The 57,671-nt window shown below is 43.4% G+C and carries 56 protein-coding genes, 1 tRNA gene and 1 pseudogene (2 of these 58 only partly in view); 38 read left to right on the forward strand and 20 right to left on the reverse strand.

Translation table 11 applies throughout. From position 1 onward, the window contains the following. From KN811_RS01210 to KN811_RS01220, 3 genes are all read left to right on the forward strand, one after another. A protein-coding gene (locus tag KN811_RS01210) for a hypothetical protein (protein ID WP_187964383.1) crosses the window boundary here: on the forward strand, positions 1–174 show its end. It extends 522 nt beyond the left edge of the window; 174 of the gene's 696 nt are visible here — the last part of the coding sequence; its start codon lies off the left edge, out of view; it ends in the stop codon at positions 172–174. A 6-nt stretch (positions 175–180) separates the two neighbouring features. Then, positions 181–1,143, forward strand: coding sequence for a DUF3829 domain-containing protein (locus KN811_RS01215; protein ID WP_223129349.1), 963 nt, complete (start codon positions 181–183; stop codon positions 1,141–1,143). 146 nt (positions 1,144–1,289) lie between these two features. Beyond that, on the forward strand, positions 1,290–2,342 hold the full coding sequence (locus KN811_RS01220) for a WD40 repeat domain-containing protein (RefSeq protein ID WP_187964385.1): 1,053 nt from the start codon (positions 1,290–1,292) through the stop codon (positions 2,340–2,342). Positions 2,343–2,523: 181 nt separating this feature from the next. Here the strand turns inward: KN811_RS01220 and KN811_RS22075 are convergent, their stop codons facing one another. Continuing rightward, a complete protein-coding gene (locus tag KN811_RS22075) occupies positions 2,524–2,682 on the reverse strand; it encodes a phosphate ABC transporter permease family protein (protein ID WP_187964386.1) in 159 nt (52 codons plus the stop codon). A gap of 20 nt (positions 2,683–2,702) precedes the next feature. Between KN811_RS22075 and KN811_RS01230 the strand changes: the two genes are divergently transcribed. The 13 genes from KN811_RS01230 to KN811_RS01290 all read left to right on the forward strand — a co-directional run bounded on the left by KN811_RS01230 (position 2,703) and on the right by KN811_RS01290 (position 16,095). After that, positions 2,703–3,305, forward strand: coding sequence for a hypothetical protein (locus tag KN811_RS01230; protein ID WP_187964387.1), 603 nt, complete (start codon positions 2,703–2,705; stop codon positions 3,303–3,305). 30 nt (positions 3,306–3,335) lie between these two features. After that, the gene (locus KN811_RS01235) at positions 3,336–3,935 is read left to right on the forward strand and encodes a DUF7691 family protein (RefSeq protein WP_187964388.1); all 600 of its coding nucleotides are present in this window, start codon (positions 3,336–3,338) and stop codon (positions 3,933–3,935) included. Positions 3,936–4,016: 81 nt separating this feature from the next. After that, positions 4,017–5,723, forward strand: a complete 1,707-nt coding sequence (locus tag KN811_RS01240) for a WG repeat-containing protein (RefSeq protein ID WP_187964389.1) — start codon at positions 4,017–4,019, stop codon at positions 5,721–5,723. Between the two features lie 524 nt (positions 5,724–6,247). Next, positions 6,248–6,553, forward strand: a complete 306-nt coding sequence (locus KN811_RS01245) for a hypothetical protein (RefSeq protein WP_187964390.1) — start codon at positions 6,248–6,250, stop codon at positions 6,551–6,553. Between the two features lie 165 nt (positions 6,554–6,718). Continuing rightward, complete coding sequence (gene tssD / locus KN811_RS01250; RefSeq protein ID WP_187964373.1) at positions 6,719–7,105, forward strand: type VI secretion system tube protein TssD; 387 nt, start codon at positions 6,719–6,721, stop codon at positions 7,103–7,105. A 225-nt stretch (positions 7,106–7,330) separates the two neighbouring features. Further along, positions 7,331–7,726, forward strand: coding sequence for a type VI secretion system tube protein TssD (tssD, locus tag KN811_RS01255; protein WP_187964391.1), 396 nt, complete (start codon positions 7,331–7,333; stop codon positions 7,724–7,726). Between the two features lie 10 nt (positions 7,727–7,736). After that, entirely contained in the window at positions 7,737–8,519 is a 783-nt protein-coding gene (locus KN811_RS01260; protein WP_187964392.1) for a hypothetical protein, read from the forward strand. A gap of 4 nt (positions 8,520–8,523) precedes the next feature. Then, positions 8,524–9,090 (forward strand): hypothetical protein, encoded by a 567-nt coding sequence (locus KN811_RS01265; RefSeq protein WP_187964393.1) that lies wholly within the window; start codon positions 8,524–8,526, stop codon positions 9,088–9,090. A gap of 60 nt (positions 9,091–9,150) precedes the next feature. Beyond that, on the forward strand, positions 9,151–10,959 hold the full coding sequence (locus KN811_RS01270) for a type VI secretion system Vgr family protein (protein WP_187964394.1): 1,809 nt from the start codon (positions 9,151–9,153) through the stop codon (positions 10,957–10,959). A 15-nt stretch (positions 10,960–10,974) separates the two neighbouring features. Next, positions 10,975–11,763: a hypothetical protein gene (locus tag KN811_RS01275; protein ID WP_187964395.1), complete on the forward strand. Its 789-nt coding sequence runs from the start codon at positions 10,975–10,977 to the stop codon at positions 11,761–11,763. An 11-nt stretch (positions 11,764–11,774) separates the two neighbouring features. Further along, positions 11,775–12,257 carry a DUF4280 domain-containing protein gene (locus KN811_RS01280; protein ID WP_187967769.1) on the forward strand — a complete coding sequence of 161 codons (483 nt, stop codon included), beginning with the start codon at positions 11,775–11,777 and terminating at the stop codon, positions 12,255–12,257. A gap of 359 nt (positions 12,258–12,616) precedes the next feature. Beyond that, a complete protein-coding gene (locus KN811_RS01285; RefSeq protein ID WP_216334639.1) occupies positions 12,617–15,169 on the forward strand; it encodes a hypothetical protein in 2,553 nt (850 codons plus the stop codon). A 98-nt stretch (positions 15,170–15,267) separates the two neighbouring features. After that, positions 15,268–16,095, forward strand: a complete 828-nt coding sequence (locus KN811_RS01290; protein ID WP_187966169.1) for a hypothetical protein — start codon at positions 15,268–15,270, stop codon at positions 16,093–16,095. Positions 16,096–16,117: 22 nt separating this feature from the next. On the opposite strand, the gene KN811_RS01295 is transcribed toward KN811_RS01290, so the two are convergent. Together KN811_RS01295 and KN811_RS01300 are read right to left on the reverse strand one after the other, a co-directional pair. Then, positions 16,118–16,552 (reverse strand): DUF3592 domain-containing protein, encoded by a 435-nt coding sequence (locus tag KN811_RS01295; RefSeq protein WP_187966170.1) that lies wholly within the window; start codon positions 16,550–16,552, stop codon positions 16,118–16,120. A gap of 269 nt (positions 16,553–16,821) precedes the next feature. Further along, positions 16,822–17,193 (reverse strand): helix-turn-helix domain-containing protein, encoded by a 372-nt coding sequence (locus KN811_RS01300; RefSeq protein ID WP_187966171.1) that lies wholly within the window; start codon positions 17,191–17,193, stop codon positions 16,822–16,824. 819 nt (positions 17,194–18,012) lie between these two features. On the opposite strand from KN811_RS01300, the gene KN811_RS01305 reads away from it, so the two are divergent. Genes KN811_RS01305 through KN811_RS01315 form a run of 3 tightly spaced genes read left to right on the forward strand, consistent with a single transcriptional unit; the run spans position 18,013 to position 23,840 of the window. After that, positions 18,013–21,024, forward strand: coding sequence for a SusC/RagA family TonB-linked outer membrane protein (locus KN811_RS01305; RefSeq protein ID WP_187966172.1), 3,012 nt, complete (start codon positions 18,013–18,015; stop codon positions 21,022–21,024). Between the two features lie 10 nt (positions 21,025–21,034). Continuing rightward, positions 21,035–22,423: a RagB/SusD family nutrient uptake outer membrane protein gene (locus KN811_RS01310; RefSeq protein WP_187966173.1), complete on the forward strand. Its 1,389-nt coding sequence runs from the start codon at positions 21,035–21,037 to the stop codon at positions 22,421–22,423. Between the two features lie 19 nt (positions 22,424–22,442). After that, positions 22,443–23,840, forward strand: a complete 1,398-nt coding sequence (locus KN811_RS01315; RefSeq protein WP_187966174.1) for a TlpA family protein disulfide reductase — start codon at positions 22,443–22,445, stop codon at positions 23,838–23,840. A gap of 116 nt (positions 23,841–23,956) precedes the next feature. Here KN811_RS01315 and KN811_RS22080 read toward each other — a convergent pair whose 3' ends face one another. The 4 genes from KN811_RS22080 to KN811_RS01330 all read right to left on the reverse strand — a co-directional run bounded on the left by KN811_RS22080 (position 23,957) and on the right by KN811_RS01330 (position 26,707). Then, the gene (locus KN811_RS22080; RefSeq protein ID WP_425596674.1) at positions 23,957–24,220 is read right to left on the reverse strand and encodes a DUF6520 family protein; all 264 of its coding nucleotides are present in this window, start codon (positions 24,218–24,220) and stop codon (positions 23,957–23,959) included. A 56-nt stretch (positions 24,221–24,276) separates the two neighbouring features. Then, the gene (locus KN811_RS01320; protein WP_187966175.1) at positions 24,277–25,410 is read right to left on the reverse strand and encodes a hypothetical protein; all 1,134 of its coding nucleotides are present in this window, start codon (positions 25,408–25,410) and stop codon (positions 24,277–24,279) included. Beyond that, positions 25,407–25,856: a MauE/DoxX family redox-associated membrane protein gene (locus tag KN811_RS21985; protein ID WP_345725291.1), complete on the reverse strand. Its 450-nt coding sequence runs from the start codon at positions 25,854–25,856 to the stop codon at positions 25,407–25,409. The genes KN811_RS01320 and KN811_RS21985 overlap by 4 nt, the downstream gene beginning before the upstream one ends. A gap of 170 nt (positions 25,857–26,026) precedes the next feature. Beyond that, entirely contained in the window at positions 26,027–26,707 is a 681-nt protein-coding gene (locus KN811_RS01330) for a response regulator (protein ID WP_187966177.1), read from the reverse strand. A 1,015-nt stretch (positions 26,708–27,722) separates the two neighbouring features. Here KN811_RS01330 and KN811_RS01335 point away from each other — a divergent pair. The 5 genes and pseudogenes from KN811_RS01335 to KN811_RS21770 all read left to right on the forward strand — a co-directional run. Beyond that, positions 27,723–28,112, forward strand: coding sequence for a plasmid mobilization protein (locus KN811_RS01335; RefSeq protein ID WP_187966178.1), 390 nt, complete (start codon positions 27,723–27,725; stop codon positions 28,110–28,112). After that, complete coding sequence (locus tag KN811_RS01340) at positions 28,097–29,386, forward strand: relaxase/mobilization nuclease domain-containing protein (protein WP_187966179.1); 1,290 nt, start codon at positions 28,097–28,099, stop codon at positions 29,384–29,386. The genes KN811_RS01335 and KN811_RS01340 overlap by 16 nt, the downstream gene beginning before the upstream one ends. Before the next feature lie 176 nt (positions 29,387–29,562). Next, complete coding sequence (locus tag KN811_RS21910) at positions 29,563–29,697, forward strand: hypothetical protein (RefSeq protein WP_282097928.1); 135 nt, start codon at positions 29,563–29,565, stop codon at positions 29,695–29,697. A gap of 51 nt (positions 29,698–29,748) precedes the next feature. Continuing rightward, entirely contained in the window at positions 29,749–29,925 is a 177-nt protein-coding gene (locus KN811_RS01345) for a hypothetical protein (RefSeq protein WP_187966180.1), read from the forward strand. After that, a pseudogene (locus KN811_RS21770) lies at positions 29,909–30,892 on the forward strand (recombinase family protein); the annotation flags it as partial. The gene KN811_RS01345 and the pseudogene KN811_RS21770, both read left to right, overlap by 17 nt. Before the next feature lie 532 nt (positions 30,893–31,424). Here the strand turns inward: KN811_RS21770 and KN811_RS01355 are convergent. After that, positions 31,425–31,506 (reverse strand) — tRNA-Leu (locus tag KN811_RS01355). Between the two features lie 334 nt (positions 31,507–31,840). On the opposite strand from KN811_RS01355, the gene KN811_RS01360 reads away from it, so the two are divergent. From KN811_RS01360 to KN811_RS01370, 3 genes are all read left to right on the forward strand, one after another. After that, positions 31,841–32,311, forward strand: a complete 471-nt coding sequence (locus KN811_RS01360) for a carboxymuconolactone decarboxylase family protein (RefSeq protein ID WP_187966181.1) — start codon at positions 31,841–31,843, stop codon at positions 32,309–32,311. A gap of 170 nt (positions 32,312–32,481) precedes the next feature. Then, positions 32,482–32,820, forward strand: coding sequence for a YciI family protein (locus KN811_RS01365; protein WP_187966182.1), 339 nt, complete (start codon positions 32,482–32,484; stop codon positions 32,818–32,820). Positions 32,821–33,030: 210 nt separating this feature from the next. Further along, the gene (locus KN811_RS01370) at positions 33,031–34,266 is read left to right on the forward strand and encodes an RNA polymerase sigma factor (protein WP_216334641.1); all 1,236 of its coding nucleotides are present in this window, start codon (positions 33,031–33,033) and stop codon (positions 34,264–34,266) included. A 55-nt stretch (positions 34,267–34,321) separates the two neighbouring features. Here KN811_RS01370 and KN811_RS01375 read toward each other — a convergent pair whose 3' ends face one another. Further along, the gene (locus tag KN811_RS01375) at positions 34,322–34,819 is read right to left on the reverse strand and encodes a DinB family protein (RefSeq protein WP_187966183.1); all 498 of its coding nucleotides are present in this window, start codon (positions 34,817–34,819) and stop codon (positions 34,322–34,324) included. Between the two features lie 263 nt (positions 34,820–35,082). Here KN811_RS01375 and KN811_RS01380 point away from each other — a divergent pair, with 263 nt between their 5' ends. Together KN811_RS01380 and KN811_RS01385 are read left to right on the forward strand one after the other, a co-directional pair. Next, positions 35,083–36,606: an ATP-binding cassette domain-containing protein gene (locus KN811_RS01380; protein WP_187966184.1), complete on the forward strand. Its 1,524-nt coding sequence runs from the start codon at positions 35,083–35,085 to the stop codon at positions 36,604–36,606. A 77-nt stretch (positions 36,607–36,683) separates the two neighbouring features. After that, a complete protein-coding gene (locus tag KN811_RS01385) occupies positions 36,684–37,316 on the forward strand; it encodes a hypothetical protein (protein WP_187966185.1) in 633 nt (210 codons plus the stop codon). Between the two features lie 196 nt (positions 37,317–37,512). Here KN811_RS01385 and KN811_RS01390 read toward each other — a convergent pair whose 3' ends face one another. From KN811_RS01390 to KN811_RS01405, 4 genes are all read right to left on the reverse strand, one after another. Further along, positions 37,513–38,040 (reverse strand): DinB family protein, encoded by a 528-nt coding sequence (locus KN811_RS01390; protein ID WP_187966186.1) that lies wholly within the window; start codon positions 38,038–38,040, stop codon positions 37,513–37,515. Positions 38,041–38,180: 140 nt separating this feature from the next. Beyond that, a complete protein-coding gene (locus KN811_RS01395) occupies positions 38,181–39,296 on the reverse strand; it encodes a peptidylprolyl isomerase (protein WP_187966187.1) in 1,116 nt (371 codons plus the stop codon). 42 nt (positions 39,297–39,338) lie between these two features. Continuing rightward, positions 39,339–40,013 carry a gliding motility-associated peptidyl-prolyl isomerase GldI gene (gene gldI, locus KN811_RS01400; protein WP_247716382.1) on the reverse strand — a complete coding sequence of 225 codons (675 nt, stop codon included), beginning with the start codon at positions 40,011–40,013 and terminating at the stop codon, positions 39,339–39,341. Beyond that, positions 40,010–41,023 carry a DHH family phosphoesterase gene (locus tag KN811_RS01405; protein WP_187966188.1) on the reverse strand — a complete coding sequence of 338 codons (1,014 nt, stop codon included), beginning with the start codon at positions 41,021–41,023 and terminating at the stop codon, positions 40,010–40,012. Before KN811_RS01405 ends, gldI begins: the two co-directional genes overlap by 4 nt. Before the next feature lie 165 nt (positions 41,024–41,188). Here KN811_RS01405 and KN811_RS01410 point away from each other — a divergent pair, with 165 nt between their 5' ends. Beyond that, a complete protein-coding gene (locus tag KN811_RS01410) occupies positions 41,189–42,208 on the forward strand; it encodes an alkaline phosphatase D family protein (protein WP_187966189.1) in 1,020 nt (339 codons plus the stop codon). Between the two features lie 216 nt (positions 42,209–42,424). Here KN811_RS01410 and KN811_RS01415 read toward each other — a convergent pair whose 3' ends face one another. Together KN811_RS01415 and folP are read right to left on the reverse strand one after the other, a co-directional pair. Further along, complete coding sequence (locus tag KN811_RS01415; RefSeq protein ID WP_187966190.1) at positions 42,425–44,776, reverse strand: TonB-dependent receptor; 2,352 nt, start codon at positions 44,774–44,776, stop codon at positions 42,425–42,427. 95 nt (positions 44,777–44,871) lie between these two features. Continuing rightward, positions 44,872–45,699, reverse strand: coding sequence for a dihydropteroate synthase (gene folP / locus KN811_RS01420; RefSeq protein WP_187966191.1), 828 nt, complete (start codon positions 45,697–45,699; stop codon positions 44,872–44,874). Positions 45,700–45,839: 140 nt separating this feature from the next. Here folP and KN811_RS01425 point away from each other — a divergent pair, with 140 nt between their 5' ends. From KN811_RS01425 to tpiA, 4 genes are all read left to right on the forward strand, one after another. Then, a complete protein-coding gene (locus tag KN811_RS01425) occupies positions 45,840–46,376 on the forward strand; it encodes a DUF1599 domain-containing protein (protein ID WP_187966192.1) in 537 nt (178 codons plus the stop codon). Between the two features lie 79 nt (positions 46,377–46,455). Then, positions 46,456–47,553, forward strand: coding sequence for a BT_3928 family protein (locus KN811_RS01430; RefSeq protein WP_187966193.1), 1,098 nt, complete (start codon positions 46,456–46,458; stop codon positions 47,551–47,553). A 76-nt stretch (positions 47,554–47,629) separates the two neighbouring features. Beyond that, positions 47,630–48,133 (forward strand): TlpA family protein disulfide reductase, encoded by a 504-nt coding sequence (locus KN811_RS01435; RefSeq protein WP_187966194.1) that lies wholly within the window; start codon positions 47,630–47,632, stop codon positions 48,131–48,133. Continuing rightward, entirely contained in the window at positions 48,130–48,879 is a 750-nt protein-coding gene (gene tpiA / locus KN811_RS01440) for a triose-phosphate isomerase (protein WP_187966195.1), read from the forward strand. Before KN811_RS01435 ends, tpiA begins: the two co-directional genes overlap by 4 nt. Positions 48,880–48,998: 119 nt before the next feature. On the opposite strand, the gene KN811_RS01445 is transcribed toward tpiA, so the two are convergent. Then, positions 48,999–49,736 (reverse strand): slipin family protein, encoded by a 738-nt coding sequence (locus tag KN811_RS01445; RefSeq protein ID WP_247716383.1) that lies wholly within the window; start codon positions 49,734–49,736, stop codon positions 48,999–49,001. Positions 49,737–50,101: 365 nt separating this feature from the next. On the opposite strand from KN811_RS01445, the gene prmA reads away from it, so the two are divergent. Together prmA and KN811_RS01455 are read left to right on the forward strand one after the other, a co-directional pair. After that, positions 50,102–50,968 carry a 50S ribosomal protein L11 methyltransferase gene (prmA, locus tag KN811_RS01450; protein WP_187966197.1) on the forward strand — a complete coding sequence of 289 codons (867 nt, stop codon included), beginning with the start codon at positions 50,102–50,104 and terminating at the stop codon, positions 50,966–50,968. A 238-nt stretch (positions 50,969–51,206) separates the two neighbouring features. Next, the gene (locus KN811_RS01455; protein ID WP_425596675.1) at positions 51,207–51,461 is read left to right on the forward strand and encodes an ATP-dependent Clp protease adaptor ClpS; all 255 of its coding nucleotides are present in this window, start codon (positions 51,207–51,209) and stop codon (positions 51,459–51,461) included. 41 nt (positions 51,462–51,502) lie between these two features. Here KN811_RS01455 and KN811_RS01460 read toward each other — a convergent pair whose 3' ends face one another. The 3 genes from KN811_RS01460 to KN811_RS01470 all read right to left on the reverse strand — a co-directional run bounded on the left by KN811_RS01460 (position 51,503) and on the right by KN811_RS01470 (position 54,940). Beyond that, entirely contained in the window at positions 51,503–52,537 is a 1,035-nt protein-coding gene (locus KN811_RS01460) for a cytochrome d ubiquinol oxidase subunit II (RefSeq protein ID WP_187966198.1), read from the reverse strand. Positions 52,538–52,680: 143 nt separating this feature from the next. After that, a complete protein-coding gene (locus tag KN811_RS01465) occupies positions 52,681–53,997 on the reverse strand; it encodes a cytochrome ubiquinol oxidase subunit I (RefSeq protein ID WP_187966199.1) in 1,317 nt (438 codons plus the stop codon). Positions 53,998–54,313: 316 nt separating this feature from the next. Continuing rightward, a complete protein-coding gene (locus KN811_RS01470) occupies positions 54,314–54,940 on the reverse strand; it encodes an NAD(P)-dependent oxidoreductase (protein ID WP_187966200.1) in 627 nt (208 codons plus the stop codon). 221 nt (positions 54,941–55,161) lie between these two features. Here KN811_RS01470 and KN811_RS01475 point away from each other — a divergent pair, with 221 nt between their 5' ends. Further along, a complete protein-coding gene (locus KN811_RS01475; protein WP_187965092.1) occupies positions 55,162–55,959 on the forward strand; it encodes a helix-turn-helix transcriptional regulator in 798 nt (265 codons plus the stop codon). A gap of 56 nt (positions 55,960–56,015) precedes the next feature. After that, positions 56,016–57,590, forward strand: a complete 1,575-nt coding sequence (locus tag KN811_RS01480; protein WP_187965093.1) for a M61 family metallopeptidase — start codon at positions 56,016–56,018, stop codon at positions 57,588–57,590. 16 nt (positions 57,591–57,606) lie between these two features. Here KN811_RS01480 and KN811_RS01485 read toward each other — a convergent pair whose 3' ends face one another. Continuing rightward, on the reverse strand, positions 57,607–57,671 hold the end of the coding sequence (locus KN811_RS01485) for a helix-turn-helix domain-containing protein (protein ID WP_187965094.1). It continues 769 nt past the right edge of the window; the window shows 65 of its 834 coding nt (coding positions 770–834); its start codon lies beyond the right edge, outside the window; its stop codon occupies positions 57,607–57,609.

The raw sequence follows: 57,671 nt of genomic DNA on the forward strand, positions 1-57,671 counted from the left end.
ATTGCCAAAAGTATTGAAATGAGTAAAACTGCTAAGCCTCTCAACCAAATGAACAGCACCGATTTTGAACAGGAAGCCTTTGTGGTAAAGGGAAAGGAACTGGGGGCGCACCATAAAACATTTGCCTCGGATGATGGTTTAACCGAGATTTCCTTTCGGGAAAGAAAAGAGTAAAAAACAATGAAAAACCTGATTTATTTCTTATTGCTAAGCTTGGTCGTAACGGCTTGTAAAACTAACAATGAACCGGAAGGCAAAACAACTGAAACAAACCACGATGGTTTTATATCTCCTGAATTTTATTACAAGTACAAACAGTACAGCCATTATGAAAACTATCATGACTTGATAAACAGAAATTATGAGCAATATCTCTATGATGTGGATTCGGCCAGGGGGGCGCAGAAAAATGGAGTGTATTTTATATACTCCTTAACCACTGAAGAAATTGACCTGCTTGATAAGGCCATTGAAAGCAAGCCCGTTATCAACGAAGTGGATAAGGAAATGAAAGTGGTAAGCGGTGCCGTACGGCAATTGACCGAAGTAGTAAATGAAGCAAAAAACTATTATTACCGGGAAAATTATAAAGATGATGATTTTGCCAAAGCCAAAGAACTGCACCCCAGTATAATGGGGTTGTTTCAGGATTATTACAAGGCGTATTACGCCATGCGGGAAGCCTTTATAAAACTTCAATATAAAATGCTTGACGCCGATTTGAACGAGCTGAAAAAAGACGAGCAGCCCATCCGGTATCATGTATTAATGAACCTGGACCAGGGCCGAAAAATCATAAGATTCATTCAGGAAACACCGGATATAGGTGCACTCAACCTTTCTGAGTTGGATTTAATGTTCAACGCGTTTAAAGCCGGTTTGTCAGACCTGGAAGAAAGTATAGAACAGCAAGATGAAGCAAAGGAATTTGGAAATAGTAGCATTTTTTTGGAAGGGTATACGAATTTGGCCGGCAAGTTTATTATAAGCTTTCGAAATTTAAAACAGCGTGTGAAGAAGAAGGATTTTAATTATACGCCAACATACCCCAATGTTCCGGACAGGGGAACTCCTGAAAAAATGATAGAAACGTACCAAGAGATGTTTTGGGCATACAACCAATTGGTTCGAACATATTATTAAAAATTGCGAATGACTATGTGTGATTTTGAAAATGGATTTATTCTTTGTAGTTGTAAAACTGAAAGTGACAAAAGCAATGTAAGCGTTGATGGGCCGAATATTTATGGGAGTTATGTACTATTAAAAAAACGAATAAATATAAAGAGATGAAACACTTAAAAAAAATAACCTTGGTACTTATGGCCACCTTAACCTTTAGTTGTTCTAAAGATGATGATGGCGATACACCCCCGGAACCCACTTACGATGTCTATGTAGCGGGATATGAAGATAACGGCAATAACTATGTCGCCAAGCTATGGAAAAACGGTACGCCGGAAAACCTGAGCGATGGCTCTCACAATGCCTATGCCAATTCGGTATATGTTTCCGGTGCCGATGTCTATGTGGCGGGGTTTGAATCCAACGGTTCCGTCAGTGTTGCCAAGCTATGGAAAAACGGCATCGCCCAGGACCTGAGCGATGGCTCTCACAATGCCTATGCTTATTCGGTCGCTGTTTCCGGTGATGATGTGTATGTGGCCGGACATGAACGCAACGGTGCCAACAATGTCGCCAAGCTATGGAAAAACGGCATTGCCCAGGACCTGAGCGATGGCTCTCACAATGCCTATGCTTATTCGGTCGCTGTTTCCGGTGATGATGTGTATGTGGCCGGACATGAACGCAACGGTGCCAACAATGTTGCCAAGCTATGGAAAAACGGCACGCCGGAAAACCTGACCGATGGGTCTAACGCTGCCAGTGCCTATTCTGTCGCTGTTTCCGGTGCTGATGTCTATGTAGCGGGCTATGAATACAACGGTGCTGACGATGTTGCCAAACTATGGAAAAACAGCGAAGCCCAAAATCTCTCCGATGGGTCTAACGATGCCTATGCCTATTCGGTCTATGTGTCCGGTGATGGGGCCTATGCGTCGGGGTCTGAATCCAACGATTCCACTAGTGTTGCCAAACTATGGAACCTGCCTGCCGGCGAGGCAGGGAGCGGAACGTCAGAAAACCTGACCGATGGGGCTAACGATGCCTATACGTGGTCGGTCTATGTGTCTGGTGATGATGTGTATGTGGCGGGGACTGAATCCAACGATTCCACCAATGTGGCCAAGTTATGGAAAAACGGCACACCACAAAACCTGACCGATGGGGAGAACTATGCAGAAGCCATTTCAGTATTTGTGGCGCAGACCGTGGAGTAGGATGGCATTTATAGGGCAATTTGATAACTAAAAGGAGAATGGAAACAACCCTCAAAGAAGCCATCCGGCAAAAGGATTTTGCGAAGGTGGGAGCATGTATCAAAACAGGTACGGACACTTATAATGCCTTAGAAAAATATGAAAAAGAGTCTTTACTCCATGGAGCACTCAGGCACAAGTCCTATTCATTGGTACTGGCCCTTGTCGAAACCGGTTTGCTCACCACCGATGTGTTTGAACTCGACAACTGGATAGGCAGTGATATCTGGAACGTACTTTTGTATACCCCGTTTGAAAAAAATAACCATACCATCAGGAATAGCAGGGCAGGTAATACCATAGACAACACCGATGACCTGGATGAAGAAACACTTGCTTTTTAATATCGCCCTGGTTTGCAGCTGCCTGCCGATGAGTGTCGGCACACTTATTTTTTTAATCTGGTGGGGGGCGAGGGAGTTCTATGCAGTGGATCTTTATAAGCTGGAACATATGGGATTTGGATGGGCATTGATTTCCCTCTGGATTATCTTTATAGGGCTGGTCCTGCTGGTTGTTTTTTTAGTTAAAAAAAGAAAGAAAGGTATAATAAAAGGGGTTGTTGTTTTGGTTCTGTTGCTGTTGAATTATCCCGTTAGTAAAACGCTCATGGTCAAACGGACAAAACTTGAACAATATGCCTATGTAAGGGTGGAAAACAATACAGAACAAGATAAAATAGCGGTAAACATTTACCCTTATTTTTCAGTGGAAGATAAGATACTGCTTAGAAGAGAGAAAGGAAAAGTCTTTCGCTATACTCCTGAATACACCTATACCGGCGATCGCATGTATACGGTGAATTCTGCAATCTTAATCGTGGAAACCCCAGATGAAGAGTACAGGATAGCTTTGCCGGCCATTGAACGGGATGACTGTGTAAGATTTTACCTGGATCAGAACTTTACGCTTCAAAAAGAATAACCTAATTGGAAAAGTCAAAAAAATAAAATTATGAGCTATCAAATACAGGCAATACTTACAGACGGGAGAAAAGTACGGGGCGTTTATGGCTCGAACGATTTTTCGGTTATGGAAAAGTTCTGTGAAGATGAATTTTATGAGTACGATGCTTTTATTGAAGACAGGTTTGATCTGGAAACCGGCGAACTCTCCTCCAAAAAACTGTTGGAAAACATTATCTGCGGTACAACGGACAAATCGTACAACCACCTCTTGTTAAACAAGGAAGATGAAAAATTTTCCAATAGTGCGCTGGCAGCGGTTTACAGTTACCTTCACCGTGATTTATGCTTAATATATGGAAAAACAATCAACAGAAACAAAGACTCCTGGCCAATGTTCACGGCATATTTAGATGAATTTGAAACCCGATGCCGGGCATTTTTTAAGATTCCCTATTCGCTCGATTTTCCGCATATTTTCTGTGTACTGTATGAGGAAAGGGATGTGTACAAACAGCTTTATACCGAAAAATTGACAAAGCGATATGCCGAAGACAAAGCAACATTAGCGGAACTGTTGAAAGATATAGAATTCGTTTTTGACCAAATGAAGGAAACAGGCCTCGATTTGTTTTTTTGTAATTCCTAAATATGTGGGCCGAAGTTTACAGAACAAAGCCTACAGAAGAGATCTGCGGCCTTGGTTTTCGAATACTTAAAAAAAGAACCAATGAAACACTTATTTATGAGCAATAGATTTTTAAAAATAACAATACCAAACCCTATAACTATCTTTTTGTTATGGATAGCCGTTATACCCGCACAGGCTCAGGAACTTTTTTCTACCTACGGTAACTGTGCCCAAAGCACCTATGGCTATATCCATATAAAAGATTCCACGCAAAACATTGTCCCTATCTACTGTAACGCCGGCAACTTTTTCAACGGACTGGCATCCGTAAAAAAGAACGGGAAATGGGGGTTTATCGATGCTCATAATAAAGAAGCGATTGCCTTTCAATACGATTATGCTCGGGATTTTAAAAGCGGTCAGGCTATTGTACAACAAGGCGAATTTTACGGGGTCGTCAACCCGCAAGGTGAGTTTGTAATTCCTCCAAACTATTATGATCTGAAGCCTTACGAGTTGGTAGGAAAACGCTATTACATTTCCCGCGACAGCACATTTTTTGCGGGAATCATTGATGAAAACGGCAAGGAAATCCTTCCGCACCAATATACGTATGTTATGGAGTTTGAAGGATTTGTGAGTATGGGAAGCCCAAGACTTTACAAAAATATTCCTTTTTACACCATGTATCGGGAAGTGGACACAAGCCAAGGTAGTTTTTACGAACAATTCAAAGCAAATCCTTATCATTTCTCCCCTGATAAAGGTCATCAGGAAATATATGATAATAACTTCAACCAACTGGCTTCACGCAAGATCACTTCTTACAGAGAAGAATTTAACACGGACGAATTAACGAGTATCGATAACTACCTGGAAGACCATCAGGGGACGGATGTTCATCAAAAAAGGGTAGCCATCCGTCAACTACTGGAGTCACAAGAAGAATACAAACCGAAAACAGGGAACGCAGCCCCCAAAAACTTCCCGTCAACCGAAGAGGAGCTAAACCAATATATGGCCCAAATGGGATATGAAAAATTTTCAGATGAAAATGGTAAAACCGGCATTAAAAAACACGGGAAAATAATCCTGCCCGCCGAATTTAACTTGGTAAAATGGTGGGGAGCCGTACTGCCCGATCTGTCAAAAGAGCATATCCTTTATCTAAAAGAACAGTATGCTGGTAAGTACAGTTCGGAAGAAAATGACCTTTTCGAACTCTTTTGTATTCTGGCCGGTAACCAAGAGAAAGGAGCGGTATATACCATGAAAGGCGAAAAAGTATTTGAATTGGGCAAGAACAGTTTCATTGACACCAACCCCATAGGCTTTGTCTGTCAAACCACGGAACGGGACACCCTCCAACAACTTACCCAGTACAAGACCCGTCTTATCAACTGGAAAGGACAACCTATATTACCCACTGATAACTACCCAATAGTTAAGGTGCTGAATAAGAGATACCTGTTGACAAAAAGGATAAAAGAAGCGGAGCAGGGTACGGAAGAATTGATCGGGCTGTACAATGCTTCGGGAAAAACCATTATCCCCGAAGGCACCTTCGCTTTTATTGAGCCGTTTCCGGAAATTCCCGATTTCTACCTGGCCGAAAAACCAACACTTTCCCCTACTATCCCGGGAGAACAAAAGGACAGTGCACATAAAAACAAACACTTTGCCATAATTAAAGTGGAAGGAGATACCTATTCCATTACCAATGAATTTAACGCGAGTATGGTATATCCCCTCTTTTTAGGGACTGAAAATGACATGTTAAAATATAGAATAGAAAAAGAAGATTGAAAAACTACCGGAAAATGGAAAAAAAAATGGAAAATATTGATTGTTAGCATCATTGTCTATCAAATAGTTCTCACTTACCAAATGTTGGATCTTACACATTATTCTCAATGGCTTCATTTTGGGGATAGTTCAGCTGTAAACCTCTCCCTTTATTGGTTTGGTAGCAATACAACATCTCCAATGTTAAGTTCAAAATTAGTTTTAGGGGCTACATTTTTAATCCTTCTTATCATTAATTTGGTTCTGTTTACGAGGAAAGAGAATAAAAGAAACAAGAAGGTGTCAGGTGAGTAGTAGCGGCAAACTTTTGGGACAAAGGTAAGGTGCTACGCAAAGGTGAGTGAGATATATCATACAATCAAACAGTATCCCATACATAATGAATATACTTTCAAAAATATCCACCGATTTGTTTGATAACCTAACAGAGGAAAAATTCCGTTGAAAAAACAGGATAATATGTTAATCACTATCATGGCTTTTTCAGCTTCTAAAGCACTGTTTCCGGACTTATACCACCAATTATGGATGTATTTCTCCATCTTGTTGTTGACTTACCTATTGAAGATACTCCCGTACTTTGGCAATGGTCGGACACCCAGGAGCAGAAAGAAATACGTTTTACTGCATATCCTCCAAAAGACACGGAAATCACAGCTAAAAAAGCCCGGTGTGTTTCCTTTTCCGAAAGCTCCAAAGATTACCGCGAAGATGGACGGACTACTATTGAAATAAGTGTTTTTATGGAAATGGAAAATCTTCGTGCTAAAGAAGGGCTTATAGAATTAATCCCTTCCCGGTATATTGTAGAATGGTTCAATATGAACTAATGTTCTAAAAGGACAATTACTACGATCCTATGGGGAGTAATCTATTTTTTAAAGTACTATGCTTGCATAATACATTCACATTTAATATCTTGCAAACTGTTTTATAACTCAATATTTGATTTGGTATTTTTTATTTGTTAACCTTAATTTTTAAATTTTAGTATTATGTCATTTAAAGCAACATTATCTGTTGGCGGCAAGAAAGTGAACATTCTGAACGCCAACTATGACTTGGCCCAGGAAGTAGATGCTACCGGAAGGCCCTCTTCCGTAACCCGTGGAGGCCGCATTCACCTTACCGTAGAATCCACAGGAGATTCTTTCTTCTTTGAGTGGATGACCAACAACTTTGAACGTAAAAACGGTGTAATCACTTATATCAAGCGTGACACCGATGCCAAACTTCGTGAAGTAAATTTCACTGAAGGTTACCTGGTGAAATACAAGGAGAACTTCGACCACAGAGGAGATAATCCTTTGACCGAAACTTTCACCATCTCTTGCCGTATGCTCTCAAGTGGCGGTGGAGAACATATCAACGAATGGGTATAAGACCATTCCCTGGATTATTGTAATAAGCGATCAAATCAAATATTACAAGGGGAGCGTAAAACCTCCCCTTTAATTACCTTCCCCTAAAAGCTAAACCAATTCTGGATATATCTTTGTTTTTTACAAAGAGATGTGACTTTTTTGTATAAAACGGGTCACAATGAATAAAGTATAATACTTTATTTTTAGCATTTTTGCAGATAATCAATTGATAACAATCAGGATATGAGTTTCCTTGCGAAATTGACCATAGACAATGAAGAAATGGTCGTATTGCGATACCGGATGTCAATGTTACAGGACACCGACCATAGTGATAGGCCGGCGGCTGATCCCCGTGGAGGACGTATAAGAGTACTGGTAGAACTGACCAAGAGCACTTCGCTTTTTGACTGGATGCGGAACCCGAGCCAGGTGCGGGATGGAAAGTTTGTGTTTTACCGCAGGGACGGCATGTCCAAAATGCGGGGACTGGAATTTAAGAAAGCCTACTGTGTGGAATATGAAGAAGCCTTTGATTCGGACGATGCACTGCCCATGCGGGCACATATTACTATTGTAGCCAAGGAAATCAATATTAACGGTTCCAGATTCGACAAAAACTGGCCCCTATCTTTATAATTCAATGCCTATGGACATTAATGTACGCTCTATAGAAGATGCCCTGGGATGGACAGAAGACCTGGCCCGTATCGGAATTGAGGTAGACGAACTGAATTTTATATTTCAAAATCATACCGTTAATACGCGATCCCTTGTGGGGCCTGGCAAGGAAGTGAAGCAAATGTCTGATGGCCCTCCGGTAAAAGGTTTGGATTGGTATCGTGACGATACAGGCGAATATTTCTGGAATGCGGAAAAAGACCTATACGAACATTACACGTATAATAATGACGGGAGTACGAACTTCAACGGATACTATGATGCCAGTGAGTTTAATGAACCTAATGGAGATTTTGCTATTATTTTTGATCTGTCCAATGCAGAGCTTCCGGACGAATTTGACCAGGACCATACCATATCCAGTCTGGCCACACCTTTAATGCAGTACCTTTCGTTACGGGGCGAAGTGAAAATTATATCCGATCAGGAGAAATATCCCGGTGTGCGGATTTACAGTTCGGAACACATGAACGGGGCTGTTACCCTCGGAAACGTTATCTTTACGAACCCGGGAATGGAAGGCCCTTCCACACTGGATCATGAATATGGACATTACCTGGATTTTAAGCATCATTTTAATTATGATAAATCGGCCTATATTAAAGAAATAGGGCTAAAGAGTTTTTATAGTGCTACAAGGGCCACTATAGACAGGACAAGGGATCATCATTCTTCCGAAACCGAAAAAAGGGCTGATATTCTGGGAGGTGCCTGGACCGGAAACAAGAGGCTGTATTCCCCAAATAAATAATACTATGAGAATTATACACATACTAACATTTGGTATTGTTTTATTTCTGCTGGGTAGTTGTGATTTTGCAGACACCAAACTGGTTATGGAAAATGAAAGCCCCGAAAACCTACTGGTTGAAAGCATATATTTCAGGGATGAAAATGATGTTAAGGGAATCCCCTGTACCTATAATGAAATACCTGCGAACAACACTCTCCCCCTGGAATTGTTAAACCGCCATTGGGAGCGTATAATGAAAGAAGGGACCACAGGTGTTTTACAGGTTAATGTGATGTATAAAAAGGATAGGGATTCCCTGGAAAACCACTATTCCGGGAAGGGGATTCAAAACCTGAATACTTATGACCTTGAAGATAGCCTGAAAAGTAAAGGTATTTATTATAGCCAGACCTTTACACAACAAGAAATAGAGCAAAGAAAATGGACCCTGACATTTCCGGAACACGGTTTCGGAAAAGGAAAGCCTATGCAGTTAAAGACAAAGCCGAAAAGGACCCCCAACCCGGAGGTGCTCCGGCAAAAAGGGATTGAAGACAGGTGGAACAAGAAAGATTCAACGCCCAACTAAAAGATCTTTAATAAGGGAAGGGTATATCAAAACAAACTTGAGATTACAAAAAAACGGACTATGGCGATTCAAACCAGTATCAGGATCAGTATAAACGGAGAACCGATCACCAAATTCTCCAGGCTTGGGATAAAACAGGGCCTGCTTTCCCATCATACTTTTTTTGTAAGACAGCCGCTTCCGAAGGCTTTTATTACCGGGGCTATAGACAAGGCCCAGGAATATGTCGGGCAGCAGATTCATATAAAGATAGAACCCAAAAACATAAAGAGCTCCAATACCGGGCTAAACTTTAAAGGCCTCGTCACGGATGTTGATATTGACCGGAGTAAGGGTGCAGCCGGGGAAATCGTGATCTCCGGTACCAGCCCCACGATAAAAATGGATGGAGTAGCCAATACCCGGTCCTATATCAATAAGGAATTTTCAGCCATTATAGGAGATACCATGGGTTCTCACAAAGAAAGTATGAACCTGAAGATGCAGATCAACCGGGATACGGCCCTGGATTATACCGTACAATACAAAGAGAGTGATTTTGGTTTCCTGTGCCGTATGGCCCAGAAAAAGGGAGAATGGTTTTATTATAACGGAGCCGAGCTGGTTTTCGGAAAACCGCAATCGCAATCTTTTGCCCTGGTATACGGGCAGAATGTGACCCATTTTAAACGGCATATGGGGATAAAACCTTTGGGATTTCAATATACCGGATATGATCCGGAAGCAGCACAAACCCAAAAAATGAGTTCGGGGGAAATAAACTATGAAAGCCAGGGACTTGCCCAGGCCATGCTTCAGACTTCCAAACGGGTTTTCCCTGATAATGGAGCTGCCATGTACTATCATCACCCGATCACCGCAGGCAATGCTCAAAGCCATTTGCATGACAGGGTAAAGACCCAGTTGCAGGGTAAGGCATCAGGATTGGTTACTGCTAAGGGAATCTCCACAGAAACAGGGTTGCGTATCGGAGATATCGTCAATGTCAAAGAACCCAGGTTTTCCCTGACCGGGGACCTGGCGGATGGTGTAAGAGAAGAATCCTTTGGCAACTATTACGTCACTTCGATAGCCCACGTGTGCGACGAAACCGGGAATTACAGCAATGAGTTTCACGGCGTCCCCGATACGGTAGAAGCTCCGCCTTACACCAATGTACTGACCCCTCCCGTGGCAGAAACCCAACCTGCCGTGGTCACCGATAACAACGACCCCAAAGGTTTAGGCCGGGTAAAGGTCAAATTTCACTGGGATTATGAAAGCCCATGGATACGTATGACACAACCCCATGGAGGAGGCAGCAAAGGCTTTTATTTTATCCCCGAGATAGGTGAAGAGGTCCTGGTAGCCTATGAAGGCGGCAATGCTGAAAAACCATATATCGTAGGAACCATGTATAACGGCAGCCAGAAAAGCGGTTATGCCACGGCTAATAACGACCTGAAAGTGATCCATAGCCGTAGCGGTACCAAAATAAAGATGAACGATGCCGAAGGAAGTATTTTTATCGAGGACCCTTCGGGGAATACCTGGTTTATGGACGGGAAAGGCAATATCGATGTTACTGCGCCGGAAACTATTCGGTTGAACGGAAAAAATATTGAGTTGAATGCCCATGAAAATATCAAGGCCAAAGCTGGAGAAGAGATTACTAATAGTGCCAAAAATATAAGTGACAGTGCTATGGAGAACCATAATACCATGGCCCGGAATAAAAATGAAATAATTGATGAAAATATTGTTGTTAATGCCAGGAAAACCCAACACACTGCTGAAGAAGTTGCCGTAAGCAGTACAGCTAAGAACATGACCCTGTTTTCAGAAAAATCGGTGGATGTGCAAAGCAATGATAAAGTGAACCTGTTTTAATTCCGGTTTTATAAGGTGGTCCTGGAAAATATAAAAAAAGCATATGGGGTCAGGCAGAAAATCCAAAGAGATAAGCAGAAAGAAACTACCCTGCAATTCGAAATGGAGATCAGCTATACTAAGCTGGATGTGGGATGGCAGTTCGTATTGCACCGAAAAAATATGTTTGTAAATTCCGGAGGTATTCAAACCACTATGGAAAGGATGGCCTATGATTTGGGGCAGGTTATCTATCCATTGATTATAGAAAAAACAGGGAGTAAAAATATTATAAAGAGCCGTGAAAGATCATTAAAGCAGTATGATGAGGTGAAGCAGCGGGTCATGGAAAGTTATAGTGGGGATGTGGTAGAGAAATATCTTCAGTATATGGAGAAAACATTAAACGACCCAGCCCTGTTTGCCCGGTCTGTACAAAAAAAACTGTTTGTAAGCCTGTTTATGGAATCCTGTGCTATAAACCGGACCCTTGGAGAAGTTGTACAAAGAAAAATATATCTTCCGGTAAAGAAGGACAAAGCGTTAGCAACATTTAATGTAAGCCAGGTGGCAGAGAAAGATCATACCCCTTACGGAACCCTCAGGGTTACGCAGAAAGGAGAAATGGTGGCAGGCGAAGAACAACAGGACGACTTGTTACAGATCAACGAAGGCAGAAGCACAGGAAATATTGAAATTCAATACCAATGGTATAAAGATACCGGGATATTACACTCCGTAGTGGGGCGTGGAGAGCTATACTCGGAGCGTAGGGGAAAAAGATCATTTTCTATGGAAGCCTATCATTTGGCCGAACGGGATTAAAATATGTAACGATGAGCAGTGAAAAATATCTGGTATGCCAGGGGGCGCTGTGCCAGTGCAAATTTGGCACCGCACCGGACACCCTGAAAGTGAGTAGCCAGGACAAATATTATATCAACGACAGCAGTTTTTCGCAAAAACTGGTGGGAAATACAATGGATTTAGGAAGCCCTCTTCAGGCTGGCACCTTCGGTTCCTGCAAGAAGATGAACAATAACCCTTGTAAACCGGCCATTACCCAGTGGCAGAAGTTTTATGACAAGGTTACCCTGAAGAATGGAGGTATGATATTGACTGAAGAGAGTAAGGCCGTCTGTGCCGTGGGTGGCAGTCCTTGTGTAGAGTTTATGACTACCGGGCAAGTAGCGGCAGTAAGCCCCGGAAACATGGAAAAAGCCGACGAAGAAGTACAACAGGAACTGAATCCCCTGGTAGAGATAAAAAAGCTGCGTAATGTTGGCCCTTTTGAAGGTATAGTACTAAAATCGGAATAAAAATGTCTTTAGGCATCCAAACCATAAAACTTGTAGAAGGAAGTAATACGGAAGGTATTACCTTAAAGGAAGATGTGCTCATCAATGGCAAGTTACACAAACTTTTGATTGTAGAAAGAGGCAAACGCGCTCCTCTTACCACTGTACTGTCAGATACCACGCAAAATGCCCGGACAACCAACGAGCAGACCAAATGGATATTTGGTACTGCGGAAACCGAAGACGGAAGCTGGCAATACCGTTCCTGGTCCAGCGGAAAAAAAGTACCGATTGACCTGAAGCATGGCGAAAGTTTACGGGACTATGCTACGACTACATATGTTAGGATTACCGGAAATGAAAATGAAAACCTGGGAAAATTGTACTGGCTCGAAGCTTTTGTGTACCAGGCCGAATACCCGGAGAGTACCAATCCCAAAGGAATTTACGTCATTTTTACAGACGATCCAGAAGTCATGGAGGCCGGATTCGATGCAGGTAATCACAGGGTTTTCCCAAAAAAGGAAGTGTATTCCGGAGAAAAAGATATAGTTAGGTATGGCGAAACCATTCCGTTATACTTGGAAACACACAGACTTCCGGATTTAACCCTGGACTATCACAATTATGGATTATTTGAAATTACTGTATATGCTGCCAAAAATAACCAGCCTGTATCCGATACCCTGACTTTTAAGCAAAACTCCGAAAGCGACCCGGTGACCTTTAACGGATTGACAAGGATTGACCTCCCGGTACAGGAAGAGTGGAGGGATAAAATAGGTCATCAACCCAATACCAGGGAAGAGTTCTACGCCAAGATACAACCTTACCTGGAATATAATCCTAATACAACTGGAGAGAAAAAGCCGGATGAAAAATTACCCGTAGGCATATTGACCAACGAGGCTCTTACACAAATAAAATATGGAAGTAAGGCTGGGAAAGAAATGCAAGCTCCTAACGGCCAAATGGTGTTGGTGAGTTATAACAGGGCCAATCCACAGGACTTTGCTACACCCGAACAATACCACTACCTGGCCGAACAGATAAATAAAGGGACATTGATGTTGGCCTCCGTTTACCAAAAAAATAAAATTGGGGACGAAATGAGGACTACTAATACCTTTCTGGTCCCCTGGGATACCCAGGCAGATATTTTACAACGCCGGCAAACCAAAGTAGGTGATAAAATGGCAGCTATTGCTGATCTAAGCTATGGAGTGCCTGGCATAGAACCTTGTAAGTATACGGCTATAAAACTAAAAGTTGGTGATAAAGAAGAAATAGACATCTTTAACGAAGAAGGAGAAAACGGATTTAAAGACGATACACATTTGGTTTATGGAGTCATTGCCGGGGATAAGCAACCCGAAACAGTAATTATCACGTTGGACAAACTCAAACATGCCGGGACTCCTGTACAATGTCTGAAAAGTGAAGGAGAAAAACATGATTCTATACAAAAAGTAATAGGGATAGCACAAGATGCTACAGAACAATGGCTGGAAGAAGGAAAAAAGGATGATGTAACAGAAGATTCCAGAAGTAAATACAGCTTTCTGGACAACGGTATTGAGATATACCTGAAATATCCTTACAACAAAAGCTATGATAACCAGGTTCTTGATTTTTTAGCCTATAAGACCGATGCATTAAAAAATGGCATTCTTGATGAAAACCTTAAAAATATATGGGTTGTTCGATATCTGATCAGGGCTATAAAAGGAGAAAAACTATACCAACCCTATTATATTCCTGTCCATACCTGCAGGTATCCAAGCCAAGTGGTACGATTACATGTATACCCGGATATGAAATGGGTACTTAACTTCAATTATAATATTGATTCGCCATTATACTACGAAGGAACAACAGAATTAAAAGACTATTATAGCGGTTTTAATGAAGGAGATGTCAACACCAGTAACAATAATGAGCGAAAAGAGATATTGGATAACCTGGTTGCTAGTGAACTACAGCGTGATGTAGGGAGAAAGACCAGTTTTGGGCTTTATGTAGAATGTGAGATCAATGGAGGAAGCACATTTAAACTGGGAGATAAGTTTGCGGAAAAATACCGTAAAATGTTGGCTCCTCTTCTTTGGATTGTAAATAAAATAGATAATGATTTCAATATATCAGAAGCCAAGGAAGAAGATGCACGACTAAAAAGGAGTGCGAATCGTGGTTTAATGGCCCGACTTAATGCACTGCCCATGAGTTTTGAACTTTTAGCTCCTGCAGTCGGAGCGGGTATTGGTATTGGTTATGGATTAACTGATAACTACCAGGCGGGTTATGCATTAGAAGGGCGGATTATAGCTGATCCTATTATAGGAGCCAATGTAAAATTGGATATTTTAGCTTTAGGAAGTAAATTTAAACCCTGGGGAGCTATCATTGACGCATTGGACATAGCATCATGGCTTGCCAATTTTTTAAGTGGAGGAGCTGTTGAGTTAAATTATGAATTATATGTTTCCTTAACGGCAAAAATCCTCCTGGTGGGAGCCGATTCGGAGGATGATGAAAATACGCCAGCACGAGTGAACTATCATTTTAAGGATAAAAAGTATGATGGAACTATTGCCTTACAGGGAAGGTTGGAAGGAGAAATAGTGGCCAGTTCAAGTTTTAAGTATAATGTTCTGGATAAAAAAGGTAGAAAATTTAGAAATCATCGAACCAGAGACGCTAAAGAAAAAGCATTTGAATTGGGAATAGAGGCTAAGGCAGAGTCTTTTGTAACTTTGACTTTGGGTAAGAACTTTGGTAGACAGGATAATTTCGAATCTGATTTTTATTTTTCTGGAGTTAATCTTAAAATAAAGATAAAAATGGGATATAAGGGAACAGATAAAGATCTAAAGTTATTGCCCGATGTAAATAAAACATTTGATGTAATAAAAAATAAAGGTGAAGTAGAATAATGAATAAAAATAGAATCGTATCAATATTATTCGTATGCTTTTTATTTTTGGCCTGCAAGAGAAGTGAAGGCCAGAAAGAAAATATCAATAACAGTACAATGAAAACAGGAAATAAATACGCTATAGAATATGAATTTTCAGTCCCTTCTGAAATTATGATTAACGATATTGTCTTGGATATTGATTTGCAGGATGGAGCATTCGGACCGGAATTTATTAATCACTATATTCTTAATGATGGAGAGCAAACCGTAAGGATTAAATTAATGCATCCGTTTGTGGAAAGGGGAGGCAAGCTCACTCCCAACGAGGTAAAAAGATTAAGTGAAAACCTTGCCATACACAATGTTAAACCAGATGAAAATTACGAAGTTGAGGTTGTAAAGAAATTGAGTTTTCCTGAACTTAAGGATAGCGTCCCTTACATAGAACACAAATGGACATTTGAAACCAATCTGCCTTTTGAGCTTCAGGGCTGGAAAAATTCAGAAGATTTGACTCAATGGGACGAAAAGGAACTGGAAAAAGAGGTAGTAGCTAAATTTAGGCAACTGCGGGATTTATTAAATTCCGGGAATGGGGCTGGTTTTATGGAGGAAATAAAAAAATGTAATGAAGAATACTTTACAGCCAATTACTTTACAGAAGATGAAAAAAAAGAATATACGACCAATCTTTTGGATTCCTATAGTTCACTAAAGGGATTGGTACCCCCTATTCAAAATTATAACCTTAGAATTATGGGAAATGGTCGGGTGGTGACGTTGGAAAGTACAGGAAAATACAAAGGACAGTGTATTTTAACAACTGAAAATAAAGATCAGGGGTCTATTTATCAAATCTATGTAATGTTGCATAAGCCCCAGGGAGCGAAAGATTTTGAAGTAGTCAGGATAAATGGGCAAATAGCAGGGATGGAAGAATAATTCTCTGATATCAGGACTTAACTTAACCGCCTTGCTTGATTATAATATAGATTCCGGCAGTGATAACTGATAAAGAGAAGATAAGAGTAATCCAGGGAGTAATGCTTCTAAGGAAGTCCGACACGATAATAATATCTTGTAGTCTGTCTGGATTATATCTAATAAGGACCTTGTTTCCCGGTTTATAGGTTTTAAAGTTAAACCCGTGCCGATACTCAGCTGTAACCCAGGAATTGTCCATAGTTTGATATTTTATGATAGGATAGTACATGTTTAAGGTTCCGGTATACCCGGTGACAATTCCGGTTGTTTCTATCCCGTTCTTTCGTATTCTTTTATATTTCAAATACATATTTTTGTATAAGTCAACAAACTGGATTATTCCCAGCAGGAGAAATATCCATCCTGTATATAATGAATAATCAGATATTGCGAATACTACTATGATAAAGGCCATAATTGCAAAGGAATTTCAATTTGGTTTCTATCTTCTTTCTTTTTCGGGCATTTTTGCCATATCCGACAAGGGAATCAAAGAACATATTCTAAAACGAAGTTAGTCTTTATTTTTTATAAGACTTCGGGAAAATACTGATGTTGCCTTTTCAAGTTTTGCGATCTTATGAACAGACACTTTTGTAATAGAAAATGATATTTTTATTAACGCTTTAAAGTTATCATATCAACTGTCCTGAATGCAGTCGCAAAATCACCCACTACCCATTTCTAAACCGGCTCCTCTTTTATTACCTCTGCAGTCTTACTCCCTGGTTTACCATCTTCTTTAAGGGTAATGGTGACTTTCAATGTTAAACGTACCCTGTCGTATTTTGGCGTTGGAAAGTCGAAAAGTTTCGATACCGATTTATACTTAAACGCTTTTGCTAAAAGTGTCAAATGTCTGATACTATATTTATGACGTTGGATAAACGACTCAACATTACCTACAAAACTTTTCGTTACTCCCATTTCTTCGCTCAAATCTTGTTGAGTCCATTCACGGTTTTCCCGAAGTTGTTTGATGTGTAAGATAAGAAGATAGTCCAAATAGGACATTTCTTTAAATTTTGTTTCGATTATAGTCTTTTTTCTATGCATAAACTTCAAATTTTTAAACCAACATGTTGGTTTATTGGAAAATGTTTTTTATATTTGCTGTGAGATCAATTTTAAACCATTGATGATGTGATTAATACGGGTTTAATCAGCCCATAAAATATTGTTACTCCTATAATGGGAGCGAACTAACGATGTTGCTCGTTCGAAAAAAAGACCAAGCATTTCCACACGAGTCGACCGTGAGTTCGTCCAGCATTGCCAGAAATGAGTATCTTTGTGATGCCTTTCTGGCGGACGCCTCTCGCGTTAAACTTTTGTGTGGACGTCAAATGTTCTTCGGAACTATGACGGGGTTAAAGCTTGGTCGTTTTATCCCATCGAACAGAAGTGTGGGGGGCGTTTTTTTCGTACCTAACTCTTCCAGCACTTCGTTTCATCAAAACCAAAATTTATGAAAACGAAGTTTGTCAAACCATGATTACCCACTGTCCACAGCCCACTTGTAGCGGTCATTACTATTTGTGCTGATCAATAACTTGCCGCTGTCCGATAACACTAGCCCCGTGCCTATAGGAAACACGTAGTTTTGTTACAGGGACAAAGGAGGCCATGTAAGGTTATTCACATTGACTATAAAGATAGTTTTTTCCCCTTTACCCGCAAACATAACATGGGCTTTCTTAAAGCATGACGGTCGGTTTTTTAAAATGTTTAATACCTAAAAATGCCTGCCTATGACCAAAGTATAAAGATCATCCCGGCAACCTAAACACCCCTTCTGTAATAGGCTATAGCTAAATTGTTTTTCCCAGTATAGGTCATAGCGTATTTAATCACTAACACTCAAATACTAGGATTATGAAACTCACCTCATTAGCGGGATTCTCCTGCTGGTGCCCCATATATATTGCCTTAATTTTATTTAGCCTGCCTGTACGCACACATGCCTTTCCTTCAGCATTTAACCTGCAACAATATGTTAGCGGAACTGTCATGGATGAAAGTGGGTTACCCCTTCCGGGAGTAAATATTGTCATCAAAGACCGGGGAGCAGGGACCATGTCTGACGAAAACGGAAAATATACTATTGCCGTACAAGATACAGACATACTGATCTTTTCATTTGTAGGTTTTAAAACAGAGGAAATCCCTGTAAAAGGACAGACCAGTATTAACGTTCAACTGGAAGAAGACGTGACCACATTGAATGAAGTTACGGTGAATGCAGGCTACTACACGGTCAGGGAGCGAGAAAGGACAGGTAATATCAGCCGTGTCACTTCAGAAGAGTTGGAACTACAACCCGTGGTCAATCCCTTACAGGCCCTTCAGGGCCGGATGCCCGGGGTGTCCATTACCCAAAACAGTAACATACCGGGGGCTTCCGGGACGATCCGCATCCGGGGCCGGAATAGCCTGCGCTCCGAAGGCAACCTCCCTTTATATATCATTGATGGGGTCCCGGTCAATTCCAGCCCGATCACCTCTTCCGGGGGATTGCTTTCCATCAGTGAAGGGATATACCCGTTAAATACCCTGAACCTGTCTAATATCGAAAGTATCGAAGTCCTAAAAGATGCCGATGCCACGGCTATTTATGGTTCCCGGGGTGCCAACGGGGTCATCCTTATTACCACAAAAAAAGGCCGGGAAGGCAAAACCGACTTTAACCTGGGTATGTACTCCGGGGCAGGCCGGATTTCCAAAAAATTAAAACTGTTAAATACTCCACAATACCTGGAGATGCGAAGGGAAGCCTTTATTAATTCCGGGGAAACGCCTACCGAAAGTAATGCCCCGGACCTTTTGTTATGGGACCCTGACCGCCATACGGACTGGCAAGAAGAATTATTGGGACATACAGCCTTTATCACCGATATACAAGCCTCTGTATCCGGGGGTAACGCCCAAACCTCCTTTTTGTTTGGAGGAGGGTATCACCGGGAAGATATGGTATTCCCCGGGGATTTCGGATATCAAAAAATCACCGGGAATTTTAACCTGAACCATACCTCCGCCAATCAAAAGTTCCAGACCACGTTATCGGTCAATTACGGAATAGATAACCACAAGAGTTTTAACGATGGCCTGTTTATCCAAAAAGCTATTTTATTACCCCCTCATGCACCTTCTCTTTACCACGCAGATGGTACGTTGAACTGGGAAAACGGGACCTGGACCAATCCGCTTAGCTATTTAAAAAAGAGCCAGGAAGTAGATACAGACAATCTGGTAACCAATGCTGTTTTAAGCTATCAATTGGCTAAAGGGCTGACCGTAAAGAGCAACCTGGGCTATACCAACCTGCACAGCGAGGAGCTTACCAAAAATCCCAAAAGCAGCAATAACCCTGCTTCGGAATCGGAAAATTCTTCTCAACACCGCACTACAAAAAGACAATCCTGGATCGTAGAGCCTCAACTCACCTATACGACAACCATAGGAAACGGAAAACTGGAAGCCCTTATCGGGACGACGTTTCAAAAAAGTATGACCCATGTCCGGTCTATCACCGGACAAGGCTATGCCGAAGAAAGCCTTATTGGCAACCTGGCAGCAGTGGACGAGCAAAATGTCCTTTTCCAGGAAGATACCGAGTATGCCTATACGGCCATTTTCGGAAGAATAGGTTATCAGTGGAAAAGAAAGTACTTTTTGAATCTTACCGGTCGCCGGGACGGTTCTTCCCGCTTTGGTCCAAATAATCGCTTTAGCAATTTTGGTGCTATTGGCGGAGCCTGGATATTTTCCGAAGAACTTTTTATTAAAAAAAAGATTCCCTTCCTGAGTTTTGGGAAATTCAGGGGGAGTTACGGGACTACGGGGAGCGACCAAATCGCAGATTATGGCTATTACGATACCTATCGTCCAACCCGGGGTACAGGGGGATTATACCCGACCGGGCTGGCCAATCCCGATTATTCCTGGGAAGTCAACAAGAAACTGGAATTTGCCGGGGAGCTGGGATTTTTTAACGACCGGCTGATGTTTACGGCCAGTTGGTACCGCAACCGTTCTTCCAACCAACTGGTGGGCTATGCCCTGCCGGCTATCACCGGGTTTACCTCCATACAGGCTAATCTCCCGGCCACAGTAGAAAATACCGGGTGGGAACTGGAACTGTTCTCCAGGCTATTTCAAACGGATGATTTTACCTGGAATACTTCGCTGAATATAAGTTTTCCTAAAAATACCCTGGTCGCTTTCCCGGATATCGACAACTCCTCCTATGCGAATACCTATAAAGTAGGTGCGTCCCTGAACAGTGTGCTTTTATACCAATCTCTCGGGGTAAATCCCGAAACCGGCCTATATGAAGTAGCGGATACCAATACTGACGGGCGTTATGATTTTGAAGACAGAACAGTTGTTAAAGATTTAGGCCAAAAATACTTCGGAGGCGTACAAAACACGATCCGGTATAAAAACCTTAGTTTGGATTTCTTTATGGAATTTGTAGGACAGGACGGCCGGAATACACTGGCCCTGTTCAGACCTCCGGGACGGAATATGGAAAACCAGCTCCCCGGGGTATTAAACCGATGGACGCAACCCGGTGACCAGGCCTATATGCAACAGTATTCCATAACCTCCACCGCAAACATGGCCTATGAAAGGGCGGCAGGTAGTGATATGGCCATTAGTGACGCTTCTTTTTTACGTTTAAAAACCATCTCCCTGTCCTATCGTATCCCCTCGGTCTACACCGAAAAGATAGGACTAAATGACTGTAAAATATACCTGCATGGGCAAAACCTGTGGACTATAACCAGGTATAAAGGGCCGGACCCGCAATCAGCTCCTGCCGGAAGCCTTAGTTATTTACCGCCCTTGCGAACGATTACCGCAGGAGTTCAACTTCACTTTTAAACCCTGAATAATGAAACCAAGATATAATATCGCATTGTTGTTAAGTATACTCTTCTTCATGATGTCCTGTGAAGATTTTGTAGCAATCGATCCTCCCAATTCCCGCGTGGTCAGCGATGTGGTCTTTGAAAACGATGTCCTGGCGATCACCGCCATGAACGGGGTCTACCACCAACTTTTTCAACTCTCGAATTTTGCCGGTGGTGGCATACATTCCGTGACGGTTTTAGGTGGATTATCTGCCGATGAATTTCAGTTGCACAACACCCTTCTTTACCCCGGGCTCCCCGAGTTTTACCAAAACCAGGTCAGTATAGCCAACAGCCATAACCTGTCTTTATGGAGCAGTGCTTATAACACGATTTATAATGCCAATGCTGTTTTGGAGGGGCTGGAAACTTCACAGGGAATAACCGCGCCTGTAAAAAAACAATTGGAGGGAGAAGCCCTGTTTGTCCGGGCTTTTGCTCATTTTTACCTGGTTAACCTGTTTGGGGATGTCCCCCTTATTACCACAACAGATTATACTGCCAATGCCCTGGCTTTCCGGGTTTCTGAAACGGACGTTTATAAGCAGATCATACAGGACCTTACTACGGCACAGAAGTTATTGGAAGACACCTATCGCGATGGGGAACGAACATCTCCTAACCGTTTTACGGCGTCTGCACTTTTGGCCCGGGTGTATTTATTCCTGGAAGATTGGGAAAATGCCGAAATGATGGCATCAGAAGTTATTGCGGCACATGACCTGTATGTCCTGGAAGAAAACCTGAACGCGGTGTTTTTAGCGAACAATAGAGAAGCGATATGGCAAATTTCCCCGGTAGGCTCCACAGGGCAGACCTATGAGGGCAACCTTTTTATTTTAAACACCCCCAATAACTTTTTGACCCCGATGTCACTGAGCAACACACTTGTCCATTCCTTTGATGATACAGACCAACGATTTGCCGATTGGGTTGGTATTTTGCCCCAGGATGCCGATACGCTTTATTATCCGTATAAATACAAAATCTCCTTTACCACCGAGGCTCCTTCGGAGTATTCCACAGTTTTTCGGTTGGCCGAACTGTACCTTATCCGGGCGGAAGCCAGGGCACGGCAGGGTAATATTCCCGGCGCACAGGAAGACCTGAACCACATTCGTGGGCGGGCAGGCCTTGAAAATACTATAGCAACCACAGAAGAAGCGCTTATTAGCGCCGTTTTATCGGAAAAAAGACGGGAGTTCTTTGCCGAATGGGGACACCGCTGGTTAGACCTGAAACGTACAGGTAGAGCAGCTACTGTATTATCGCCTGTCAAACCCAACTGGAAGCCTACTGCCGTTTTGCTTCCCATTCCGGAAGCGGAACGCTCCAAAAATCCCAACCTGACCCAAAACGAAGGATACTAACACACAAATAACAAATACGATGAAAAAAACAGTTTTTATATTCCTGATCTTTCTTTCCTGGACCTATGGAGAAGCCCAGGAAAACCATTATCCCGAAATCGGAAAGCCGGTCCCAGATTTTACGTTAAAAAACATGGAAGATTATACTCATACTAAAATTCGTTCCCAGGACCTGAAAGGAAAATTTGTGATCCTATGTTTTTGGAGTAGGTTTTGCTCGGGTGCCATTAAAAACCTGTCCAAAATGAATACGCTTTACCAACAATTCAAGGGGAAAGCAGAAATTATTTGCATAGGAGGTGAGCACGAGATAAGTCCTGGCAGCTATATGCTCCCGGGACAAGAACCCGGTATGGATAAGCTGAAAGAACTATATACGCAACTTAAAGACCTGCAAGGACTGGAAGTCCCGATAACCTTCGACCCCGGGTTATTTCAGCGTTTTGTTCCCAGGACCGTTCCTCATATCTTATGGATCGATGATAAGGGCATTGTACAAGCCATCACAAGTTCCAATTCCATAAATGCAGAAAATATTCAGTCCTTTTTAGAAGGGAAGCCTTTCTTCTTTTGGGACGAATCCTATGCGGCAAGGCAGGAAAGAAAACAACACACCTATGATCGTCAAAAGCCCTTTTTAACCGATAGTAACGGGGGGAAGGACACTAATTTCCTGTACCGTTCCTTACTGGCCTCTTATACAAGAGATATGCACAAGGTTCCCAGCCTGCCTTATTCTATGCAGCAGGTATACCGTACTCATGGTTATACACCTCAAGGATGGTTAGAGGGTTGGGCCACGTTGCAGGACTTCTATAAAATGGCCTATTTGGCCTATTGGTGGTTGACTAATGAAGAGAAAAAAGAACCAAGGGTAAAAAACCATTATAACCGGGTCGTTTTGGAGCTGAAGAACGATTCTCTGTTTACGGATTACGATTATGAAAGCCGTAAAAACATGTATGTGTATAGCCTTATTGTACCCCCGGAGAGAGCTACTCCGCAGTACCTAATGAAAACCATGCAACAGGATTTATACCGTTATTTTGGGTATGAGGCTAAAGTAGAAACCAGGACACTTCCTTATTGGCGTATTACAGCTCCTGAGAATACTCAAAGAAAATTAAAAACCAAAGGAGGAAAATATGCTTTGCTTGGGAATGGTTTTACCCGGATAGGTTTTCGAAATGTATCGATGGACAAGTATCTGAATGCCTTGTTATATATGATAAGAGCTACCGTTCCTATACCCATTATCAATGAAACCGGGATCGAAGGATATATAGATATTAAAGAAACCGAAGTGCTTTTGTCAGATTTTGAAGCGATCAAACAGCTTTTAAAAAAGCAGGGGTTTATAATAGAAAAGGCAGAAAAGGCCTTTGAGGTGATTGTGATTTCAGATAAAAGATCATAGTAACGGAGTTTCTCCGCTCTGTTATTTTGTTTCTCATGTTTACATTTAAAAAAGCGTTGGAGCAATTACGCTCCAACGCTTCACCCCATCATAAAATCAGGTGCTAGGTTTAAGCATCAGGGGTCCCTGCGAAGAGGTTCGGAACATAGGGTTCCATCCCTGAACCCATAAACCTGCTCTCCTGAAGTCAGCGTACACATTGGCCCTGTAGTTCCACAATCGACAGTAACTTCCTGACATGATTGTGGATTCTCCAGTTGAATGAACTCACCTTCCTCCTGGGCACCGGTCATATGAACCGACGCAAAAGAGAAAGCGATCGCAAAAACGAATGCCACAGTGGGCAAAACAATTCTGAGTTTTTTCATACTTGAAAACATTTTAGTTAGACATAGTGGCCTACTTTTTCTACAGGTTTCAGCCTCCTTTCCTGATCCTATCGCGATAAGATGTCTTTTTTCTTGTTATTATGAGTTCCCGATAGATGTACTTCAGCGCTTTGGGACTGTAAGTCAGGGAACCATTTCGGATGCAGCTCATACACCAGGAGGTGCCGGTGATGTATGGCTATCAAATGCCGGTCGGTCACAGCAAACTGGTTAAGTTTAAACTCCTCATAAGGATAAATATAGAAGCTGAACTTATAGGTGTGGTCCTGGATGTTATATACATCAATCACCGAAGTTTTGTTAAACGTTTCCAGGCTTTCATTTTTGGCCATAAGATCAGAATGGACAAAAAGCAGTTCCCCGGAAGTATAGCTGTCTTTATTGACCATGAACCCGGGAGCCGATAATGTGGTGGAATACTGCGAGGGTATAGAAGCGGTCTTTATTTTAGCCCGGCTGTTGGTATCAATGGTTTTGCCGTAAGAAAGAAGGTTTAAAGAGGTATCCATCACCATATATTGGTTCCGGTAATGGTACAGGTAAATAAGTCGGGACAGGTCTTTGTTGTAATGAAGCATACCATCCGTACAAAAAATACCATCTATCTGTTTTTCCAGTAATCCGGGAACCAGCTTAACATGGGGAACCTTATCGGTTTCTTTGCCCAGCACATATTCCCGGGTAGTGCTGCTCATGGTTTTAAGGATAAATGATTTAGGACCTATAGGAGTAGCATCACTAAAATAGGCGCTGTCATACATAAAACGGCGTGCGTGCCATGCTCCTAACCTTCCCCTCAACAACCCCGGGGCAATACCATCCGAAATATAAAAGTATGGAGGTAATACGGACACCCTGGTATTTCTGCTAAAAGTAATCGCTTTGGGATTTTCTACCTGTATGGTAATATGGATGGTGTCCAGTGAAGGCAGGTCGACTTCCAATACATGCAATGGGGCGGTCAGATTGCTTAAATACACCTTATCCCTATCTGTTCCCGCAAAATAATAGGAATTGTAATTCAGGTCAATTTCCTTTACCGGTATAACCGGGTGTGGAGGGAAGAACCGATTAAAACTGTTGTGCTTATGTGTGAGTTTATCCGAAAGGGCATAAAGTATTACGACTGCCAGGACACTAAACACAAAACATAAACCTAATGTGATACCGGAGTTTTTCATGAGAATAGGGGTTTATCAAGTTCTTTTTGAGTTCGAAAAAGTAAAACACCAGTCATAGCCAAAAGTACAATACCAAGATTAAAAAACAGGTGCGCGGTCCATCCCATCTGATCCAGTATCCCTCCGCAGGAACAAGGGATAAATGGGCTAAACATCAATATGATGATAATATAAGTGGTAAACATGACCATCATGCAGAAAGAAGCATATAAAGCCGGAAGTCTAAGACGGGGAAAGGCCAACATGACCGAGATAGCCAGTTCGGCTAAAGGAACCGCTATGGTGATCCATCCCCCTATGGAAGTGAGCACCGGGGATTGGCCTACCTGTACCCGGAATTTCTGATAATCCATGAGCTTACTGCCTGCTGCATATACAAACAAAAGGATCAGCAGAAAGCAAATGATCTCAATACACAGTTTTCTATGTTTGAAAATAAAATACATTACGGGGTAGTTTTATATTTTAAACTGAATTACAATAAGTTAAGACATGATAAAATTACAACAGGGTGCCGGATAAATCGTTGAGGAAAATCCACGTATTTTTTGAGGAAAGTCCACAAATTTTGTGGTCTGATAGTATATTTTGTCGGGTTAAACCCGAATATATGCGATTAAATAAACCCTTTGTCCCTGGCTTTTTTGAGAAGCTCCCAATCTTCGCCCCCTTTTACATTAAAAATTTCCTTGAGATGCTGTTTTCGTTTTTCTATCGTGGAAACCGTCAGGGATAAATTATTGGAGATGGTTTTCATTCTGTGTATGCCCAGGGAAAGTAAATGCAGCAACTTCCGATCGGTAGCATCCAATGTAAAATCATGGCTTATGTACTGTCGTAAAGATTCGATGACGGTTTTACTATAATAGGGAAGGCCTTCGATCAGACGGGGTATGGCGATATCGAATTCAGCAATGGTAAGGTCATCCTTAACCAAAAAGCCCTCCGGTTTGATATGTTTTAAAATGTTATGTATGCGGTAATGATCGTTATACATGGTTACGACAATAATCTTGGCTTTTGGCTTTGCTTTACGGATTTTTAGTCCCAGGTCTTCCCCGGATATGATGTCACCGTTTGAGGATGGAGGTAAACGCATATCCAGAAATACCATGTCAACAGGACGTATCGTATAAACCTGTTCAAAAAGATAAAGTGCATCATCAATAGTATGGGCTGCTTTTATATGGAAAGAAAAACCATGCTTTTTGGCCACCTGCCCGAGGATATCTGCAAAGACCTCTGTGATTACAGGATGGTCATCAATAAGGATGATATGATAACGGCTCTTTTTCATTATCTTATTTCTGAAAGGGGAAAAACTCAAAAGAAGAGGTTAAGTTACTTAAATACAATAATATAGTTGTTGCAAAAAATAGGCTTTGTGTTGCAAAAAACAGGCTTTTTTATCAAGGATTTCTTAAACCCTTCTTCATCTTCTCATACGTTATTCCTTAACATTTAAAACCTTATGACTAAATTATTTCCGAACAACGAAATAGAGGTTACAAGAATCCGGGTTTTTAGTTGCAAAAATTCGGTTTTTTTGTGAAGGCTTTCTTGAAAATATCCCCGGTTTCCTGTACTTTACTCCCTGACATCAAAAACCTTATGACCAAATTACCTGAAAATCAGCTAAAAAGTGTTGGAAAAATTCGGGCATTACTTGGAAAAATTCGGCTTTTTTAGGATAGATACCTATGGCTTGTCTTGATATAACTAAATTTTGTTGCATGGAATACCACATGGGCCTATCTGCCGGGCTACTTGCTCAAGGCAGGTAAAGGCGGATTTGTACCATATAAAGTTCTGAAATATTTTTTGTTACTATTGGAAATGCACTTGTCACATACGGATTATTTTTTAGATGTAAAACCTTATAAAATAAACTGTAACTACCTGTTAACACAGAGTGATATTTCCGCTAATATATCTCTTCGACGGTTTGGGAAAACAACCAAATATTTTCTTAAAAGACTTACTGTCAGTAGTCAGGACGATCCAAAGGATAGGAAAACCCGAAAATTCTTCGTAAATTTGTAGCACTCGCAGCAGAGGATAACATAGGGTACATTCATTTCCCCTTCCCAGAGTTCCCGGTTATCATCTGTCATTCCACAGCTTCCCTTCTTACATAAGAAGTCTTTAAGTATTATCAATCTTATGAAAGACTTTTTTAAGAAGGTTACCGATTGCTGTCGTTATTGCAATCGGCAAGATGAACGGCTGTATCACAGCCGGGTTTGATCCGTCGGTACTCCAAAGTCGTGACGGTGATTTTTTTAGGTATGTTGAACCATGAAAAGGATCGTATGAAAGAGAACAACAGCAGAACCAAATGGCTACACCTGCGCCTGACCGAAGCAGAACACCAACGTATTCAGAAAAATTTTTCCAAAACCACGCACACCAGGTTGAGCAGCTATGCCAGGGATATTCTCCTTGGTAAACCCATGATCGGGAGCTATCGCAACCAATCCCTACAGGATGTCCTTGCCGAACTTTACAAATTACGCCGGGACCTTCACGGTGTATCCAATAATTTTAACCAGGCCGTCCGCAAACTCCATACCCTGAGAAACATTCCGGAGTTTAAAAGCTGGATACAGCATTATGACCGGGAATACATCAAGCTGTCATCTTCGATCCTGGATATATTGGGTTACATCCGAAAAACGGCAGATCTATGGTTGCGATCCTAAAGCCCGGAAAATCATTAAAACAGTCGTTTTATTACAACGAGAACAAGGTGAAAGAAGGCATAGCCGAATACCTGTGGGCTGAAAATTATCATAAGACCACGGCAAAGCTGAGCCAGGAGGAACGGCTTTTATTGCTTGAGAAACAGGCCGGGTTAAACCCGGATGTCAAGGTTAACAGCCTGCATATTACCCTGAACTTTGATCCTTCCGAACATTTATCGAATAAACGATTGATTACCATAGCCAAAGATTATATGCACCGGTTAGGCTTTGGCAACCAGCCTTATTTGGTATATCGTCACTACGATGCCGGGCACCCACATGTACATCTGCTCACCACGAATATCGAAGCGGACGGCAAACGGATCAGTTTACACCACCTGGGTATCCGTAAATCCGAACCTGCTCGTAAGGCTATTGAAGAAAACTTCGGATTAGTTAAAGCCGAAAGTCAAAAACAAGCTGATTATAAGCTACAACCCGTAGTTGCCCAAAGGGTACAATATGGCAAATCTGCCACTAAAAAAGCCATTCAAAATGTTTTGGTCCATGTTCTGGACACATACAAATATGCTTCCCTCCCAGAGCTTAATGCCATTTTAAATCAATACAATATTACCGCAGACCGGGGACAGGAAAACTCCCGGATGTATCGTAACGGTGGATTAGTCTATAAAATATTAGACACACAGGGAAAACCCATCGGGGTTCCTATCAAAGCCAGCTTATTCTATAACAAACCCACTTTAAAATCCCTGAAGAAGAAGTTTTTGGAGAACAAACAAAGAAAAGCCAGGGATAGGCTTCGGTTAAAAAACACCATTGACAAAATACTATTGCGAAAGGAAAATATCGCTTTGTCTGAATTTGTAAAAGTTTTGAGTAAGCAGGGTATTCACACAGTTTTAAGACAAAATGAAGAAGGAAGGTTATATGGGATCACTTATGTAGATCACCGGACACAAAGTGTCTTTAATGGTAGTGAGCTCGGTAAACCCTACGGAGCCAAAGCCATGCAGGAAAGATTGGGATTAAGGGAGGTTTCCGAGCCGAATATACATTCCGCTCGGAAACCGGGGATTGGGTTACAGCCGCAGCATACTGCGGCAGAAACCAAAGACATTTCCAACGCCCCGGAGCAAATCACATCTGAAGAACCAGAAGGACATACCGAAACCGTTTTGGACCAGCTACTCCAAGTGGAACAGGTACCAGATTACCTGCCTTACCATCTAAAAAAACACCGAAAGAAAAAGAAACGCAAAAAAGGATGATAATTATGAGGAAAAGAAGATGTTAAACAATGAAGTTTGTGGCCACGTTTGTTTTTGGTTTTAGCCAAGTCTTGTGCTCTAAACAGCAGACCAACACGCTCCCGGGACAACGGAAGCGGTTGGCCTTCGGTGCACCCAGGTCAAATAATTTTCCGCTTAAAGCCGCTGCGCTATTTATGGAAAATTATTTAAGCATGTCCCTGCTGCGGGGTATCCTCGCAGGGCCAGCGACCTGGGCACATCTGCTGTTTGGTGGCGTTGCCGAAAGGATAAGCCGAAGGGCACGCGACCTGTCTAAAACCAAAAAATGAGAAAAAAGTATGATGTAGAGGATTGTTGAGGATTTTAGGTAAACGGGAAAAATGAAGCGAGAAAAGATGAAGAAGATTTCCCCCGAACAAGCGCACAGCATGTTAAAAAAAGAAGGATTGGACATTAGTTTAGAACAAGCAGAAGAAGTATTGGTATTTTTACGGAAAATGGCTAATATCGTAGTATCTAATTATTTAAACCAAAGTAATCATGGGGAAGATAGCTGACTTATATGTACGGGTGAGTACGGATGAACAGGCCGACAAGGGATATTCCCAAAGGGACCAGGAGGAACGGCTGAGAAAGTATTGTGAGATCAACCACATCCATATCCGGGAGGTGATCTATGAAGACCATTCGGCCAAGACCTTTAACCGGCCGGAATGGAAAAGGTTATTGTTATCTCTTAAAAAGCATCGGAATAAAATAGACCTTGTTTTGTTCATAAAATGGGATAGGTTTAGTCGAAATGCCGGGGATGCTTACCAAATGATAAGCACGTTGAGAAAGTTAGGCGTAGAACCCCAGGCTGTGGAACAACCTTTGGACTTGTCCATTCCCGAAAACAAAATGATGTTAGCCTTTTATTTAGCCGCCCCGGAAGTGGAGAATGACCGCAGGTCCTTAAATACCTTTTTTGGGATGCGAAGGGCACGGAAGGAAGGCCGTTATATGGGAATGGCACCGGTAGGCTATGCCAATAAGATCAGGGAAAACGGTACTAAGTATATAGCTCCAAAGGAACCGGAAGCCTCCGTTGTCCGGTGGGCTTTTGAAGAAGTGGCGCGAGGTGTCTTTAACACGGCTCAGGTATGGCAAATGGCCCAGGAAAAAGGATTTAAGAAATGCAGGAGCCGTTTTTGGACGATGCTGCGAAACCCGGTGTATTGCGGAAAAGTATTTGTACCCAAATACCAGGAAGAAGAAAGCCGTTTGGTAGAAGGACAGCATGAAGGATTGGTTTCCGAAGAATTGTTTTACCAGGTACAGGAGGTGTTGGATGGCAGGGGAAGAACCTATCGTCCTAAAGTACAGGTGATAGATGAGCTACCACTTCGTGGTTTCATGTTATGCCCGCAGTGTGGTAAACTTCTGACCGGAAGCAAATCCAAAGGACGAAGCAGGTATTATGCTTATTACCATTGCACAAATGGATGTTCCCACCGGGTAAGGGCAGAACGGGTCAACCAGGTTTTCGAAAGTACTTTGAGCGCATATCTTCCGCATCAGGAGATTAAAAAATTATATACTTCATTGATCGTAGAAGCCTACAACGAACAAACCCAAAGCATAGGGGAGAAGAAGCGTCAAATTTTAAAGCAGATCAAGGATTATGAAGGACGTCTATCGTATGCCAGGGATTTACTAGCTACCCGGCAGATCGATCCTTTGGATTACCGGGACATGAAATCAGACTATGGAGAGGAGATAAGCCAACTGGAAAAGAAACTCACCAGGATAAATAATGACACGGAAGACGTGGAAGGCCTGTTAAATGAGGGAATTGATAAGCTGTTAAAGCTCAATATTTGTTTTAAAAGAGGAGGTTGGGAAGATTCCCGGGGGCTGATCGGTTCGATTTATCCCGAAAATCTGACTTTTGACGGATTCTCTTTTCGAACCACCAGGATCAATGAAGTGGTGCAGCTTATCTATCACATTAACAAGGAGATAACTCCAATAAAAAACGGAACAAAAAAGAATATTTCTCTTTTGTTCCGTCAAGTGCGCTCGAGAGGATTCGAACCTCCACACCTTGCGGCACTGCCGCCTGAAGACAGCGTGTCTACCAATTTCACCACGAGCGCATTTTTAAATAAGAACTCCCTTTCTTAAAAGGGTAGGCAAAACTAAATAATCTTTGGGAATTGACAAAGCGTTATTTTAAAACATTTTTAAAATAATGATAAAGCTGTTGAATTACAGGTAGATTTATATACATCGGGCTCCGGAACAGGGGAGAAAAAAGGTATATTTGAAAAAGAAAAAGGTGAAATATCTTCCGGGAAGTTTAAACGAGTTCATTGTCAACAATCGGGTTTTTTAATAAAAGATAAAAAAATGAGATAAGCTGTCCAATTTCTTTGATCCCGATCATTATAGAGGTGTAAAACATTTCATAATCATTTAAAATCAAAGAAAATGAAACAGCGAATTAACATTCAGGAACATGGCAGGGAAGCCATGAGCGCATTGGTGCCATTGGGAAAACATCTGGCAAAATCTCCGTTAAAACGATCCCTGTTAGAGCTCGTTTATTTCAGGGTGTCACAGATCAATGGTTGTGCCTTTTGTCTGGACATGCACGCCAAAGAACTGCGTGCCATGGGAGATACGGAAGAGCGTCTTAATGTAATGGCCGCATGGCGCGAGGCTCCTTTTTATTCCGACAGGGAACGCGCGGCACTGGCTTATGCGGAGTCTCTTACGGAACTACCCGGCGGAGGAAGGCTGGTGCCCGATGAGATTTTTAACGAGCTCAAAAAGCATTTTTCCGAAACAGAGATCATTGACCTGACCGTAGCTATTTTTGCCATCAACGGTTATAACCGGATCAATATTGCCTTCGGGGCGCCGGTGGGAACTTATGAAGTGGGACAGTTCGCGAACTGAAATATAAAATAATGAAATTCCCATACTTGTTTTCGAATATCTCACCTGTCCTGTACAAGAGACGGAAGCGATTGTTTTTTAACTGAATATTTGGGACAGAGGACCGATGACGGATATGTGCATCAGTCGTCGGTCATCGGTCTTCCGTCCTCTACCAAAAATACAAACACATGAAAGAATTTGTTTTATTGTTCAGACAACCGAGCTATGATTACAGCGAGGTGTCACCCAAAGAAATGCAAGCCCTTGCTCAAAAGTGGAAAGACTGGGTAGGAAATATAAGTTCACAGGGAAAACTGGCAGATAATGGTATCCGCTTGTCCCTGGAAGGAAAAGTGCTTAAGCCCGGAGGGGTCATTACCGATGGTCCTTTTGTGGAAATTAAGGAACGTTTAGGCAGTTTTATCGTAATAAAAGCCGATAATATTGAGGAAGCAACAACACTGGCCCACGGTTGCCCGGCGCTCGATGCAGGCGGAAGCGTGGAAATAAGGCCTGTTTTCGGGTAAAAATTGAAACTGTATAAACAAGAGACTGTCTCAAAAGTAATCTTTACGTCAACCTGAACCCCGATGTATCGGGACAAGCTTTGGTTCAGGTTCCCATAACGATTGTAAATCAACATGATGAGATTCCGAAACATTTCGATTGTACTCAGTACAGGCAAGTTCGGAATGACGGTTTCCAAGACTTTTGAGACAGTCTTTTGACCGTGATCTATGGAAATGAAAGAAGAAAACGTATTAAAAGACCTCTTTCAGCGGGAATTTTCCAAAATGGTGGCTGTGATCAGCAAACTGTACGGATTGCAGCATATCGAGATTGCCGAGGATATTGTGAGCGAAACCTTTTTGGTAGCTGCGGAGACATGGGGCGTAAAGGGTATGCCCGAAAACCCCACGGCATGGCTTTATGTGGTGGCCAAACAAAAAACGCTGTATCACTTCAGGAGAAACAAAATATTCGATGAAAAGGTGGTCCCGGCATTGCCCAGGGATCCGGAAAATCACGGAAACACAACAATTCCGGATTTTTCCGAAGGCAACATCAGGGACAGCCAGTTGCAGATGCTCTTTGCTGTCTGTAACCCGGCGATCACAAGTGAAGCCCAGATGGGGCTGGCACTTCGTATTTTATGCGGTTTTGGTATCGATGAAATAGCCGAAGCCTTCCTGTCTAAAAAAGATACCATCAATAAAAGACTGTTCCGGGCCAAAGATAAACTACGGACAGCAAACATAAAGATGGAATTTCCTCCGGAGCATGAGATAATTCCCAGGCTGGACAATGTGCTGCATATTATCTACCTCCTCTTTAACGAAGGTTATTATTCCAGGACACAAAATCATATTTTGCGGAAAGACCTGTGCCTGGAAGCTATGCGCCTTGGTATAATGCTTTCGGAATATGAAAAGACCAATCTTCCAAAAACGAACGCCCTGATAGCACTGATGTGTTTCCACGCCTCACGGTTCGATGCCAGGCAATCGGAAGGGAATAACTTTATCCTGTATAAACACCAGAACCCGGAACTATGGGATAAAACACTTATAAAACAGGGTATGCGTTTCCTGGAACTTTCTGCCCGGGGAGAGGAAATAAGCTCTTATCACCTGGAAGCGAAAATAGCCTGCTGGCATTGTTACAGGGAAGACACTGCAGAAAAATGGGAGGATATACTGCAATTATACGACAGTTTGCTGAAACTGAATTATTCTCCCGTGGTGGCGCTTAACCGTATATATGCTTTATATAAAGCAGAGGGAGAACGGGCAGCCCTGGAAGAAGCAGAAGGCCTGAACATGGAAGGCAGCCACTTTTATTATGTGCTCCTGGGAGAGTTGTATAAAAACATGAACAGGGAAAAAGCCAGGGCCAGTTTAAAGAAAGCGTATGCCCTGGCCGGAACGCCACCGGAAAAGGAAGAGATACAGAAGCAGATAAACGGGTTGTAAGTATAAACAAACAAAGCGGTCCGGGACCGCTTTGTTGTATCGTATAGCAAGGTTATTATCTTTCCCAGAACGGAGGAGGGGTAACTCCCAGGGCGCGGAGGTAGACATACCCTTGTCCCCGGTGGTGTATTTCATTGTCGATAAAATAGAATAAAGAAGCATAGATCTGGTTTTCATACTGACCGAAAGCAACGTCCGTTTCCTGGAAACGCTGAGGGGATATCTGCGGCCAGTATGTATCGATCTGTTCCGTGGTCTTATCCCAGAGTTCCAGGAGGCCTTCCTTGGTTTTGGGAGCAGTCCCGTGGTCCAGCTGTTCCCATTTTCCCGTAGCGACACCTACAATGCCGGGATGGGCGATCGTGATCATTTCCATGACCAGTTCAGCGAACGGGCGCATTCCGCCAATGGAGAATTCGTAAAGTTCCTTTTCCGGAAAAGCCTCTATGACCCGACGGGTGAGACTACGGTGCCCCTGCCAGTGTTTAACAAGATCTTCGGAAGTAACTACCGGGTGATTGATGGTTGCGTTTTCAGCATTTTTGGTTTCCATGATTTTATTTTTTAAGGTTTCTGTACCACAAAGTAAATGGCAGGTGGTGACAACCCTGTGTCAGCAGGAAAAAAGATTTTTTTAAAATTATTGTTATTGTAGTGTCGGCCTTTTTATTTTGTTGATTTTTAAGTTATTGAGTCTCGTTACTTTCAGTTAAGTGTCGTTGAAAGGAAATGGGAAATACCAGGGTAGTACAGGGAAGTTGTACATTCGTTCGAAGAAACAGAACAGTACAATTAAAAAACAACAAACAATTTGTTATGTCCCGGAATCTGTCTGACATTGTTATAGATTGTAAAGAAATTTCCTTTGTACAAAAGGGATATGCCGTTTTAGAGGCCATTACTTTTCAACTGTACCGGGGTGAAGCCCTTGCCGTGGTAGGGACTTCCGGTGCCGGAAAGACTACCCTGGGAAGGTCGCTTGCCGGAAAATTGAAGCCCACATCGGGAGAACTGGTTGTCAGTGCATCCCGGGTGGTCATGGTAGAGCAGCAAGATCAGTTTTTATCCATTTCCGGCCGGGGAAATACGCATTACAGCCAGCGCTATGAAGCGCAGGATACTTCCGGATTGCTCAGTGTTGACGGATATTTGCACCGGGTTCAGAAAGAGATCCGGGCCGGGGATGATGATATCAAAGAGGTCGTGCAGCAGACAGGCATAGCCCATATCCTCGATCGCAAACTGCTTCAGCTCAGTAACGGGGAGAGGAAGCGTACCCAACTGGCCGTAGCCCTGCTGCGCAAGCCGGAAATGCTGGTGCTGGACCAACCCTTCGTAGGACTGGATGTACAGTCCCGGGAAAAACTGTCGGCTATCTTGCGGGAAATGGCAAAAACAGCCGTTGTGGTAGTGATCTGCGGAGCGAACCAGGTCCCGGATTTTACAGATAAAGTTCTCGAACTGGAGAAGGGGAAGGTCAGGGAGTTCACTCAGCGGACTGCCTTTAAGGCCCTTCCCGTTAAAAATAATATGGCATTAAACGGTTCTCTTTTCAGTACATTACAGGTACCGCCCGGCAGGAAGGTATTTGATGTTGTTGTCGATATGATCGATGTAAATGTAAGGCTGGGAGGAAAACATATCCTGAAAAATGTCAGTTGGAAAGTAAAAAGGGGAGAGCAGTGGGCCCTTACCGGTCATAACGGCGCAGGAAAAACCACATTGCTCAGCCTGATAACGGCCGACAACCCGCAGGGATACAACAATAACCTAACCTTGTTTGACCGCCGTCGCGGCACGGGAGAAAGCATCTGGGACATTAAAAAGGAGATAGGCTTTGTATCGTCTGAGCTGCACCTGTATTTTCTGAGGGGCCGGGGAATACTCAATACCATACCGGGCATAGACAACGGTTCAAGGGAAGTGTACAGTACCCTGAGCTGCCTTGATGTTATCGTATCCGGATTTAACGATGAGGTAGGCATCGTCACGGAACCCTCCGAATACCAGCTCAACATCGCCCGTCACTGGCTGGGCATATTGGACCTGGACCGCCTGGAAAAAAGTCTGTTCGCTCATGCTTCACTGGGAGAACAGCGGTGTATTCTCCTGGCAAGGGCCCTGGTGAAATTCCCTTCCCTGCTGATACTGGATGAACCTTTACAAGGGCTAGACGACCAGCAAATAGCGTACTTCAAAGCACTTCTGAATCAAATATGTAAAACCCTGGGAACTACCATGATCTATGTATCGCACTACAATGATGAAATACCGGAATGTGTGGGGCATATCATTGAGATCAGCCAGGGAGAAGTGATCCGGAAAGAACCCGCTAACTGATTTTTTAACACCGGGGAAGATTGGTTATCACGATATTAAGAAGTATATTTATATACTTCTTAATAAAGATCATATCGATGTTAAAGAAAATATTTCTTCCGTTAAGCCTGGCCGTTTTCCATATGGCCACCGGGCAAAACTGTACACAGGAGTTAGAATCCGTCCTCCCGGAAGGGGAGCATGTTTTTAAAGAAGTACACTTTAAGCACAAAGGAAAAAAGGACTCCCGCATCTTTCCGGAAAACCTGTCTTATGTAGACCATCAAGGCAGAATACACGGTGTTGTGCCGGATGATATGTATAATGCTGTGGTACGTAACGAATTCAATTTAAAAAAGAAAGCCAGGGCCACGGATATGGTAATAAGGGAATCGGGAATGAACTATAAGGTAATATTCAGAGGTGATGTTGTGGAATTTATCCCTGAGGAAGAAAATAGCAGTCTGACCTCCTTTGCCATAAACTGCAATGCCAATATGTTGATACTGGGGAACAGGAAAATTGAACTGGAAAAGGAAAAAGTGGCCGTAGCACATCCCGATAACATTTTTAATAGCCAATGGGAAGGGTATTCCTGGAAGCCTGCGGAAGAAAGTCAGGGAAAAGTTTCGTCGTATAGCTTTACTATTGCCAGGATAAGGAACAGCGGTAAAACATATATAGAGATAAAAACTCCGGATAACCGGCATTACAGGTTATTGTCGGGCTGAGAAGACTTTCTCTGAAGAAAGAAATCCCCGGAAGTTTTGAAATGCCTCCGGGGATTTTTTATGAATGCCCATAACCGAAAATCCGGATATCAATCAACTTGATAATCAAGGTATTACATCTGACCTTTAAAACCTAACGAAGTGGTTCATGAACACCTTTGAAAAAACAAATAAATATTAACAGATGAAATATATGCTATTGCCGTTCCACATTGTAGAGGTTGTAGTCCGTCATGGGCGCGTCGGTAAAACCTAGGTTTCGGCCTATGGTGATAACCTGTCCGCGGTGATATGTGCTGTGGGTAACACAGTGCATCACATACTCGAAACCCGGAAAATCGGAAGTGAACCAGGGGCTTTCGATCAGGATCTTCTCTTCAATACTTTCTCCTGTTAAGGAATTAATGTAGTCTGCAAGTTCAGAAGATTGTTGCAAAATATTTGTAAAGGCATCTTCCGGTGTGCCGTTAAATTCTTCGAAGGTTTTTGGTTCCTCTTTTTTTAAAATGGAATACCAGTATCTTTCGGTTTGCCAGATATGAGCCAGGGTTAACTTAATACTGGGAAAACTGGAAGGAACTTCCCGTTCCACAACACTTTCGGGTTTGGTTCGTAGCCATTCTACAAGCCTTGTATTGGCCCAGAGATTATAGCTGGCATAGTTTTTTGCCAAGGCGTTGATGGCTGTGTCCTTCGTTCCGGTCGGTAATTTTTCTTGTGACATGTTTTTTGTTTTTGGTATTTCAAAGATAGGATGTCACAATGACAACTGTATGGCAGTAGTGGGAGAGATTTTGAAAAAAGGGATAAAAAATACCCCCGGCAAGATCAGGGCCGGGGGTATATCATCTTGTTTTTTAAGAATTAGTCTGCCATTTCGGTAATTTCCACATCAAAGACCAGGTCGGCATTGGGAGGGATAACACCTCCTGCTCCCGCCTCGCCATATCCGAGGTGCGAAGGGATAAAGAGCCTTGCTTTATCTCCTACTTTCATTTGCAACAACCCTTCTCTAAAGCCGGCGATCAAGGGAGAGTCGGGACCGTAAAGCATGGGGATGGGAGCGTATCCTCCAAGCTGTTTTCTGCGTTTATCTACGGCGTGGAATTGCTCTACGATACTCAGTTCGTTAGAATCGAACAGCATGCCCGAATCCAGGAAACCGGCATAGTTGACCATAACGTTATCGCCTTCCTTCGGTTTTTGGCCGCCTTCGGCCTTGTTGAGGTATAATATTTTCAATCCGCTGGGCAGTTCTTCTGCTTCATCCTGCTGTGTTTTGAATTCTGCGGCTAAGGCATCTGCCACTTTTTTGATATCTCCTTCGCGTTTGTTGACCTTGTCAAAATAGTTGGTCATCACTTTAATGGCATTAAAAGCATTGGCTTCTTTACCGTTACGGATAATGGTAACTTTATCCATAACCACATCTTCGAGCGGTTTGTTTGCGTCCGGCGAGGTCTTTACATTGGCAATGCTGTCCACCACTTCAATTCCTTTCACCACCTTGCCGAACACAGCATGCCTGCCGTTGAGCTGAGGCGTAGGCACATGAGTGATAAAGAATTGGCTGCCATTGGTATTCGGGCCTGCATTGGCCATGGACAGAATGCCTTTACTGTCATGCCCCAGGGTGTCCACGATCTCATCTTCAAATTTATAACCGGGACCAAATCTACCCGTACCCGACGGATCTCCGCCCTGTATCATAAAGTCTTTGATGACCCGGTGAAAAGTAACCCCGTCATAATATTTTTTGCCCTTTAGGCTGTCAGATACAAACGGGCTGGTCCCCTCGGCCAGGGATATGAAGTTCGCCACGGTAACCGGGGTCTGCCCGTAGTATAACTGAAGGACGATCTCGCCTTTATTGGTTTCGATATCAGCAAAAATACCATCGCCCAGGTCGGGGTGTTTGGTACTTTTACATCCTAAAGCTATCAGGGCAATAAGCAAAAGAGCTGCGTTTATCTTTTTCATGTATACGATATTATTTATGGTTATTAGTTATTCATTATCAAATTACATCACGGAGTCTTTCCCGTTCTCATTTTTTTGATTCCCGGGCGTAGCCGAAGAGTTTTGGTCCCTGAGCCCTTCGATCAACTCAGGATAAACTAAAGCCGAAGGGCTGTCTTTGGCAATTTCCAGTATATCCAGCAGGGTTACCGTACTTTTAAGGGGAACATTGACCCCTATGCGAACCTCGTCGCCATGATAACCGTAAGAAAGGGACGAAGGGAACATAAAAGTGGCAGTTTCTCCTTTTTTCAGTAATTTCACGGCAGTTCGCAATCCGGGGAACAGATCTTCCTTGTCCACCTTAAACTGAACTTCCCCGATCTCTTCTTTGCTGTATATGATGCTGTCATTGAGATGGCGGATATCATAACTGATCAGTACAACATCATCCGGTTTTGGTGTATAGGCATCCGTACTGTCTTTGGTGTTGTAGAAATACCAATACCCATTGGCGGAAGTATGGTAAGTATGAAGGCTGTCGTCCCGGATAAGCTCTTCGATCAGTTGTTGTTCCTGCTCCAGGAGATCCTTGTTCCGGTCTACCGATTTTTTAAAGAATTCCCCTGTTTTTACAGTCACCGGGCGCCGGGCTTCCGGTTCTTTGCAACTGTAAAGTGTCAGTCCGAAACACATTAGCAGAAAAAAGCGTGCTATGTTCTTTTTATGGTGGTTCATACGGTTAATTCTTCTTTGTAATCGGCCAGCAGTGTTTTGAATTTTTCTATGGTCTCTTCCATAGGCAGATCGCTTCGTCCTCCGGCAGCATTGATATGCCCGCCGCCGTTAAAGTGTTCCCTTGCCAGGGCATTGACGGAGAAGTTGCCCACGGAACGCAGGGATATCTTAATAAAATCTTCCTGGGTATCCTCTATAAAGATCACCGAAAATTTTACATCTTTCAGGGACAGGCCATAATTTACAAAACCTTCGGTATCTCCTTTTCTAAATCCGAATTGTTCGAGTTCTTTACGGTTGAGGGTAATGTATACGGTATTGTATTCCTTTAGCAATACCAGGTTTTTGAGCGCGCAGCCCAGGAGGTGCAGCCTGCTCAGTCCGTTGGTATCGTAAACGGCATTATGTATATCGGCGTTTTCAGCTCCCTTGTCTATGAGGTCGGCCACAACCCTGTGCGTTATGCTGGTGGTGGAGGGGAATCGGAATGAGCCGGTATCTGTCATGATCCCCGTATAAATGCAGGTGGCGATATCCCTATTGATCTTTTCGCGATGTTCCATACTGTCTATGAAATGATAGATCATCTCACAGGTAGAGCCCATTTTCGGGTCGGAATACGTGTATTTGGCATAATCATCGGGCTGTTCGTGGTGGTCTATCATAGCGAAGACCGCCTTGCTTTTTTCCAGTACCGGTTTCATGTCTTCCACACGATCCAGGGAATTAAAATCGAGCGTAAAGATAAGATCGGCCTTCTCGATAAGGGGCTTTGCGATCTTGCGTTTGGTGTCGAACTTCAGTATATGTTCGTTGCCGGGCATCCACTTCAGGAAATCCGGATATTCGTTGGGGGCTATCACCGAGGCATTGTGCCCCAGGAGCGTTAGATAATGATACATGGCCAGGGAAGACCCGATGGCATCTCCGTCCGGGTTTTTATGCGGAACTATGACTATGTTCTTGGGCGAAGCCAGTACGGCCGCGAGTTCTTGGATGTTTGTGTTCATAAGGGGCTAAGATACGATTTATCCTGATTTTTCATTCAAAATAATATTCAGATCATAAGGTAGAGCCGATGTTGAAATCCATAATTGTTAAAATAGTATACCCGAAAAATGATAACATGTAGTTAATACCGCAAGCTGTACATTTGTTTTTTTAAAAACGAACAAATGCGGCGATTATTTCTGTGGCTTCCGATAATATGCTTCCTGGCCTGCCAATCGGTAAAACAACGGCCTTCGGTTTCTGAGGCGGATTATGTTATAGCTTTCGGCTCCTGTAACAATCAAAGATTTGAAAATGTATTGTGGAAAGAGGTCCTGAAAAATGATCCTGAAATATGGATATGGGGCGGGGACAATATCTATTCGGATACGGATGATATGAATGTGATGCGGCAGCACTACAACAACCAGTTGCAGCAAAAGGAGTATCGCGAAGTAATGAGCCGCATGAAAATACTGGGCACCTGGGACGACCACGATTACGGGCTGAACGATGGGGGAGAGGAGTTCCATGCCAAAAAGGAAAGCCAACAGCTTTTCCTGGATTTTATGAGCGTGGATAATGACGATCCCCGGAGAACACAGGAAGGAGTGTACCATGCGGAGGAAATAAATACACCTGAAGGAAATATAAAGATCATTGTCCTTGATACCCGCTATTTCCGTTCGGCACTTACCGATACCAAAGAGACCGGGAAACGATACCAGCCCAATCCGCAAGGAGAAGGGACCATGTTGGGCAAAGCGCAATGGCAATGGCTGGAAAAAGAATTGTCTTCCTCCCGGGCAGATTTTAATCTCATTGTAAGCAGCATACAGTTCCTCTCCGGGGAACACGGTTTTGAGGCCTGGAGCAATTTTCCGCATGAAGTGGATCAATTAAAGCAATTGATCGCAACATCCGGGGCCAAAGGAGTGATCGTGCTTTCGGGCGACCGTCACATTTCGGAATTTTCCAGGGCACCGATAGAAGGGCTTTCCTATCCTTTGGTAGACTTTACCAGTAGCGGACTGACGCACTCCTATTCGGACTTCACCTCGGAATACAACCCTCACCGTGTTGGCAAGGTGGTTTCGGACATCAGCTTCGGGCTGCTCCGGTTTGATTTTGATAAGAAGGAAGTAACGATGCAGATCCGCGGCAGGGAGAATAAGGTGCTGGGAGAGTTGGTGCAGGGGTATTAGTTTTGGAGTCCTGGAGTTTTGGAGTTCTGAGTTGGTCCCTGAGCCCAAGCCGAAGGGTGGGGTTTTTTAAGATTGAAAAAGCCTTGCTGAGGGAGATAACTCTTTTCAGGCAAGGCCTGGATATGATCTGTTTGTTTTCTGGACGGGTAGATCGATGACTGGTGAGATGAATATACCCGTCATCCGTTATCGGCCCTCCGCCCCTCTGATATTCAGTTAAAAGTTAACGGTCAACCCCAGCCTGAAATTACTTCCTTTCCCCTTGGTATAAAGGTTTTCGCGGGTGAACCATTGAGAACGTGTAGGAAAATAGTCTTCGTTAAAGAGGTTTTCTACTGCAATATGGACTGCCGTACTTCCGGTGAGTTGGTAGCCTATGCTCAGGTTAACGATATTATAAGCCTCTACCGGTCCCTGATATACATCATAGGTGCCGTTTTCATTGAGTGAGAAGCGGTCGCGATCCCCGATGTGAACAAGCTCTGTATAGATGTTCAGTTTTTCTATGGGAGCATACTTTACATAGGCCGTTGTCTTTGGAGCGGCGATCCTGTCCCCGCCCAGATAAACATCTTCATCATCTGAAAAATCCCCGTCGTCATTCACATCCCGTTTGCCTTCAAGATAGCTGTAAGTACCGCCAATGTTAAGGTTATGGAAGGGCCTGTATTCTACGGTCCCTTCAAATCCATGAAGCCGTTCGGGACTTCTTAAAATGTTGAACACGCCTTCCTTGAATTCGCCACTTGACCCGAGTTTCGATGTACTGATAAACCCGACGGCTTCGATACGGAACTTATTGAATTTGCTGACGAGTCCCAGTTCGTAGTTATTTACTATGGAAGCCTCGGTATTGATATCCTTCATGTCCGTTACCCTGGCGGCCCTTAAGATGCTTCCTATATCGTATATGGAAAAGCCCTGTGAAAAGCTGAAGTAAGGACTTAGCCATCTGTATTTATTATATCTTATTCCTGCATTAAATACGGTTGCCGTATAATCCAGTTTTCCTCCTTTAACATCAATTCCGGGATTGTCGATCTCTCCCGTAACCGGGTTTACGGTGCGGAGGGTGGTATAATCATCGACTTTAACGGTTATGCGTTCTACGCGGATCCCTCCTTTCAAAATAAGGTTTTGCAGGAGAGAGAACTTCAATTGTGCAAAAGGAGCGAAGTTTACCATATCCATTTCAGGAACCCAAATACGGCCATCTACCAGGGGCTGTGAGGTAACGTCGTTGAGTAAATCTACCCCGTAAGTGGCCGATACGGATGCGTTTTCAGAAAAAATATGGGGTGTATTCAAAACAAAACGGGCTCCTTTTTTCTCCGAATAAATTTGTGATTGCCCCCCGAACTCAAAAACATCGGACCAGAAAAAGGTGTTTTCTACATCCTGATAATAAACATCCGCATTCAGGGAGGTATTTCCGTATATTCCCTGGTGATCGTAAGTTAAATGCAGATTATTGTTTTTTGTCCCCTGCGGTACCCCGGGAGGCGTGCCCGGTTCGGCGGTTGATTTTTGACGGGTGTCATAATCGCCGTCCACCTGTACGTAGTTTGTATTTTGTTTGGTGGTATAGCGATTATAGCTCAATACCAGTTTTTGGCTGTCTGATATGGCATAACCTATTTTGGCAAAAACACTGAGGCTGTTGGTTTCACCCAATCCGTATGTCGGGGGCAGTACATCGCCTTCGGCATCCTTGAATTCACCGGTTTGCTCAAAAGTGCCGTTTACCAGGTATGACCATTTTCCTGCCTTGCCGTAAAAATTCTGGTTTAACCGCGCTCCTGCGGTATTGTTTATATTGGCAAGAGACCCTGTTGCACTCAGGTCTGTACTTCCCGAAAAGGGTTTATCCCCGTAATTCTTTTTGGTGATATAATTAATAATCCCCCCTTCGGCGCCGTTACCGTAAATAGCTGAGGCCCCTTTTATCACTTCTACCCGTTCTATGATGGAGGGGTCCAGGGAGCGAATATCCAACTGGCCGTTTCGCAAGGGGGTGGACTGGGAAACCCCGTCGATCATAACCACAAAGTTTCTTCCCCTCAATTTCTGGCCAAAGTTGCTCGAAGTACCTGTACTGGGAGCGAGACCAGGGACCTTGGAGGTCATAATATCTGAAATATTGCTGGTGATCTTCATTTGCTCTTCTATAACATCCCTGGAGAGAATAGTTACGGTAGTGGCCAGTTCATCCCTGGATTCGGGAGTACGCGAGGCACTGATCACCACTTCGGAAAGGGATTGGACATCTTCGGTCATTATAAAATTATATGCTTTCCTGTCAGCAACCAGGTCGATGGTTTTTTTCACCTTATGAAACCCGATGGCACTTACCGTAATGGTAAACTTTCCTTTGGGAATGTCGGCTAGTGTATAGTTTCCGTGCATATCGGTAACTGTCCCCCGCTTTAATGATGATATGTAGATGTTAACTCCTGGTAAAGAACTCCCCTGAGTATCTTCTACTTTCCCGGATATCGAATATTGATCCTGTGACCAAACCGTATGCGACAATAAAATAAATAACAACGATAATCTGAAAATAGTCATAATGTAATTTCTCTAAAAATCTGGGCAAAACTACATCTATTTAGACTAAATACAAATTAAATTTTAAGGCTTTTTTAACATTTTTTGTTATAAAACTATTCCCCCTGCAACTGCTCCACCAATTTCACACATTCCACAGCTTCCTTTACATCGTGTACCCGCAAAATATGTGCGCCTTTGGACAAGGCTATGGTGTTTAATGCAGTAGTGCCGTTCAGGGCATCTTTCGGTCTGTTTTTCAGTAGTTTATAGATCATGGATTTACGGCTAATACCTACCAGTAAGGGTAGTTCCAGGTGATGCAGCAGTTCCAGTTTGCTCATCAACTCGTAGTTGTGGGCCAAAGTCTTGGCAAAGCCAAAACCAGGATCTATGATAAGGTCATTAATCCCTGCTTTACGGGCCCCGGCAACCTTTTCCGAGAAATAATAGAGCACTTCTTTAGTAATGTCTTTGTATTGCGGGTCTTGTTGCATGTTCTGCGGAGTACCTTTCATGTGCATCATAATGTAAGGTACCTGCAATTCGGCCACGGTAGAGATCATATTTTTATCGAGGTTACCTGAAGCAATATCGTTAATGATAGCCGCCCCTTCCTGTATACAGGCTTTGGCCACAACGGCGCGGAAGGTATCTACGGAAATAAGTATTTCGGGAAAATGCTTTACCAGTAATGCAATGACAGGAACAACACGCCGGAGCTCCTCTTCTTCAGATACATGCTCCGCACCCGGACGGGAACTGTATGCCCCCACATCGATAAAAGCAGCTCCTTCATTGAGCATTTTTTCCGTTCGGCGAAGGATATCGGTTTCGTTCTCATACCTTCCGCCGTCATAGAAAGAATCGGGGGTAATGTTCAGTATCCCCATGACTTTCGGAACAGAGAGGTCTATCAGCTTGCCTTTGCAGTTTATGGTCATATCTTTTAATTTTAGGTTCGAAGTCCGAAGTTTAGCATACCGGTTAATGCTACTTCGGACTTCCGACTTTAATATTTTTTCCTATGGGGTTGAGCAATTCAAAAAATTAAGCGAAATTTACGCAAAATACATTCAACAGTATGCAGGATACTTCAAAACAATACGACGAAGTAATCGCCACTTGTCGGGAATTGTTCGTTAATAAGATGAAAGATTACGGAAGCGCATGGCGTATATTACGATTGCCTTCCCTTACCGATCAGATCTTTATAAAAGCCCAAAGGATACGAAGTCTACAGGAAAAGAAAACCCGGAAAGTAAACGAAGGGGAAGCCTCTGAGTTTATCGGGATCATTAACTATTCGGTCATGGCGCTGATACAGCTCGACAAAGGTGTTGCCGACCAGCCCGACCTGAGTGTGGAAGAAGCCACAAAATTGTATGACGAAAAGATAGCGCAGACCAAGACCCTTATGGAGGCCAAGAATCATGATTATGGTGAAGCCTGGCGCGACCTGCGGGTCAGTTCTCTTACAGACCTTATCCTTCAGAAACTGTTGCGTGTTAAACAGATTGAGGGGAACGAAGGCAGGACCCTGGTCAGCGAAGGGATAGATGCGAATTACCAGGATATGATAAACTATGCTGTTTTCGCGTTAATACTGTTAAACCCATAGGATAATACCCGTAAAGATGCACGGCCGTGCATCTCTACGGGGAAACGTAAAAATCTCAAATCGTAATTCGTAGATTACAATGAAATATATCGTAAACCTGTCCAGGATCATTGTCGGGGTCTTATTTATTATCAGTGGTGCCATAAAGCTGAACGACCCCATGGGGCTCTCGTTCAAGCTCGAGGAATATTTTGCGCCCGATGTGCTGAACCTTCCTTTTCTGGCCCCTTATGTATTGGGCATAGCCTTGTTTCTTGTAGTTTTTGAAGTGATGCTGGGCATTATGCTGCTCCTGGGATACAAATCGAAATTCACGATCTGGTGCCTGTTGCTTATGATCGTCTTCTTCACCTTCCTGACTTTCTATTCTGCGTATTTCAACAAAGTGACCGACTGCGGTTGCTTTGGCGATGCGATAAAGCTGACCCCCTGGGAATCCTTCAGCAAGGATGTGGTATTGCTGTTACTTATTCTGGTGTTGTTCTTTGGCAGAAATCATATAAAACCTTTTATATCTGCTAAGGTGGGGTTTATTGGTACGGTCATTGCCCTGGCGGCATGCGTTCTGTTTGCCGATCACGTGTTGAATCACCTGCCTGTGATCGATTTCCGCCCGTATAAGATAGGGGCCAATATAGGAGAAGGAATGATCATTCCCGAAGACGCCCCGAAACCTATCTATGAATATTCGTGGAAATTCAAGGTCGACGGAGAAGAAAAGATTATAAAGACCAATGGCGACTATCCATCAGTTGATGGCGAATTCATAGATGTGGAAACTGAAGAAATTCAAAAGGGCTACGAACCCCCCGTACATGATTTCAGCATAGAAAAAGGAGGGGAGGACCATACCGAAGCCATGCTGGCAGAAGATAAGCTCGTTATGGTAATCTCTTATAATATGCGAAAAGCGAGTGAAGAAGGGCTGGAGAAAATGAAAGCGGTGACGGACAAGGCCCTTGCCGATGGATATAAGGTCATAGGCATGTCTGCATCCGGGGAAGACCTAACGTTACCGGTGCTTAGGAAATACGACCTTAATTTTGAGTTTTATTTTACCGACGAAACCACATTAAAGACCATTGTGCGTTCCAATCCCGGTATTCTGAAACTGCACAGGGGCACCATAGTGCAAAAACTGCATTTTAACGATGCAGACGAACTGGAAACTAATTAAAAGAACAACAGTCTCTTAAATATTATTATAAATTTGTAACGTTGTCTTTTTAGACGAGATAAATAAAAAAGCTACTATGAAAAAGAATGTTCTGGCTGTATTATTTACAGCTGTGGGGATGGTATTGTCTGCCCAGACGAAAGAATTTTCCAAAGAAGCATTAGAAGATATATTCCTTACGACAGATGGACAGGATATCACCTTTTCGGAAGTACTGGAAGCCAATAAGGGGAAAACCCTGTTCATCGATGTGTGGGCTTCCTGGTGCAAGGATTGTTTGGAAAGTATCCCGAAACTGGCAGAACTGGACACAAAATATGAGGATGTGACCTTTGTTTTCCTTTCGCTGGACCGCAGTGTGGAAGGATGGGAAAGAGGCCGCGAAAAACACAGGCTGGATTACGGGCAACACTACTTCATTAAGGCCGGGTGGAAAGGGAGCCCGTTCTGTAAGTCCATAGACCTCGACTGGATACCCCGGTATCTGGTGGTCAACCCCGAAGGGAAGATAGAACTGTTCAAGGCTATAGAAACTAACGACACTCAATTAATAAATACCTTAAACCACACCACAAAATGAGAAAAAAAATCGTTGCTGGAAACTGGAAAATGAATAACAATCTTGGAGAGACCGAAGCGTTGCTTTCCAAATTGCTGAAAAAGATGCCCGAAACCGATGCAGAGGTCATGGTAGCCCCGCCGTTTATCAGCCTCAGGCTGGCTTTTGATACCCTGGTCCAGAGTCCTGTTGAGGTTGTAGCACAGAACATGCATTTTGCAGAAAACGGAGCTTATACCGGGGAAATATCCGCAGATATGCTGAAAAGCGCAGGTATACAGACTGTTATTCTGGGACATTCCGAAAGGAGAGCCTATTTTAACGAAACCGACGAAAGCCTGGCTAAAAAAATAGATGCCGCGCTTAGACACGATATGACTGCGATCTTTTGTTTCGGGGAAGAACTGGAAGACCGCAAATCGGACAATCATTTCAAAGTGGTCGAAAAGCAGTTGAAAAATGCACTGTTTCACCTGAAGGCTTCAGCCTGGAAGAACATTATCCTGGCCTACGAACCCGTTTGGGCCATAGGTACAGGAGAAACGGCCACACCGGAGCAGGCGCAGGAAATGCACAAATTTATCCGGAAAACCATCGCAGAAAACTACAATGAGAAGGTGGCCGATGGTGTATCCATTCTTTACGGCGGAAGTGTAAAACCCGAAAATGCCAAAGAGATTTTTTCCCAGCCCGATGTAGACGGAGGCCTTATCGGCGGGGCATCTCTCAAGGCTAAGGATTTTGTAGCTATTGTAGACGCTATATAATATTTCAGCCCCAATTGTCATTCCGAGCGAAGCGAGGAATCTCCACCTATGCAGAAAGGAGGTTCCTCGCTTCGCTCGGAATGACAGTTAGTGCTTTTGAAGGAAACCCTTAGCCTATTCTATTTCTTCTTCTTTTTGCCTTTCCGGTATAATACTTCCTCCGGAAAAGGAAAAACAATGGTGGAGTTCTTCTCCGAAGCAATGTTAGAAAGTGTCTGGTAGAGCCTCAGTTTGATGGCAGAGGACGATTTATCGATGAGTTGCCCGGCTTCTACCAGGGCCTTTGCTGCCTGTTTTTCGGCATCAGCCAGGATAATTCGTGCCCTGCGCGAACGTTCGGCTTCGGCCTGGTTGGCCATGGAACGCTTCATGTTTTCCGGAAGTTCGATGTCCTTGATCTTTACGTCGAGAATGGTGATCCCCCAGTCTTTGGTTTCATTATCTACAATGGCGCGGATGTTTTCGCCTATTTCTTCACGTTTGGAGAGTATCGTGTCCAGCTCCACTTTTCCGCATACATCCCTCAGCGAAGCCTGGGCCAGTTGTGATATGGCAAAGTGATAGTCTTCCACTTCCAGGATGGACTGGGTGGCATCGATAATACGAAAGAAAAGCACACCGTTGATCCTGGAGGGCACATTGTCTTCTGTCATAATTTCCTGGGTCGGAATATTTATGGTAATGACCCGGATATCTACAAACTGGGTGGTCTCGATAACCGGAATGATCCACCGGAAACCCGGATTGAGCACTTTTATATAGCTGCCCAGCCGGAATTTCAGCGCCCGCTTGTATTCAAAGACTATCCGTATCCCCGAGAGGAAGAATACAAAGAGGAATATAAATAAGACAGCCATGGCAGACATTGTTGCAGGATTTAAATGTACTCTGTTAAAGATAGTTAATAAATGAATGATAATCAATTATTTGTTGATTTTTTATCGTGTATCAAACAGGGAGAAAGACGGATGGCTGCAAAGGCCGGTAGCCATTTTTTCCGGCGATTGTTGATTAGTTTTGACCGGAGTATACCTTTGATTTAAACGGGCAGTTGTATTTTTGCCGGGTAAATACAACAGAACCGATCTCTTTAAAATAATCATTGAACACACAGGGAGATGAGTATTTTTAGATCCGGTATTTATCTGAAACAGGTAGCCGGAGACGGAAGACAAGTATTCATCTGTCTCCTGTTACCGGTCTTCCGTCCAAAAAAACAGAAATGGATACATCATATATCGCTTATCACTTTAAGGTAAAACCCCTGAAGCCCGGTACAGAGATCCTTATAGCCGAGTTGGGCGATGTGGGATTCGAAAGTTTTGTGGAAAATGAAGAAGGAGTCACGGCCTATATACAAAGGAGCGAATGGACCTCTTCCTGCCTGGATGATCTTTTTATTTTACGGAGTGATGAATTCACGATCACTTATGACCTGGAGGAAATAGAGCAGGTGAACTGGAATGAGGAATGGGAAAAGAATTTCCAGCCCATTGAAGTGGACGGCCTGTGTACGGTAAGGGCACCGTTCCATGCTATGCCCGGCACAAAATACGATATTATCATAGAGCCCAAAATGAGCTTCGGCACGGGGCATCACGAAACCACCCACATGATGATACAGCACCTGCTGAAACTGGACCTAAAAGGCAAAAAAGTGTTGGATATGGGCTGTGGAACAGGAGTGCTGGCCATTCTGGCCGAAAAGCTGGGTGCGGCCGGGATCGATGCCATAGATATCGACAACTGGTGTTACGAGAATTCCCTGGAAAATGTGGAAAGGAACAGTTGTACACATATTTCCGTATTCGAAGGAGATGCCTCCCTGCTGGACGGAAGGTGGTATGATGTGGTCATTGCCAATATAAACAGGAATATTTTACTGAACGACATCCCGAAATATGCCGGATGTCTGGAACAGGACGGCATACTTCTGTTAAGTGGGTTTTACAGGGATGATATTTCTGTCATAGATGAATTATGTGTAAAAAATTCATTAAATTTTGTTGAAAAACTGGAAGAAAATCACTGGGTGGCATTAAGGTATAAAAGTGTTGCAGCGACCCGCCATAGTGGCCAGGACGAGTAAAACCCTGTTATTGAAGGAACCCGTAACTCTCCGGGGAATATAAGAAGGAAGGGGGGGCGGGATACCCGGCTTCGAAGGAGGGATGCTTTTAAAATAAATTTTGTGTAATTTTGTATAAGATCGTTTACATCATATCTTTATAGCAATGCGTACCAAAAAACATACATACATATGGGAAAACACTGCTGTGCCAGGTGGTATGGCCGGTGTATGCTATGCTTCCCTCCAGGAAGAGACCATGGAGGAAGTGCTGGTGGAAGAAGATGTACAAAAGCAAAACGAGATCGTTCTCTACAATGACGATGTCAATACTTTTGACCACGTTATAGAAACCCTGATCCACGTATGTGACCACACCCCTGAACAGGCCGAACAATGTTCCATTATAGTGCACTACAAGGGAAAATGTACCGTAAAGACCGGGCCATACGAAGATCTCAAACCCCGTTGTTCCCTTTTGCTGGATGCCGGTTTGAGCGCAGAGATCGTATAACCTTGCTCTTCTGTATGCGAAAAATAGGGGATATTTATTTCTTAATCCTTATTTTCTGATGGTTGTAACGCCTTGAACAACCCGAACGCCTTAAAGAGGTGGAATAATCCTGGAAGTATTAAGACAGCCCCTGCGAGCAGGGCAAAAGCTATGGAGTTGATAACCGCCTCCCCGGCCATGTTCTCGTAAATGCTTACAGGGCCTTCTGACGTAAAGATCAGATCGGGAAAGTTCGACTGTACCCAGGCACCGAGGATAAGGAATACCTGTGCCGCTACAATGATCCTTACTGTTACTTTTTTCCCTTTTCCGAGGTATATCCAAATGGGGATGAGCAATGAACTGGCCAGTACTACCAATACTATGCTGAATAGATTGTCAAAGAAATGATCGATAAACACTTCCCCGGCGTAAAAGCCGTAGCCAAAGATGAGCATGCTGCTTATGGCTACCGAAATATTGGCCTTTTTTGCCTTTTTGATGAACAGCTTTTGCTCATTTCCAGAAGTTTCTCCTACCAGGAATACGGCCGATAAAAAAGCGACAAGTGAGGTGACAAATATCCCCATCAGGAGCGAAGTGATGTTAAACCAGGAGTGTATATAGACGGTTGCAAAGCTATGATTCTCAATATCATCTAAAGGTATGAGCTTGCCGGAAACCAATGCCCCCGCACTAACTCCCAACAGGAAGGGGGTGATGATACTGGAGTATTGAAAAAGTTTGTTATAGATCTTTTGAGAACCATCCGTAACCGCATCGTAGTGGCGGAAAATAAAGGCCGTTCCCCTCACTACAATGCCAAACAGCAGCAGCGTTAGCGGAATGTGTAACTGGGTGGTGACGATATAATAATAATTTGGGAAAGTGATCCACATGATCACAACGACAATAATAAGCCACACGTGATTTGCTTCCCATACCGGCCCTATGATCTGGTAAGCTATTTTTTTGGTGACTTTCCTGTTCTCCCTGGAAGAGAGCAACTCCAGTATTCCAACGCCGAAATCCGCACCGCCAAAAATGATATAGAAGTATATGGCGACAAACAAAAAAAGAAATACTATCGTGGTCATTTTTTTAGAATTTTAGTTTTTAAGGCCCCGGGTTCGTAATATCTTTTACACCTCCGTATCCTCCTCAAGCGAGAATAATTCTCTTTAAAAGGATTGAAGGCTCCCCCCTTGAGGGGGGACACAGGGGGGGGTCCGCTCCCTCTTCAATCTCCGTTCCCCGAATACCCCATGTTGAACACCCTGATCTGTCTGCCCATCAACCAGCTTACTGCTATGGCCAGGATAACATACAGGAAAATAAAGAGGAACAGACTGTATTCGATCCCGTCCATCGGGGTCACTGAATCCTTTGTACGCATAATGTTGTAGATCACCCATGGCTGCCGTCCGACCTCTGTAACGATCCACCCGGCTTCCACAGCTATAAAACCCAGCGGGGCGGCCAGGGCAAAGAGCAGCCAGAACCACGTTTTCTGAAGCAGGGACTTCTTTTTCCGGCTGATAAAGAAAATGACCGACAACAGGGCTAAAAAGGTGCCCAGTCCTACCATGAGTTGAAAAGCGTAATGGGTAATAGCTACCGGGGGATGATCTTCCTCCGGAAAGTCGTTCAGTCCTTTTACTTCAGCATTAAAATCTCCGAAGGCGAGGAAAGAGAGCATATTCGGGATCTTTATCTTGTGAGTGACCTCGCGTTTCTCTTCGTTTACAATGCCGCCGATGTAGAGGGGCGCCCCTTCTTCGGTTTCGTAGTGCGCTTCCAGGGCGGCGAGTTTTACAGGTTGTCTTACGGCGATGTCTTTCGCCGAGATATCCCCGCTTATGGGTTGCAAAACGGCAGCAATGGCCCCGAAAGTGATGGCTATGTTAAAGGCCTTCCGGTGCACGGCAATGTTTCGTTTTTTATAGATCTGCCAGGCGTGTATCCCCGCTACGGCAAAACCTGTTGCGGTAAATGCCGCGAGGACCATGTGCAGGGCCTGGGAAAACCAGGCATCGTTGAACAGGGCCTGTACGGGGTCGATGTTCAGGAATTCTCCGTTGATGTAATCAAATCCCGTAGGAGCGTTCATCCAGCCGTTGGCAGACACCACAAGGATACCCGAAGCCACGCCCGACAGCCCGATGATAAGCCCGGTAAACCAGTGAAACCATTCGCTCTTTATCTTTTTCCAGCCATAGAGGTAGAACCCCAGGGCAATGGCCTCCACAAAAAAAGCAGTGCCTTCCAGGGAAAAAGGCATACCGATGATCGGCCCGGCATGCAACATGAATTTGGGCCATAACAATCCCAGTTCAAAAGACAATATGGTCCCCGAGACCGCACCCGTCACAAAAAAGATGGCCACGCCCTTTTGCCAGGCTTTTGTGAGGGAGAGATATACCTTGTCCCGGGTCTTTAACCACTTGTAGTGAGATACTACCATAAAAAAAGGCATAACCATACCAATACAGGCAAAAACGATGTGAAAGATCATTGAGACGGCCATTTGCAGGCGGGCGGCGTCGAGTGTTTCCATAGAAGGGAAGTTTACCTTACAAATTTACGGCTTTATCCCCGTATTTCCCGGCCCGGAAGTGTTAAAGATGATATGTTTTAAACCAAAGAATACCCTCCGGAATAAGGTTTTTTGTCATGGCTTGTGAACCTTATAAATTAATAAGGTTCCCGAGCACTTCGGCACTTCAGCACTTCGGCACTTCGACACTTCGACAAGCTCAGTGCAGGCAAGCTCAGTGCAGGCAAGCTCAGTGCAGGCAAGCTCAGTGCAGGCAAGCTCAGGATAAACTAAAACCGAGGGACAATCTTCCGTCAATCTCTTATCACAACACCTGTCAATACGACAAGCCCGGAGTTTTTCTCAGGTACTGGTCCGAAGTGAGTTGCATCAGGAGGAACATGGCCACATCTGCCTTGGAGATCTTTAAGCTAATGGATTTGTCATCCGGGGCAAAACCGTGCCTGAAATTTCCCGTGGCTTTTCCGTCTGTAAAAGCACCGGGGCGCACCAGGGTCCAGTTGAGCTCGCTGTCCATGACGTATTTTTCCTGTAATTGATGGTCCTGGTACGCTTTTTTCAGATACCAGCCAAACATAATGTGTTTCCAGAGAAAGTTGAGGTTTCCCCGGCTGTTTCCTGCTCCCAGGGTGCTCTGGCAGATCAGGCGTTTTACACCGTTCTTTTGCATACCTTCGATAATGCTCCGGGTGCCCTGTGACCGGATGGTGCCTTTTCTCCCAGCACCCAGGGCACAGATCACGGCATCGTGCCCTGCGATAGCTTTTTCCACGGTGTTTTTGTCCAGAACATCTCCTTCAATAACAGAGAGATGGTCGTGTTTAATGTCGTTCAGTTTTTCCTTGTTTCGCGTAAATGCTGTTACCGAATACCCCAGGGTAAGGGCCTGTAACACCAAAGGCTTTCCGATATTGCCGGTAGCGCCGAAAATGATGATCTTCATAATGTTTGTTTTTTTGTCAAAATTAAATCAAGGAAAGGCCCGGGAATAGAACGAAACCGACACGGTCATTTTTTATAAAGGCGAAGAAAGCAGGATGTTACCGACCGGGCCTATTACCAGAGCTGGTATTTTGTATAAATTTTCGCAAAACACTATCGGCTTTATTAAATAAAGAAGTATTTTAACACTATAAATAGTCCTGAACGGATAAAACAGTTTAAATGATAGTAACCCTACATGAAGGGGAGTATTTAGGCCAGACCCAAAAGAGTACGGCCTGCGATTCCGTGAAGTTCAGCGAGACTGTCCATGAAATCAACAGTTATACCGAAACCCACAGGCACGAAAACCAGTATTTCAGCATTTTATTGAAGGGGACCTACCTGGAAAAAAATGAGGCTTCCGAAACACGGGTGCTGCCGGGCGATGCCCTGTTCCGCCCCGGGGGCTATGTACATCAAAACTACTTTACAGACCGGGATGTGCATTGTTTTAATATGGAATTCGGGAAAACGTGGATGAAAAAGTACGACTACGATTTTAAATTCCCGGAACAGCTGGCCCACTTCAAAGCAGGAATGACCCCTTTCCTGGTTCAGATGCTTGTGGGATTTATGGATGGTAAACAAATAGACCTGATCGAAGAGACAATCGCCGATTTTCTCTTTCAGGTCCATGAGAAACCTGTAAAATTGCGCCAACCCTGGCTGGCAAAACTTCTTAAGATGCTCGAAAATGAGTTAGATAGCTTTCACTCATTGGATTCCCTTTCCAAAAGGGTTTTTGTACACCCCATTTATATGGCCCGTGCTTTTAAGCAAAACACGGGGGTGACCATAGGGCAGTATCAATTAAAAGTGAAACTGGTACATGCACTTTACCTGCTTATGAATACGCTAAAACCCATTAGCGAGATCAGTCACCTGAACGGCTTTTATGACGATTCGCATTTTATCAATTCCTTTAAATCGTATTACAAAATATCTCCCCATCAATTCAGGTTGATGGTAAAAAGTTAATCTCTTACAATTTTTTGGAACTAGGGTCCTTTTTCTTTGTATCAAAATATTTAACCATGAAAAAAACAATCATCCTTCCATTGATCCTGTTTTCTTTTTTTACCCTGTGCAGCCCGTATGTTTCCGGCCAGGATAGGGTATTTCGGTATGAATTGGATTTAACCAGGAAAAACGATGCGTTCAATGTTAGCCTGAAAACACCCCAATTGTCCAGAAATGATAGTGTATACAGTTTTGCAGCTCATGCGCCTGGTGTTCACCAGCCATTGGATTTTGGCCGCTTTGTAAAGGTATTCAGGGTATACGGTAAGGATGGTAAAGAGCTTGTAACCCATAAAATATCGACCAACAGTTTTGTGATATGCGAACCGGAGAAGGTTGCCGATATAGTGTATGAAATAGACGATTCCTTCGACATGAGTATCGACGAACATCCCATTTATCCCATGAGCGGGACCGGGATCACCGAAAATTATACCATTGTCAATACTTTCGGTGTTTTCGGATATTTTGAACACCTTAAGAACAATCCTGTCGAACTGAAGTTGAAACTGCATGGAAGCCCCAAAGTAGGTACGGCCCTGAATAAGAACAGTGAAGATGTGTATGAGATAGACTCTTACTATCACTTTACCGATTCGCCCATATTGATCGGGAAGGAGCTGTCGTATGCATCGGCCGATATTAATGGTATAGAGGTGGAGGTATTTGCGTATTCACCGGATGAAAGCGTATTTTCTGCACAAAGTATCCTGGAGAGTGCAACTCCCGTTTTAAATGCCGCTACGGAATACATCGGCTATGCCCCGGTTCCGCGATATACTTTTTTAATGTATTTTTCCGGTGAAGGAGACAAGGCTAAAATGCCGGTTTTTAAATATGGAGGCGCATTGGAGCATTCGCTCAGTTCAACCTATACATTACCGGCCAATCCCAGGTATATCCCTTTTTTAAAGAATAATATAGCCCATGAGTTCATGCATATTTTAAGCCCGCTTCACCTGCATAGCGATGCCCTGGCAAATTTTGATTATGCCCGTCCGGCTTCCGATGATCTGCACCTGTGGTTGTACGAGGGCCTGACCGAGTGGGTTTCGTATAAGATGCAGGTACGCGCAGGGCTTGTTAGCTTTGACGATTATCTGCACTATCTGTCGGAAAAAATAAGCAAGAGCGAACAATACAGTGCCGATTACAGCCTCACACGCCTTAGCCGGGAATGGTCAACAGACGAAGGTAATAAGCAATACAATAATATCTATCAATTGGGAGCACTTACCGCAGCCATGCTCGATATTAAATTACTGCAGCTTTCCGGGGGGAAAAAAGGATTGCGTGAAGTTTACCTGGAACTTATTAAAAAATACGGGAAAGACCACCCTTTTAACAATGAAACCTTTTTTGATACCCTGGTAGAAATGACCTATCCGGAGATCCGGGATTTCATTGATAAACATATTAAAGACAATACTGCCTTTGATTTCGAAAAGGAAATGAGAGCGGTCGGTATACACTACTATCTGAAACCTAAGAGCGGGGAAGAACTGTATCCCGAATTTGACAGGCATGTATTTGCAATTGACCCGGATGCTTCTCCGGAGGCCGCGGAGCTTCGGGAAAAACTAAAGTAACCCCGGTATTTATATGCTATGATCCCCGGGTAAAACCAGCCAGGAAACCGGTGGGTGTATAGCCCGTAAATTCCTGGAATG

This window comes from Sinomicrobium weinanense, assembly GCF_018863395.1.
In the GTDB taxonomy this organism is placed as follows: Bacteria; Bacteroidota; Bacteroidia; order Flavobacteriales; family Flavobacteriaceae; genus Sinomicrobium; species Sinomicrobium weinanense.

What these genes read in the sequence shown, in the direction of transcription:
- KN811_RS01280 (WP_187967769.1), top strand. Translation starts at nt 11,775, where the DNA reads ATGAGCAGTGAAAAATATCTGGTATGCCAGGGGGCGCTGTGCCAGTGC.
- KN811_RS01345 (WP_187966180.1), top strand. Translation starts at nt 29,749, where the DNA reads ATGAAGCGAGAAAAGATGAAGAAGATTTCCCCCGAACAAGCGCACAGC.
- gldI (WP_247716382.1), bottom strand. Translation starts at nt 40,013, where the DNA reads ATGAACCACCATAAAAAGAACATAGCACGCTTTTTTCTGCTAATGTGT.
- tssD (WP_187964373.1), top strand. Translation starts at nt 6,719, where the DNA reads ATGTCATTTAAAGCAACATTATCTGTTGGCGGCAAGAAAGTGAACATT.
- KN811_RS01470 (WP_187966200.1), bottom strand. Translation starts at nt 54,940, where the DNA reads ATGAAGATCATCATTTTCGGCGCTACCGGCAATATCGGAAAGCCTTTG.
- KN811_RS01230 (WP_187964387.1), top strand. Translation starts at nt 2,703, where the DNA reads ATGAAGAAACACTTGCTTTTTAATATCGCCCTGGTTTGCAGCTGCCTG.
- KN811_RS01240 (WP_187964389.1), top strand. Translation starts at nt 4,017, where the DNA reads ATGAAACACTTATTTATGAGCAATAGATTTTTAAAAATAACAATACCA.
- KN811_RS01265 (WP_187964393.1), top strand. Translation starts at nt 8,524, where the DNA reads ATGAGAATTATACACATACTAACATTTGGTATTGTTTTATTTCTGCTG.
- KN811_RS01375 (WP_187966183.1), bottom strand. Translation starts at nt 34,819, where the DNA reads ATGGAAACCAAAAATGCTGAAAACGCAACCATCAATCACCCGGTAGTT.
- KN811_RS01445 (WP_247716383.1), bottom strand. Translation starts at nt 49,736, where the DNA reads ATGGCTGTCTTATTTATATTCCTCTTTGTATTCTTCCTCTCGGGGATA.
- KN811_RS01425 (WP_187966192.1), top strand. Translation starts at nt 45,840, where the DNA reads ATGCAGGATACTTCAAAACAATACGACGAAGTAATCGCCACTTGTCGG.
- KN811_RS01360 (WP_187966181.1), top strand. Translation starts at nt 31,841, where the DNA reads ATGAAACAGCGAATTAACATTCAGGAACATGGCAGGGAAGCCATGAGC.
- KN811_RS01235 (WP_187964388.1), top strand. Translation starts at nt 3,336, where the DNA reads ATGAGCTATCAAATACAGGCAATACTTACAGACGGGAGAAAAGTACGG.
- KN811_RS01315 (WP_187966174.1), top strand. Translation starts at nt 22,443, where the DNA reads ATGAAAAAAACAGTTTTTATATTCCTGATCTTTCTTTCCTGGACCTAT.
- folP (WP_187966191.1), bottom strand. Translation starts at nt 45,699, where the DNA reads ATGACCATAAACTGCAAAGGCAAGCTGATAGACCTCTCTGTTCCGAAA.
- KN811_RS21985 (WP_345725291.1), bottom strand. Translation starts at nt 25,856, where the DNA reads ATGTATTTTATTTTCAAACATAGAAAACTGTGTATTGAGATCATTTGC.
- KN811_RS01480 (WP_187965093.1), top strand. Translation starts at nt 56,016, where the DNA reads ATGAAAAAAACAATCATCCTTCCATTGATCCTGTTTTCTTTTTTTACC.
- KN811_RS01305 (WP_187966172.1), top strand. Translation starts at nt 18,013, where the DNA reads ATGAAACTCACCTCATTAGCGGGATTCTCCTGCTGGTGCCCCATATAT.
- KN811_RS22080 (WP_425596674.1), bottom strand. Translation starts at nt 24,220, where the DNA reads ATGTTTTCAAGTATGAAAAAACTCAGAATTGTTTTGCCCACTGTGGCA.
- KN811_RS01435 (WP_187966194.1), top strand. Translation starts at nt 47,630, where the DNA reads ATGAAAAAGAATGTTCTGGCTGTATTATTTACAGCTGTGGGGATGGTA.
- KN811_RS01260 (WP_187964392.1), top strand. Translation starts at nt 7,737, where the DNA reads ATGGACATTAATGTACGCTCTATAGAAGATGCCCTGGGATGGACAGAA.
- KN811_RS01405 (WP_187966188.1), bottom strand. Translation starts at nt 41,023, where the DNA reads ATGAACACAAACATCCAAGAACTCGCGGCCGTACTGGCTTCGCCCAAG.
- KN811_RS01330 (WP_187966177.1), bottom strand. Translation starts at nt 26,707, where the DNA reads ATGAAAAAGAGCCGTTATCATATCATCCTTATTGATGACCATCCTGTA.
- KN811_RS01430 (WP_187966193.1), top strand. Translation starts at nt 46,456, where the DNA reads ATGAAATATATCGTAAACCTGTCCAGGATCATTGTCGGGGTCTTATTT.
- KN811_RS01290 (WP_187966169.1), top strand. Translation starts at nt 15,268, where the DNA reads ATGAAAACAGGAAATAAATACGCTATAGAATATGAATTTTCAGTCCCT.
- KN811_RS22075 (WP_187964386.1), bottom strand. Translation starts at nt 2,682, where the DNA reads ATGGTATTACCTGCCCTGCTATTCCTGATGGTATGGTTATTTTTTTCA.
- KN811_RS01295 (WP_187966170.1), bottom strand. Translation starts at nt 16,552, where the DNA reads ATGGCCTTTATCATAGTAGTATTCGCAATATCTGATTATTCATTATAT.
- prmA (WP_187966197.1), top strand. Translation starts at nt 50,102, where the DNA reads ATGGATACATCATATATCGCTTATCACTTTAAGGTAAAACCCCTGAAG.
- KN811_RS01300 (WP_187966171.1), bottom strand. Translation starts at nt 17,193, where the DNA reads ATGCATAGAAAAAAGACTATAATCGAAACAAAATTTAAAGAAATGTCC.
- KN811_RS01455 (WP_425596675.1), top strand. Translation starts at nt 51,207, where the DNA reads ATGGAGGAAGTGCTGGTGGAAGAAGATGTACAAAAGCAAAACGAGATC.
- KN811_RS01385 (WP_187966185.1), top strand. Translation starts at nt 36,684, where the DNA reads ATGTTAAAGAAAATATTTCTTCCGTTAAGCCTGGCCGTTTTCCATATG.
- KN811_RS01310 (WP_187966173.1), top strand. Translation starts at nt 21,035, where the DNA reads ATGAAACCAAGATATAATATCGCATTGTTGTTAAGTATACTCTTCTTC.
- KN811_RS01395 (WP_187966187.1), bottom strand. Translation starts at nt 39,296, where the DNA reads ATGAAAAAGATAAACGCAGCTCTTTTGCTTATTGCCCTGATAGCTTTA.
- KN811_RS01390 (WP_187966186.1), bottom strand. Translation starts at nt 38,040, where the DNA reads ATGTCACAAGAAAAATTACCGACCGGAACGAAGGACACAGCCATCAAC.
- KN811_RS21910 (WP_282097928.1), top strand. Translation starts at nt 29,563, where the DNA reads ATGGAAAATTATTTAAGCATGTCCCTGCTGCGGGGTATCCTCGCAGGG.
- KN811_RS01220 (WP_187964385.1), top strand. Translation starts at nt 1,290, where the DNA reads ATGAAACACTTAAAAAAAATAACCTTGGTACTTATGGCCACCTTAACC.
- KN811_RS01270 (WP_187964394.1), top strand. Translation starts at nt 9,151, where the DNA reads ATGGCGATTCAAACCAGTATCAGGATCAGTATAAACGGAGAACCGATC.
- KN811_RS01410 (WP_187966189.1), top strand. Translation starts at nt 41,189, where the DNA reads ATGCGGCGATTATTTCTGTGGCTTCCGATAATATGCTTCCTGGCCTGC.
- KN811_RS01245 (WP_187964390.1), top strand. Translation starts at nt 6,248, where the DNA reads ATGGATGTATTTCTCCATCTTGTTGTTGACTTACCTATTGAAGATACT.
- KN811_RS01380 (WP_187966184.1), top strand. Translation starts at nt 35,083, where the DNA reads ATGTCCCGGAATCTGTCTGACATTGTTATAGATTGTAAAGAAATTTCC.
- KN811_RS01365 (WP_187966182.1), top strand. Translation starts at nt 32,482, where the DNA reads ATGAAAGAATTTGTTTTATTGTTCAGACAACCGAGCTATGATTACAGC.
- KN811_RS01370 (WP_216334641.1), top strand. Translation starts at nt 33,031, where the DNA reads ATGGAAATGAAAGAAGAAAACGTATTAAAAGACCTCTTTCAGCGGGAA.
- KN811_RS01460 (WP_187966198.1), bottom strand. Translation starts at nt 52,537, where the DNA reads ATGACCACGATAGTATTTCTTTTTTTGTTTGTCGCCATATACTTCTAT.
- tpiA (WP_187966195.1), top strand. Translation starts at nt 48,130, where the DNA reads ATGAGAAAAAAAATCGTTGCTGGAAACTGGAAAATGAATAACAATCTT.
- KN811_RS01335 (WP_187966178.1), top strand. Translation starts at nt 27,723, where the DNA reads ATGAAAGAGAACAACAGCAGAACCAAATGGCTACACCTGCGCCTGACC.
- KN811_RS01475 (WP_187965092.1), top strand. Translation starts at nt 55,162, where the DNA reads ATGATAGTAACCCTACATGAAGGGGAGTATTTAGGCCAGACCCAAAAG.
- KN811_RS01340 (WP_187966179.1), top strand. Translation starts at nt 28,097, where the DNA reads ATGGTTGCGATCCTAAAGCCCGGAAAATCATTAAAACAGTCGTTTTAT.
- KN811_RS01215 (WP_223129349.1), top strand. Translation starts at nt 181, where the DNA reads ATGAAAAACCTGATTTATTTCTTATTGCTAAGCTTGGTCGTAACGGCT.
- tssD (WP_187964391.1), top strand. Translation starts at nt 7,331, where the DNA reads ATGAGTTTCCTTGCGAAATTGACCATAGACAATGAAGAAATGGTCGTA.
- KN811_RS01320 (WP_187966175.1), bottom strand. Translation starts at nt 25,410, where the DNA reads ATGAAAAACTCCGGTATCACATTAGGTTTATGTTTTGTGTTTAGTGTC.
- KN811_RS01465 (WP_187966199.1), bottom strand. Translation starts at nt 53,997, where the DNA reads ATGGAAACACTCGACGCCGCCCGCCTGCAAATGGCCGTCTCAATGATC.
- KN811_RS01415 (WP_187966190.1), bottom strand. Translation starts at nt 44,776, where the DNA reads ATGACTATTTTCAGATTATCGTTGTTATTTATTTTATTGTCGCATACG.